The sequence below is a fragment of the Streptomyces vietnamensis genome (assembly GCF_000830005.1).
GTDB classification, from domain to species: Bacteria; Actinomycetota; Actinomycetes; order Streptomycetales; family Streptomycetaceae; genus Streptomyces; species Streptomyces vietnamensis.
Genome location: NZ_CP010407.1, coordinates 6,998,423 through 7,054,269, shown reverse-complemented (window position 1 = coordinate 7,054,269; position 55,847 = coordinate 6,998,423). Strand labels below are relative to the sequence as shown.

Genomic DNA, 55,847 nt, shown 5'->3' with positions numbered 1-55,847 from the left:
TCCCCGGTGGTCACGCACGCGTTTCCTGGCGCCCGGACGCGGAGGGCGCACCGGGGGTGCGGCGCTCACTCTCCGTGATGCGCCCCCGCGCTCCGGAGTACGCCCGCGCGCCCCGCTCCGGCGGCGTGGAAAGGGGGTCCGGCGGGACGGAGTGCGGTGCCACCTGGGCAGGAAGAGGGGCGGGGGGCTTCGGGAATGCCGCCCTTCTGGGGAGGAAGAGGCTCATGTGGCGACATCCGGGAGATCATCGCCCTATGTCAGCACCTTTGTTGCCGTTGGCGTGTGGCAAAAAGATGACCATGGGGAAGGGACTCGGGATCTGCTAGAGCAGGCCAAGACCAGACGAAACACAGTCAGACCCAATCGTCAACCGCACCTGTTTCGGACAAACTTCATGGCGATATTGATCCGTTCCGTAAAGATCAAGAACCATGAAGCGGTCGGCCTGTTCGGGACGGGACCACTGCCGATGCACCACCTGCTCGGACAACCCGCCGAGCAGGCGTTTCGCAGGGGAGGACTCGGATGGACAGCTACTTCAGCAGCCGACTGCATCATGAGCTCAGGGAAACGGTCCGCGACTTCGCGGAGCGTGAGGTTCGGCCACGGATAGCCGAGATGGAGGCCTCGCGGACGGTCCACCACGAGCTGTCCCGCAAGATCGCCGAGCAGGGCTGGCTGGGCGCGACAATCAGCCAGGAATACGGCGGTATGGGCGCCGGCCACCTGGCCAAGACGATCATCATCGAGGAGCTCTCCCGGGTCAGCGGCGCCATGGGCGCCATGGTGCAGGCCTCCCAGCTGGGCACCGCCAAGATCGTCCACTTCGGCAGCGACGAGCAGCGCAAGACCTGGCTTCCCGAGATCGCCGCCGGCGCCTGCCTGCCGACCATCGCGGTCACCGAGCCCGAGTCCGGCGGCCACGTCCTCGGCATGAGCGCCAGCGCGGTCCGGGACGGCGACGACTACATCCTCAACGGCAGCAAGGTCTACGTCGGCAACAGCCACGTCGGTGATCTGCACGGCGTCGTGGTCAGGACCGGTCCGGGATCGAAGGGACTCACCGCCTTCCTGGTCGAATCCGATCGCCCGGGGTTCAGGACCGGTCCGCAGCAGCCGGCCATGGGCCTCCACGGCTTCAGCTTCGGCGAGCTGATCTTCGAGAACTGCCGGGTGCCGGCCGCCAACCGACTCGGCGACGAGGGCGACGGCCTCGCCGTCGCGTACTCCTCCAGCGTGCTGTACGGCCGGGCCAACCTCACCGCCGTCTCGCTCGGCATCCACCAGGCGATCCTGGAGGAGACCACGCGGTTCGCCTCCGAGCGCATCCGCTACGGCAAGCCGCTCCACGACCTGCCCACGGTCAAGCTGAAGCTGGGGCAGATGCAGTCCCGGCTGATGACCGCCCGGCTGGCCGCGTACCACGCCGTGCACCTGCTCGACCAGGGCCTCTCCTGCGACACCGAGCTGATGAACGCCAAGCTCGTCAACGTCGAGTCGGCGATCGACTCCGGTCGCAACGCGATGGAGATCCACGCCGCCGCCGGCCTCTTCACGGACCGGGCCATCGAGCGGTACCTCCGTGACGCGCACCACATCTTCGCCCCGGCCGGCACCTCCGACATCCAGCTCCTCCGGCTGGCCGAGGTCGCGCTCGGCCAGGACAAGGGCAGCTGGTCGGAGCGGCTGTCCGAGCTGGTCCGCACGCCGGCGCTGGAGTCTGTGTACGCCTGACACCCACCCCCACGGGCCGGGAGCCCCGGTACGGCGGCTGCCGTACCGGGGCTCCCGGGCGTTCATGGGACCCGACGGGTCAGAACATGCCGTCCTCACGGCGGTGGATCTGCTCCACGAGCTCCGCCGCCATCGCCTTGATCGTCTCCAGGCCGGCCCGCCCCCACGGCCGTACGTCGGTGTCGACCACGCAGATGGTGCCGAGGGCGACACCGGTACGGTCTATCAGCGGCGCCCCCATGTAGGAGCGGATGCCGATCTCGTCCACGACCGGGTTCCCCGCGAAGCGCGGGTAGTCGCAGACGTCCTCGAGGACGAGCGCCTTGCGCCGCACCACCACGTGCGGGCAGTAGCCGTGGTCACGGGCCATGAAGCGGCCGACGCCGCCGCCCGCGGCGGCCGCGCCCAGGTCGCTGCCGGAGTGGGTGCCCTCGGGGGTGTGAAGCCCCGCGAAGAACTGCCGGTTCTCGTCGATGAAGTTCACCATGGAGAACGGGGCGCCGGTCACTTCGGCGAGCCGGTGGGCGAAATCGTCGAACGCCGGGTCCGGCCGCTCCCCCAGGCCGAGTTCGCGCAGCCGCTGCACGCGGGCGGGCGCGTCCTTGTCGATGGGGGTCAGCAGGAGATGACCGGTCGGGTCGTAGGTCATGGCGTTGCTCCGTAGCTCGGCACGGTGTCCGGGATGGTGGTGAGCAGATGCTGGACGAGGGTCAGCAGGGTGCGGATGCCGGAGCTGGAGATCCGGGCGTCGCAGAGGACGACCGGCACCTCCGGCTTGAGGTCGAGGGCGGCCCGTACCTCGTCCGGTTCGTAACGGTAGGCGCCGTCGAACTCGTTGACCGCCACGATGAACTGGATCCCGCGCCGTTCGAAGAAGTCCACGGCGGAGAAGCACTCCTGGAGCCTGCGGGTGTCGGCGAGGACGATCGCTCCGAGCGCGCCCTCGGAGAGCTCGTCCCACATGAACCAGAAGCGCTCCTGGCCGGGGGTGCCGAAGAGGTACAGGACGTGGCGGTTGTCGAGCGTGATGCGGCCGAAGTCCATGGCGACGGTGGTCGTCGTCTTGGACTCCACACCCTCCAGGCTGTCGGTGGCCGCGCTGACCGAGGTGAGCAGCTCCTCGGTGCTCAGCGGTTCGATCTCGCTGACCGCGCCCACGAGGGTCGTCTTGCCCACGCCGAATCCGCCCGCCACCAGGATCTTGAGCGCGGTGGGGAACGGGTCGGCCGCGAAACTGTCGTGGCGCTCAGAGCCGTTGTCGTAGGCCATCGAGCACTGCCTCCAGCAAGGAACGGTCGGTTGGATTGGCGTGGAAGCGGGGCGCCCGGGCGGTCAGCGCCCCGCAGTCCACGAGGTCGGAGAGCAGGACCTTGGTGACGACGGCCGGCAGCCGTAAGTGCGCCGCGATCTCGGCGACCGAGGTGGGTCCGTCGCACAGCCCGAGGGCCAGGCTGTGCTCGGGACCCATGTGTGCCTGCGGCATCGAGCCGGTCGCCATCACCAGGGACAGCAGGTCCAGGGCGGTGGTCGGCTTGGTCCGGCCGCCGCTCACGGTGTACGGGCGGATCAGCCGCCCGGCCGCGTCGTCGAGCCAGGGTCCTTCCTGATGGGACGTCACGTCTACTGCCCGAGACCGCCCACCGCGCCGGCGGCCTGCCGGGCGGGGGTGACCAGGTACGGCCGGACGCTCTTGACGAGCATCGCCATCTCGTAGCCGAGGACGGCGGCGTCCGCCTCGCGTCCGGCGAGGACGGCCAGGCACGTGCCGGAGCCCGCGGTGGAGACGAACAGGAGGGTGGAGTCGAGCTCCACGACCACCTGGCGGACCTCGCCGCCGTCGCCGAACCGGGCGCCCGCGCTGCGGCCGAGCGAGTAGAGGCCGGAGGCGAGGGCCGCCATGTGGTCGGCGGCGTCGGGGTCGAGACCGTGGACGGATTTCACGAGACCGTCGGAGGAGAGCAGGACGGCGTTGCGGGTGTACGGGACCCGCTGGACCAGTCCGCTGAGCAGCCAGTCGAGGTCCGAGGAATGGCCGGTCGGCACATTGCTCGCCATGGTGCATCTACTCCTTGTGCGCGTCGCCGGCATGCAGCGATTCATGGGGGGTGGGCTGGGATTCGGCGAGGTTGATGCCGCGCTGGAACGCGGCCATCAGACCCGGGTCGTGCAGGGCGTGCTCCTCGGCCTTGCGGGTCACGGGCTCGTCCCGCAGCTGCGGGACGATGTGCTCCTGTGCGCGCCTCTTGGGGAGCAGGGGCCGGCCGTCGTCCTCGGCACGGGGGGCCGGGGGGAGCGGCGAGAGCAGGGAGTCCGGCGGACCCATGTGCTCGGGGCCGACCGGCTGCGCCGGTACCGCGGGGGCGGGACCGGCGTCTCCGTACCCGTTCGACTGCGTGCTCGTACGGGGGTACGGGTGCGAGCCGGGCGTGGGGGCCTCCTCGTACCGGGCGGCGGCCCGCTCCGGGGAGGGCGAGGGTACGGACGGGGGTACGGGGGCGGTGCCGGACGTCCCGCCGACGCCGGGCGTCCCGTTCGGACCGGCGGTCACGGGCGCCTGCGAGTGGGCCGGGCCGTGGGCCGCGACCGGAGCAGGGGCCTGGACCGGGGCCTGGACCGGCGCAGGCATCGGAGTCGGCGTCGGCATCGGGGCCGACATCGGGACCGCGGGCTTGTCCTGCGGCTGCATCTGCACCTGGCCGGGCGGGATCGCCGAGGAACCGGCGGTCGCGGCGGCCTTGCGCTCGTGCTGGGCGAGGCCCTCGGGGTCGGCGCCGAGGAGGCCCTGCGGGAGGACGAGGACGGCCTGGACGCCGCCGTAGATGTTGGACTGGAGGCGTACGGCGATGCCGTGCCGGCGGGCGAGCGCCGAGACGACGAAGAGTCCGATGCGGCCGTCCTGGAGCAGATGCGCGACGTTGACCTGGTCGGGGTCGGCGAGCAGGGCGTTCATCTTGTTCTGCTCGGTGACGGGCATGCCCAGGCCCCGGTCCTCGACCTCGATCGCGAGGCCCGCCGTGACGTACTGGGCGCGCAGCAGCACCGTGGTGTGCGGCGCGGAGAACAGCGTCGCGTTCTCGACGAGTTCGGCGAGGAGGTGGATGACGTCGGCCACGGCATGGCCCCGGAGCGTACCGTCGATCGGGGGTACGAGCTTCACGCGCGGGTACTGCTCGACCTCGGCGATGGAGGAGCGCAGCACCTCGGTCATGGTGACCGGATTCGACCACTGGCGGCGGGAGATGGCGCCGCCGAGCACGGCGAGGTTCTCGGCGTGGCGGCGGATGCGGGTGGCCAGGTGGTCGACGTGGAACAGGCCCTTGAGCAGCTCCGGGTCCTCGACCTCGTTCTCCAGCTCGTCGAGGAGCTGGATCTCGCGGTGGACCAGGGACTGCAGGCGCCGGGCGAGGTTGACGAAGACCTCGACCTTCTGTTCGTTTCCGACGCTGCTGGAGAGCCGCGACGCCTGCACGACGGCTGCCACGGCGGCCTCGTGGGACCGTGTCAATTCCTGTGAGAGCAGGTCGAATTCGTCGCCCGAGGCGGGGTTGGCCGACTGCGCGGGGCGGGGCGGGGGCCCCTCTCCCCTGCGCAGCTGTTCGACGATCGCCCGGAGTTCGCTCTGGCCGCGGGCGCTGGTGCGGCGCAGGGAGTTGCAGCGGTCGAGGACGGCCTTGGCGGCCCGGTCCGCGCCGAGCGCGGCGGCCGTCACGGAGGCGACGGTGAGGGCGGCGGCGCCGGTGAGCGCGGCCCAGAGCCCGGGGGTGGGGCTGGCTCCCGTGGAGCGGATGGTGAAGAGGACGGCCGCCGCCCCGCCCAGGGCCACCGCGACGGCGGGGAGAACTGAGGTGCGCAGGAGTTGGGGGCGTATGCGGGCTTCCGTGGGAAGCGGCGCGGAGGTCTGTGCCGGGGGGTCGCTGTGGGTACCGGTGGCGGAGCGGGCGCCTGGCCGGCCGTGCCGCCCGCCCTCGCGTCGATCGGGCCGCGAGGCGGGTGCGCGAAGTTGAGACATGAGTGTCCTTGGTACGTGCCCAGGAATCGGCGTACTGCAGGGGGTCTACGGGGGAGGAGTGCTACAGACGGGGGAGGACTGATACAGACGTGCGATGAGCCTACCGGTGATCATCAGCCACACACTGTAGTCGTCAACCGTTCATGTGCGGTGCGCAGTTGACAAACTTACCCGTAGAGCGGGCCGGTCTGGTATTACCCTTCGCGCGACAGGCCGAGAATGATCGGCCGAAAGTCGACGTCGCGGCTCGGAGGGGCTCCGTCCGAGCGGGAACGGAAGAGGGCGGAGACGTCCTCACGCCTCCGCCCTCTGCGGAAATCCCCCTCGACCGGAATCCCCCGGAGGAGGTGCGAACCGTCCGGCCCGCTCGTCCCCAGGGGGTGCGGACGGCCTCCGGCGCACCCCGACCCGCACCCGTTCCGGACCCCCGGCCACCCCTCCGGCCCACGCACCCGCCACCGCGACGCCGCCCGGATCCGTCCGCTCCGGGGTCTCACCCGCAAACGACCGGTGACCGTCGGTAAGAGCGGAAGCTCCCCGGCCGGGCGGCGCCGGTACCGACGAACCCGCACGTTGCAGCGGCATCGGCGACGCGGCCGGCCCTGAACCCGCCGACCGGCCACGACACCGTTCCGCACCGTCGGGATCATGGCGACGGTGGCGGTGGGACGGGCGGCGAGGAACCGGTTCCGGTCAGCCGGGTGGCCCGGCCTCGTGGCGGCGGGCGTGGTGCGTGATCGGCTCATCGCCGCGCTGTCCGGGCGCGGAGTGCCGCGGTGGTCCAGGTGAGCGCGGGGGCCAGGCTCTCGGGTGCCGGCCAGCCGTTGACGACGGCCAGCAGGGACAGGTACCGGTCCCGGCGCGGGTCGTTCATCCGGTCCAGCCGGGCGGCGAGGCGCCGGTGGAGGGCAGGGGTGTCCTGGGAGGCCGGGCCGTCGAGGATGTGCGCGTAGCGGGCCGCGAGTGCGGTGACGATCGGCTCCGCTTCGGCCGAGTCCGGTGCGACACCGGCCTCAAGTGCCGGTGTCACCTGGGCTCGTACGGCTTCGGCGAGGATCCGGGGCAGGCCCGTGGCATCACCCGAGGCCCGGTCGACCGCCAGGTCCCGGGCCATGCCGTGCAGCGTGGAGCGGAAACCCTCGTTCTGGCACAGTTCGGCCAGCTCCACCCATGCCTCGATCTGATCGGGTTCGGGGTCGTCGGGCAGCTCGGGGGTCAACGAGCGGATGACCGCCGCGAACGCGGGGTGATCCCGCAGGCCGTCGAACACGGCACCGAGGAAGTCGTCGATCAGAGACTGCCGTTCGGCTTCCGACAGGCGTGCCAGTTTGTGCATGAGGTCCATCTCCTCGGGGGTCGAGCCGCGCCTGACCACCGCCGTCAGCACGGCGCGGCGCTGCCGCAGGACGCGGATCTGCACGTCCAGTGCCTGGGCGTGCGTCGCCGCGACGTCCGCCAGCGAGACCTCCCGGTCCATGACCTTGCGGATCGTGGCCAGATCGACGCCCAACTCCCGGAGGGTGCGTACGAGTTCGATGCGGGCAAGGGCATCGGGGCCGTACCGGCGGTATCCGGCAGGGGTGCGGTCGGTCGGTGGCACGATCCCGGTGTCCGCGTAGAACCGGACGGCCTTCACCGTCAGACCCGTCCGCCGAGCCAGATCACCGATCGAATAGAGCGTCTCGCCGTTCATGCCCCCACCCTCGCGCCTCCCCTTACGGGAGACTCAAGCCGCCAAGGCGAAGGACCTCACCCGGTCCGGTGCGTCGGGCACCTCTAGAGCGACTTCCTCCCCGCCCTCACCCATGTGGCGAAGTCCTCGATGCCGTCGATGAGCGCCTCGAAGCGGAAGGAGTGGAAGAGGTCGAAGGCGTGGTGCGCGCCGGGGAGTTCGACGTACACCACCGGCGAGGTGGAGACGGATCGCAGGGCGGCGACGAGGGCCTTGGGGTTCTCGGTCTCCACCAGCTCGTCCAGGTCGCCGTGCGCGATGAGGAACGGTGGCGCGTCTGCCCGGACGAGGTTCACCGGCGAGGTCGCGGGGTCCCCGTCGAAGTACGCCCCGAGGTAACCGTTGAGCACGATGACGGCGGTCACGGAGGTGTCCGCCTCCTCGAACCCCGGCTGGTAGGAGGGTTCGTCGGGGGTGAGGGCGGCAAGTGCCGCCATGTGTCCGCCCGCCGAACTCCCCGACACGAACACGGCCGCCCCGGGGGCCGCGCCGTACTCCTCGGCGTGTTCGCGCGCCCAGGCGATGACCTTCTTCGCGTCGATCAGATGCGTCGGGTGCGAGAAGCCGGGCCGCAGGCGGTAGTTGGCACTGATGCAGATCCAGCCCTGGCTCGCGAGCCGGTGGAGCAGGGGCAGCGACTGGGTGTTCTTCCGGCCCCGGTCGTAGTGGCCGCCGTGGAAGTGGATCAGCACGGGGCCGCCCTGGGGGCGCGAGCGGTGGTGGTAGACGTCGAGGAGGTTGCGGCGGCCGCCGTCCCCGTAACGGAGGTTGCCCACCCTCCTGACGTCACCGCGGCGACGGAAGAACGGCCGGAGCAGAATGCGCGCCAGTGGCGGCCGGCGGCGCGTGCCCGTACCGGCGCCGAGCGCCTCGTCCAGCGCGAGCCGAACCACGGACGCCGTCCGCATCCCGCGCCGGGCGACCACCACGAGCCCCGCGGCCGAGGCGAACGCCAGCCCGACGGCCGCCCGGTCGGCGCCCGTGGCGATGTCGCCCTCCGCGAAGGCGAGCGCCGTCGATGCCGCCAGCGCGTAGAGGACGACGAACGGCATCTCGTTGAAGACCAGACCGAGCCGGTAACTGAAGAAGAAGAGCGGCTTCGGCCCGCGGATGCGAACCAGACAGAACACCACGATCAGCGCGGCCATCACCGCGGTCACCAGATAACCCACAGCCATCGGAGTCACTCCCCGTCCGTCCCTGGACCCGAGGCACCCCACTTGTGGTACCTCACCTGTGGTACCACGGATGGGGTACTTTGGACAGGTGAATCAGGAAAGACGGGATCGCCTGGGCGACGCGGCCATCGAGGTACTGTCGGAATCCGGCAGCCGGGGCCTGACGCACCGGGCCGTCGACGCCGCAGCGGATGTGCCCCTGGGCACCACCAAGAACTACTTCCCCACCAGAGACGCGCTGTTGAGGGCGACGACGGAGCGCATCATCGCGCTGTACGAGGCGGTCCCCAGACCCGCACCCGTCGACCGGGCAGGCCTGGCCGCCCTGTTGCGCACGCTCCTGGAGCACGTCAGAGGGCCCGGCCGTGTGCGGGTGCTCGCCCTCCTGGAGCTGCAGTGCGAGGCCGCACGGACTCCGTGGCTGGCCACGTCACTCGACGCCTTCGCGGCCGCCGACTTCGCGTACTTCGAGCACGCCCAGCGCAGCGCGGGCCTGCCCGTCACCCCGCAGCGCGCCGCCACCGTCACCATGGCCCTGCACGCCGCACTCCCCCACCTGGTGGCCGAGAGCCCCGCGACGCAGGCGGCGGCCGGGCTCGACGACCTCGAAGGCTTCGTCGACGACCTCCTGAACACGGTGTACGGGGCACCATGAAACGCAGGCCGGACCGGCGCCGCCTTAGGGTCGGCCCGGCCCTGGCGCGGGGCGTGCGAGCCGCCCCCGGCGCGGTCCGGACAGGGCTGGGACGCGGGATCGATACGAGGAGCCACTTCTCACCCCTTGTTCGTCGCTCGCGGCAGCCGGCCCCGCGGACCGCGGCGGGCACCCACCTTCTGCTTCTGTTTTCGAAGCGTCGGCGATGCTAGCGTTTCGGAAACGAAGCACTGGAGGGGTTGTCGGGCGACGTGGCACAGACACCCAGACCGGGGTGCCCGGTCCGCGGTTCCAGCAGCGGCCGCCCGATCATGGCGGCGCTCGATCTGTTCGGGCGGCGCTGGAGCCTGCGCATCGTCTGGGAGCTGCACCGAGGCCCCATAGGCTTTCGCCCCTTGCAGCAGCGCTGCGACGGCATGTCCTCCAGCGTCCTGCGCCGGCGCCTCGTCGAGCTCACCCAGGCGGGCCTCGTCGCGCAGCAGGACGACAGCAGCTACGCCCTCACCGCTCTCGGCGAGGATGCCTACCGCGCCCTGACTCCTCTCGCCCGCTGGGCCGAGGGCTGGGCCGACGCCCTCGCAGGGCAGACCACCCACCACCAGACGAACTCCGAGAACGAGGTGTGACGTGACGGACGCTCCGGATTTGGCCCTCGCGCAGAAGGTGCTCGCGGCCCAGCCGTTCAGCAACCTGCTCGGCGCCCGCCTCACGGCCTTCGGGGAAGGCGAGGCGACGCTGGAGCTCGACATCCGCGACGACCTGCGCCAGCAGAACGGATTTCTGCACGGCGGCGTGCTCGCCTACGCGGCGGACAACACGCTGACGTTCGCCGCCGGTACCGTCGTCGGCGCGCGGCTGCTCACCGCCGGGTTCACCATCGACTACTTGCGCCCCGCCGACGGCGTGCTGCTGCGGGCCCATGCTCAGGTCATACGGGCGGGCCGCTCCCGTGTCGTGTGCCGCTGCGACCTGTCGGTCGTGGACAGCACAGGGGCGGAGACCCTGTGCGCGGTGGCACAGGGAACCGTCGCGGTCCCCGAGCCCTCACCGGGAACCTGACACCCGGGCGCCGAACCCGCCCGGGTGCCAGAGCCGCCTCAGCAGGGGACGCTCCCGTATCGGCACGACCTCGGTGAGGTCCTCACCGACCGACGTCACCTGTCGCCCGCGAGGTCGAGGTCGTCGTTGCGCGCCTCCGCCGCGACCTCGACGCCCCGGGGGCTGCGCCACGGACGCGCCAACGGACGGGACACCGCCCGCCACCACGACTCCCCCGGCAGCTTCCCGCCGGGCTCGAACGGCTCACCGGGCTTCGGGAACGCCACCGCCTGACCGGCCTCCTCGGCCGCGTCCCTCGTGCCCTCACCGGGTTCGGCCCACGGGTGCGGGGCCAGGTTGAAGGTGCCCCAGTGGATCGGCAGCATCACACCACCCGGACCACCGCCCTGGAGGTCCAGATGGGCCCGCATCCCCTCGGCGGGCGTCATGTGGATGTCGGGCCAGAAATCCGAGTAGGCGCCGATCTGGATCATGGTGGCGTCGAAGGGGCCGTGGGTGGCGCCGATGTCCTTGAAGCCGGAGAAGTAGCCGGTGTCGCCGCTGTGGAAGATCCGGTGGGCCGGTCCCCGCACGACCCAGGACGCCCAGAGCGTGTGCTGCTTGTTGCGCAGGCCGCGGCCGCAGAAGTGCCGGGCCGGAGTGGCCGTGAGCCGCAGCTCGCCGATCTCGGTGGACTCGTTCCAGTCCAGCTCGCGCAGGCGGGAGGCGGGCACGCCCCAGTGCTCCAGGTGTGCGCCGACGCCGAGCGGCACCGCGAAGAGCGTATCCGTGCCTGCCAGGGCCTTGATCGTCGGCAGGTCGAGGTGGTCGTAGTGGTCGTGCGAGATCACGACCACGTCGACCGGGCCGAGCTCGGCCAGCGGCACGGGCACGGGGTGGAGCCGTTTGGGGCCCGCGAAGGGGAACGGCGAGCAGCGGTCGCCCCAGACCGGGTCGAAGAGGACCCGGTGGCCGTCGATCTCCGCGAGGACCCCGGAGTGTCCCATCCAGGTCAGGCGCAGACCGGTGGCCGGGGGCCGCGCCAGGTCGGCGAGGGTGGTGGGGTGGACGGGGATCGCGCCGGTGGGGGCGCGGCGCGCGCGTCCCTCCTTCTCGAAGTAGATCTTGGCGAACTCGATGCTCGACCCGGAGGGGCCGCGTCGTGCCGGTTCGGGGTTCTGGAAGATCCCGTCCGCGAAGTTCGGCGAGCGGCGGATCCGGGCGAGACGCTCGCCCGTGGGTTCCGCGCCGAAGGACTCGGGGCGCAGCGCGCGCAGCCGGGCCCGCGGCGAACGGTCGGAGCCGGTACCGGTCACAGGACCTCCTGATCTCTGGGGGTCGTTCCATTATGGGCGGCCCGAGCCGGAGACCGCCGGGCCGGGCGGGAGTACGCGGGGACCCGGGCGTCCGTACGGTGCCTCGGCACCATGGGCGGGGCGACCGTCCTTCCGGACGTGGGCGTGAACTCGTGCGCCAACGCCTGGTGGTGGCGCACGAGCTGCTGCCGGTGATCGCCGAACGCTACGGCTGGTACCGGACCGGCCACGCGCCGAAACCGCTGACGATCATGCCCTTGTCATGTGCTGTGTAGGCTGCACAGCGTGGCGAGAGTGCGGTTGAGCGTGGCCGAGCGGCGGGACGAACTGCTGAGGGCCGCCGTCGAGCAGATCGAGGCACGCGGCGTCGCGGCCGTCCGGATCTCCGACGTGGCCGCCGCGCTCGGCGTGAGCAACGCGCTCGTGCTCTACCACTTCTCCTCGAAGGAACAGCTGGTCGCCGCGGCCTTCACCCACGCGGCCGAGGGCGACCTCGCCCAGCTGCGCCGGCTGCTCGGACGACGCTCCACGGCCGTGCGACGGCTGCGGGCCGCCGTGCGCTGGTACGCCCCGACCGGCCAGGCCAAGGGCTGGCGGCTGTGGATCGAGGGCTGGGCGGTCTCCCTGCGCGACCCGGAACTGCGCCGGGTCGCCGCCTCCCTCGACCAGGAGTGGAAGGCGGCGCTGACCCGGGTGATCGAGGAGGGGACCGCCGCCGGGGAGTTCCGCTGCGCGGATCCGGCCGGGGCGGCCTGGCGGCTCACCGCCTTCCTCGACGGCCTCGCCGTCCAGACGACGGCCTACACCGGCGCCCTCCCGCGCACCACGATGCTGCGCTGGGCGGACGCGGCTCTCTCCCGGGAGCTGGACCTGCCGGCGGGAGCTCCGGCCGGACCGGCGGGGGCGGAGGACCCGGCAGGGCCGGGGAAGCCGACAGGGCCGGCGGAACCGGCAGGCCCGGGGAAGCCGGCAGGCCCGGAGGAACCGGCAGGCCCGGAGAACCCGGCGAGGCCGGAAGACTCGGCAGGCCCAGGGACCTGACAGGCCCGGAAGACCCGGCAGGACCGGAGGGCCCGACAGAGCCGGAGGGCCCGACAGGGCCGGAGAACCCGGCAGGGCCGGGGGAGTCATGCTCCGAGGACGGAGCCGGGCCGCATCCCGACCGGCGGTCGTAGCCGGTCCGGATGCGGGTCGGCTCCGTGGCCGGTTCTGGCGGGCGGCCGTAGTCGGCCCGGCCGCACGTCCTGTCCCGGCGCCCGGCGCCTTCGGGAACGTCAGATCAGCTCGTAGACCGCCGAGACGGTGACCTGCTCCTCGATCTCGCCGGGCGCCAGCGGGACGCTCGGCTCGTCCGCGGGGACGGCGGGGGCGGCGCCGGGGCCGGGGCGTACGGACTCGCCCTCGCTCAGCGAGACGAGCCGGCCGAGCCGGTGCCCGCTCAGCTGGGCGTGCTGCGAGGCCTTGTCGTACGCGTCCCGGTAGGCGGCCTCGCGGGCCTTCGCCCGCAGCGCCGACGGGTCGGCGACGTCGAAGACGACCCCGTTGATCCGGCCCACGTTCCCGATGGCTTCGTTGACGGCCCCGACGACCTGGCCGGTCCTGTCGATGTCGCGGACCTTCACGGAGAACGACTGCCCCGCCTGATAGCCGGTCACCTTGCTGTCCCCGCTGGTGTTCTGGGTGTAGACGGGGGCCAGCGCGAGGCTGTCGGTGCGGATGTCCCGGTCGGCGATCCCCTGCTTGTGCAGCACGTCGAGCAGCGCCTCGGCCGCGGTGGTCTGTGCCGCCATCGCCTCCTTCGCCGTCGGGCGGGTGGCCTCGACCCCGGCGGACAGGATCGCCAGGTCGGGCGCGGCGGACGCGCGGCCGTTGCCCGTGACGGTGACCGTGGCCGTGTCCGGGGCGGCCTTCAGGGCGGTGGTACGGAGGGCGGTCCGCTCGGGCGCGACGGCCAGGGCGGGGGCCGCGGTGCCGGCGAGGAGGCCGCCGAGCACGGCGGTGGCGGCGAGCAGACGGGAGGTGCGGGCGGCGCTGGGCCGGCGGATCGTCACAGGCGGTCCCTTCGGGTGTGAGTGCCGGGGCTCCGGCGGGCACATCCCAGCACCCGGCGCCGCCGCCTCCCGCGCGCCACTCCTGACCGACGGCGCCCTTCACCTCTCCGCACCAACCGTGCCCCGCCCTGGGCCCTAGGTCTGGACGAGCGGTTCGTACGCCTCGGGCCGGAGCCCGAAGGTCCAGGCGACGCCCTCCCGCGCGGTCCGGGTCGTGGGCGGCACCCTCAGCCAGTACGTGCGGTGGGTGCCGTCCGGCTCGGGCGTGGAGTTGACGACCTCGACCATCACCACGTCCTCGTCGTCGGCGAGTTCGATCCGCCAGAGGACGCCCGTCTCGTCGCGGTGCTGGTGCCGGGCACCGGACGCGGCGAGGTAGCGGTCGTAGCCGTAGTACTCCAGCATCACGCGCCGCAGTTCGGCGTTCTCCTCCTCGCGTATCCGCTCGGGGGTGAGGTGGGCGAGACCGGCGAGGAACTCGGCGGGCACCGGCATGCCCCGCCAGGCGTGGAGGGCGAACCCGTCGGCGAAGGCGAGCGCGGGGCCGTCGCCCCGGTCGAGCCGACCCGCCTCGTCCCGGTGGAGTTCGACCGGGCGCTCGCAGATCACGACGGCGTTCTCGTACGGCCACCACCAGCCGGCGTGCTCGGCGACGGTGGCGAGTCCCGCGAGCCGTACGCCGTGTCCGTCGAAGGCGGCGAGCCAGGCCGCGTCGTGCTGGCCGAGCACGGCGTCGAGGAGGAGCAGCCGCACCTCGGCCGCGTCGGCGCCCGCCGCTTCCGTCACCCCGGCCCGTATCCGGTCCGCGAGGCTCCGCGTCGGGTCCCAGAGCCGGGCACCGGTCGCCTGCCAGTGGGCCGCCCAGCCCGCCGGGCCGAGCGCGTCGTGGAGCCGGCGGCGCTCCTCGGCCCACGGCCGGGTGCGCACCTCGTCCCGTACCGAACGGCCCGCGCCCGTCAGGCCCTGGAGGAGCGTGACGGCCGCGAGCGGCGAGTCCGCCCAGAGGACGCGCTCCGGCGGGGCGAGGCCGGCCGAGCGGTAGGCAGACCGGACTCCGGCCTCGGCGGTGGCGCGATCGGCGGGTCCGGTGGCGGCGGCGACGGCCCGCCACCTGCCCGCCGCGGTGGTGCGGTTCATCTCGGTGTCCCCCATGTCCTTCACTGTCTCTCCGGCGGACATCAGTCCGCGACGATCCGGTACGCCCCGGGCACGTACTCCCGCTGCCGCACCACCCGGTACCAGCCCTTGGGCAGCGGTATCGGCGCGTGCTCCTCGTGCACCACCCGCCCGCCCTCGGGCAGTTCGAGCAGGAGCGGGCCGAAGGGCCCCGGCTCCCGCACGAGCCTGCCCGGGCCGGGGATCGCATGGGCGTGTCCGGTGACCTCGCCGAGGGCGAGGACCAGGCGGCCCCGGGCGTCCCTCGGCTCCCCCGCCGCCTCCTTCACGCGCTCCGGAACGGCCGCCTCCGCGACGGGCGCGATCAGCACGTCTCCCTGCCGGTACATGGCTCTCCCCTCCCCGTCCGGCACAAGCGGCCGAACACGAGAACGACGCTAGAGCCCGGCACTGACAATCGGTCCGGAGACCACCCGGCGAGGGGTGTTGTCGGTGCCGCTTGGTAGAACTCTCTCCATCAGCCGACCCACCTCGCACGTTGTCTGGAGCGCCGTCATGACCGTTGGCACCCACCTGCAGGAATTCCACGGACTGCCCGTGTTCGACTTCCCGGGCCCGGACGCGCAGGTCGAGCTGCCCGCGACGGACACGGTCGCCTGGCGGATCTCCGCCCCGACGTACTCCGACCCCGGCGACGAGCTGTGGGGGCCGCAGTTCGAGCGGTTCCTGAAGACGGTCGACACGGGACGGGTGCGCGCGCTGGTCGTCGGCGGCTGGGACGAGGCCTACGAGAACTCGTCCGCCGACATCGTCACCGCGCTGATCGGCGCCAACGACCGGCTGACGGCCCTGGAGGCGGTGTTCCTCGGCGACATGACGGGCGAGGACTGCGAGATCTCGTGGATCATCCAGTCCGACGTGACGCCGCTCCTCGCCGCCTACCCGGCCCTGACGGAGTTCGGGGTGCGCGGTGGCACGGAGCTGGCCTTCCCGTCGATCCGGCACACCGGTCTGCGGACCCTGGTCGTCCAGACCGGCGGGCTTCCCGCCGACGTGGTGCGCGGCATCGTCGGCAGCGACCTGCCCGCCCTGGAGAAGCTGGAACTCTGGCTCGGCACCGACGAGTACGGCGGCGACAGCACCCCCGACGACCTGGCGCCGCTGCTCGCCGGCACGGCGTTCCCCGCCCTGCGCGACCTGGGCCTGTGCGACAGCGTCATCCAGGACGCCGTGGCCGCCGCCGTCGCGGGCGCGCCCGTCGTCGCCCGGATCGAGCGGCTCGACCTGTCCATGGGCGTGCTCACCGACGAGGGCGCGGCGGCCCTCCTCGACGGGCAGCCGCTGACCCACCTCACCCACCTCGACCTCTCCCACCACTACCTGTCGGAGGCGATGTGCGAGCGCGTCCGCGCCGCGCTCGTCCCGCACGGCGTGACCGTCGACCTCGGTGACGCCCAGGTGGCGGAGGACGACGGCGACGGGGACGTCTGGCGCTACGTCGCGGTCGCCGAATGACCTCCGGCCCGCGCCCCGTGGCCGTCGGGGATTCGCCGGACATCCGACGACCGCGCCCCGTGGCCGTCGGGGATTCGCCGGACATCCGACGGCCGCGCCCCGTGGCCGTCGGGGATTCGCCGGACATCCGACGGCCGCGCCTCGTGGTCGTCGGCGATCCGGCGGGCCGCCGCGTCGCGTTCTTCCAGGACGCGCTGCGGGCCGCCGGGCTGCCCGGGGCGCGGGCGGTGTCCTGGCCGGACGTGCTCGGGGGCCGGGCGCGGTTCGCCGCGGGCGAGACCGTACGTCTGGACTCTCCCGGCGAGGATCCCGAGGCCGACCGGCTGCTGCGCGGGGTCGACGATCCGGCCCGGGTCGAGGGCACCGGCCGCTGGTACGAAGGGTTCACCGCGGCCGTGTCCGGTCTCGCCCGCTCCGTCGCGGAGGCGGGCGCCGTCCTCGTCGACGACCCCGCCGAGCTCGCGGTCCTGTTCGACAAGAGGCTGAGCCACGGCCGGCTGAGGGCGGCCGGGGTCCCGGTGCCCGAGTCGCCGACCTCGGGACCCGACGCCCCGGCGGTGCGCGGCTGGGCGGACGTCAGGGCGCTGACCGCCGAGAGCGGCATGCGCCGGGTCTTCGTGAAGCTCGCGCACGGCTCCTCCGCCTCGGGGGTGCTCGCGCTGGAGACGAACGGCGCGGGCCGGGTCCAGGCCACCACCTCGGTGGAGCGCGCAGCCGACGGGCGGCTCTTCAACTCCCTGCGGGTACGGCGCTACACGAGCGAGCGCGAGGTCGCCGCGATCGTGGACGCCCTCGCCCCCGACGGCCTGCACGTCGAGCGCTGGCTGCCGAAGGCCACCCAGGACGGCCGGGCCGCCGATCTGCGGGTGGTCGTGATCGACGGGCGCGCCACCCACGCCGTGCTCCGCACCAGCCGCTCCCCCATGACCAATCTGCACCTGGGCGGCGCCCGGGGCGACCTGGACGCCGCACGGGCGGCGATCGCCGCGGCCGGAAGCCGCTGGGCGGACGCCCTCGGGGTGTGCGAGCGGGCCGCCGCCGCCTTCCCCGGCACCCGCTGCGTGGGCGTCGACCTGTTGCCCGCGAGCGGCTGGCGCCGCTTCGCCGTGGGCGAGGTGAACGCCTTCGGCGATCTGCTGCCCGGGCTCACGGGCCTGCCCGGCAGCGGTGCCGAGGGGCTCGACACGTACGGTGCGCAGGTGGCCGCGCAGTTCGGGAGCGGCCAGGGCGCAGCCCGTACCCACGACACCACCCGCGCCATCCGTACAACCGGCACCACCGGCATCACCCGCCCGACCGGCACCACCGGCACCACCCGCACCACCACAGGAACGAGCACCACGTGAACCAGCCCGACATGAACGCCATCGTCGGCAGCCACGACCTGCTCCTGGTCACCCTCGACACCCTCCGGTACGACGTGGCGGCCGAGCTCGCGGCCGAGGGCCGCATCCCGAACCTGGCCCGTCACCTCCCCGGCGGCGTCTGGGAGCGGCGGCACGCGCCCGGGAGCTTCACGTACGCCTCCCACCAGGCGATCTTCGCCGGCTTCCTGCCGACCCCCGCCTCGCAGGGGCCTCATCCCCGGCTGTTCGCGGCCCGTTTCGCGGGCAGCGAGTCGACCGCCGACGGCACCTGGGTCCACGACACCCCCGACTTCGTCTCCGCCCTCGCGCACGAGGGCTACCGGACGGTCTGCGTCGGCGGGGTCGGCTTCTTCAACAAGCAGCCGCCGCTCGGCTCCGTGCTCCCCGGTCTGTTCCAGGAGAGCCACTGGGAGCCGGCCTTCGGCGTCGCCTCCCCGTCCTCCTTCGAGTCCCAGGTCGCATGTGCCGAGGAGGTCGTCGCCGGGCTCCGCCCGGAGGAGCGGCTCTTCCTCTTCGTCAACGTGTCCGCGCTGCACCAGCCCAACTGGTTCCACCTGCCGGGGGCGACCCGTGAGGCCGGCGACTCCCGGGAGACCCACGCGGCAGCCCTGGAGTACGTCGACCGGCACATCGGGCGGCTCTTCGCCGCGATGAGCAGCCGCCGCCCCTGTTTCGCGATCGTCTGCTCCGACCACGGCACGGCGTACGGGGAGGACGGCTTCACCGGTCACCGGCTCGGCCACGACGTCGTGTGGACCGTGCCGTACGCGCAGTTCGTCCTCCCGGAACTGCCAGGACTACCGGAACCGCCGGAACTGCCGGAACTGCCCGAACTCCCGGGCCCCGAAGGCGAGGTCGCGGCATGACCCCCACCCCCCGCCCGTACCGGAGCTACGTCTACGCCTACCCGCACAAGACGGCGTACCGCGCGCTCCCCGAGCGTCCGGAGCTGGCCGCGCTCTGGGCCGGGGAGCCGAAGGACGCGCTCTCCTTGTACGCGCACATACCGTTCTGCGAGGTCCGCTGCGGCTTCTGCAACCTCTTCACCCGGATCGGCGCCCCGGACGAGCTGACCACCCGCTACCTCGACGCCCTCGACCGCCAAGCCGCCGCCGTCCGCGAGGCCCTCGGGGACGCGGCGCCGGTGCGGTTCGCCACCGCCGCGTTCGGCGGCGGGACGCCCACGTTCCTCACCGCCGCCGAGCTGGAGCGGCTCTGCGACATCGCCGAGAAGCGGATGGGCGTGGACCTGCGGGCGGTGCCGCTCTCCGTGGAGACCTCTCCGGCGACCGCGACCGCCGACCGGCTCGCCGTCCTCGCCGAGCGGGGCGCGACCCGGCTCAGCATCGGCGTGCAGAGCTTCGTGGAGGCCGAGGCGAGGGCGGCGGTCCGGCCGCAGCACCGCGCGGACGTCGAGGCGGCGCTCGGCCGGATCCGGGACACGGGGGTTCCGGTCCTCAACATCGACCTGATCTACGGCATCGACGGGCAGACGGAGCGGTCCTGGCGGGTCTCGCTCGACGCCGCGCTCGCCTGGCGGCCCGAGGAGCTGTACCTCTATCCGCTGTACGTGCGCCCGCTCACCGGTCTCGGCCGGCTCCAGGACCCGGCGGCCGCCGACCGGGAGTGGGACGAGCGGCGGCTGCGCCTCTACCGGTACGGCCGGGATCACCTCCTCGCGCACGGCTACGAGCAGGTGTCGATGCGGATGTTCCGCCGTACGGACGCCGGTCCCGCCGGGCCGGACGACTACGCCTGCCAGACGGACGGCATGATCGGCCTGGGCTGCGGGGCCCGCTCGTACACCTCGGCCCTGCACTACTCCTTCGACTACGCCGTCGACATGCGGGAGATCCGCTCGATCATCGACGCGTACACGGAGACGGAGGACTTCTCGCGCGCCGAGGTGGGCCGGGCGGTGGACGGGGACGAGGCCCGTCGCCGTCACCTCCTCCAGTCGCTGCTCCAGGCCGAGGGCATGCCGGTCGCCGAGTACGAGGAGCGGTTCGGGTCCTCGCCGTTCGCGGACTTCGGCCCGGAGCTCGCCCGGTTCGAGGAGTACGGGTGGCTGGCCGCGGACGCCCCGGCGGGGCTGCTGCGGCTTTCGCCCGAGGGGCTCGCGCATTCGGACGGGCTCGGCCCCGAGCTCTTCTCCCCCGCCGTACGGGCCGCGATGGCCGCGTACGAGGCGAGGTAGGCGGCGACCGTGGACCTCACCGTGCTCTACCGGGGCCCTCTCTCCTCCTGCGACTTCGACTGCCCGTACTGTCCCTTCGCCAAGCGCCGGGACAGCCGGGAGCAGCTGCGCGCGGACCGGGCCGCGCTCGAACGGTTCACCGGCTGGGCCGCCGCGCAGACCGGGGACCGGCTGCGGATCCTGTTCACCCCGTGGGGCGAGGGCCTGGTGCGCTCCTGGTACCGGCGGGCGCTTGTCGAGCTGTCGCGGCTGCCGCACGTGGAGCGGGTGGCGATCCAGACCAATCTGAGCTGCCGGACGGAGTGGCTGGCCGAGGCGGACCCGGAGAGCGTGGCGCTCTGGTGCACGTACCACCCGGGGCAGACACCGTACGAGCGGTTCCTCGGGAAGTGCCGGGAGCTCGCCCGTCAGAACGTCCGGTACAGCGTCGGCGTGGTCGGCCTTCCCGAGCACCGGGAGGACGCCCGCCGGCTGCGGGCCGCGCTGCCGCCGCACGTCTACCTCTGGGTGAACGCGGCCGAGGGGCACACGTACACCGACGCGGAGGCAGAGGGCTGGACGGAGCTCGACCCGCTCTTCCCGTACAGCCGGCATCCGCACCGCTCGGCGGGGCTGCCCTGCCGCACCGGGGAGTCGGTGATCTCGGTGGACGGCGAGGGGACGGTGCGGCGCTGCCACTTCGTCAGGGCCGAGCTCGGGAACCTGTACGACGGCTCGTACCGTGCCGCCCTGCGTCCCCGCGCCTGCCCCCTCGCCGTCTGCGACTGCCACATCGGCTACGTCCACCTGGAGACGCTGCCGCTGTACGACGTGTTCGCCGGCGGGGTCCTGGAGCGGATCCCCGCCGCCGTGCCGCCTGCTACAGGGGCATGAGGTCGGGGCGCTTGGCCTCGACGTGGTCGCCCGAGCTCTCGCCGCGCAGCCGGCGCCCGATCCAGGGCACCAGGTACTCCCGGGCCCAGTGGATGTCGTCGCGGCGCACTTCGAGCGTGCCGCGCGGCGGCTCCGGCGGCCAGGGCTGGTCCGGGTCGGCGGGCACCGGCATGCCGAGGACCTGGGCGGCGCGCAGGGCGACGCGGGTGTGGCCCTCGGGCGAGAGGTGCAGCCGGTCGTCGTCCCAGGCGCGCCGGTCCTGCACGGACTTCAGCGACCACAGGTCGAGGACCGGGCAGCCGTAGCGGTCCGCGATGGCCCGGACGTGCCCGTTGTAGGTGGCGATCTTGCCGCGCAGGTGCTTGAGGAGCGTCACGTCGCGGGTGTCGAAGCCGGTGGTCACCATGACGGTGCCGACGGCGGAGGTGAGGTCGGCGACGGCGCGCTCGAAGCGCTCGGCCACGTCGTCCGGGTCCGTCCCGGGGCGGATGATGTCGTTGCCGCCCGCGCAGAAGGTCACCAGGTCGGGGGCGAGTTCCTTCGCCCGGGGGACCTGTTCCGCCACGATCTGGTCGAGGAGGCGCCCGCGTACGGCCAGGTTGGCGTAGCGGAAGTCGTCGTGCTCCGGCAGCTGGTCGGCGAGCAGGACCGCGAAGCGGTCCGCCCAGCCGACGTACGTCCCGTCGGGCCCGGGGTCTCCGACGCCCTCGGTGAAGCTGTCACCGATCGCCGTGTACGACCCGAATGCGTTCTTGTCTGTTGATCTCGAATCGTCTGCCACGGGAGCACATTTTTCCCCTTCGGGTGTGACCTACGCGACCGTAAGGAGGGGTTGACGCCTGGTGACATATGCCACCGATAAAGATTCCGCCAAGCCGGAATACGCCGGAAGTCCGGCACTCGCGTGCCGGACTTCCGGATGACGAAGGCGTACTGACGTGGCGTCAGATGCTCACGCCGTGCGACCGCAGCGCGGCCAGCGGGTCGATGTCGGAGCCGTACTCCGGCCCGGTGCGCATCTCGAAGTGCAGGTGCGGACCGGTGACGTTGCCGGTCGCGCCGGAGAGGCCGATCTGCTCGCCGCCGGTGACGGTCTGGCCGGCGGAGACGGAGATCGAGGACAGGTGGGCGTACTGCGAGAAGGTGCCGTCGGCGTGCTGGATGACGACCTGGTTGCCGTACGCGCCGCCGTCGCCGGCGGAGTAGACGGTGCCGGGGCCGACCGCGTGGACGGGGGTGCCGGTGGAGGCGATGAAGTCGACACCGGTGTGGTAGCCGGAGGACCACATGGAGCCGGCCTGGTGGTACGGGGTCGACATGCCGGCGCCGGCGATCGGGGCGACCCAGCCGGAGGAGGAGGTCGTACCGGCCGACGAGGAGGACGCCGAGGAGGAGGTGGTCGCGGCGGCCGGGGCCGGGGCCGGGGCCGAGGCGCGCTCGCTGCTGCGGGAGGCGCGGGGGGCCTCGTCGCCGTTCTTGCCGGAGTTCCACGTGCTCTTGTGCGCGGCCTTGGCGGTGCCCTTCGCGCCGAGGGTGAGCTTCATGCCGGGCATGATCAGCGAGGGGTTGTCGCCGATGACCTGGCGGTTGTCCTGGTAGAGCTTGTGCCAGCCGCCGGCGACGTGGTGCTCGGCGGCGATCTTCGACAGGTAGTCGCCGCGGACGACGGAGTACGTCTTCGGCGCGGCCTTCTGCTGGGCGGCGGGCGCGGCCTTCACCTGGGCGACGGCGTGGGCGGGAGCGGCGGCCGGGGCGGCCTGCTCGGCGGCGTGGGCGCCGGTGGCTCCGAGGAGCGGGAGGGCGACGACGGCGCCACCGGTACCGGCGGCGGCGAGGCCACGGGTCAGACGGTTGGACTTGGCACGGCGGTGCTTACCCTTTGCGGGCATGGCGAATTCCTCTCCGGCGCCTGCGAGGTGAGCTGTCGGGTTCGGACTGGAGATGTCCGGCCGCGTTCTCACGCGACTTAACCCCGAGCCGTCCTTCTTCGAAGGGATCGGCGTACTTACCTGGGTCCCCCGCTCCTGCCTCGTACGGGTGGGTTCGAATTCCGGTCGGTGGCAGGATTCGGCGGTCCGTCCGGATTGAGCGCGACGCTAGACGAGTGGGGTCGGCGCGAACAAGCCACGGTTTTCAAGTGATCTGGGATTCAGTGATATCCGGCCGGAATTCCGGTCACCCTCCGTGGATGACGGCCCCTCGATCTCCTTTTCCCGGGGGGTATTTGGAAAAGACGATCAGGCACGGTCCGTCACGGTTATGACGCTGCTCACGCGCCGATCCCCATCTCCCCTGCAACCGGGGCGGGTTATACGGAATCCCCCAATACGGACAGATCACCCATTCCCGTCCGAGGGGGTGCGTGCCCGGCCTCCCACCCGAGATGATTGCCCCAGGAACCGATCGACAGAACAGGAGCAGCCGTGACGCAGCAGCTGCCGCAGGTCCCGCCCGCCGAAGCCGCCGAGCCCGAGCTGACCGAGGTCCGCAACTTCCGGGACGTGGGCGGCCTGCCGACGACGGACGGGCGCGCCGTCCGCCCCGGCCGCCTCTTCCGCAGCGGCCATCTCGCCCACGCGACGGAGGACGACGCCGCCTTCCTCGCCTCGCTCGGCCTGCACACCGTCTTCGACTTCCGCAACGAGTCGGACCGGAGGATCGAGGGCCCGGACGTCGAGCTGCCCGGCGTACGGAACGTGAACATACCCCTCAACGACCCGGCCGACGGCAAGGAGTTCTGGAAGCTGGTGCGCGACGGCGAGATCGCGCAGCTGCGGGAGGTCCTCGGCGACGGCAAGGCGGCCGCCCGGATGTCCGACTCGTACCGGAAGAACGTGCTGGAGCGGACCGAGGAGCACGGCCGGCTCCTCCACTCCATGGCGGAGGAGAGCATCCCGGCCCTGCTGCACTGCGCGGCCGGCAAGGACCGGGCCGGGGTCGCCATCGCGATCACCCTGCTCGCGGTCGGGGTCGAGCGGGAGGCGATCGAGGCCGACTACGTGAAGTCGAACGCCCCGCACCGCCGCTACAAGGTGCGCCGCAGCTCCACCTCCCCGGACGCGATGTCGCCCGAGGTGATGGAGCTGCTCAGTCCGCTCTTCGACGCGCGGGTGGAGTACCTGCGGGCCGCGTTCGAGACGATCGAGACGACCTGGGGCTCGGTGGACGCCTACTTCACCGAGGGCCTGAAGCTGGCCCCGGAGACCCGCGAGCGGCTGCGGGAGCGGCTGGTCACCGACGCCTGAGGCCTACTGGTTCTGCCCGCCCAGCATGAAGAGCAGGTAGAGGAAGCCGGCGAAGAGGTGGCCGGCGATCAGATAGGCGAAGAGGCGGAGCACGAGCCCCTTGGGGAACTTGCCTTCACCGCGCTCTTCGCCGGTGACCGCTACGGACTTCTCGGACATGTCGGTCCTTTCCTGAAGAATCTTCATGGAACGTCAGCGCCGGTGCGGGGTCCCGTCACCGAGGCACAGCTCGGCGACGGGGCTCTGCATCAGGGTGTGGACGAAGAGCAGCTCGGCCCCGCCGGGCGTGGCGGCGCCGATCCGGTGCGGGGTCAGCGAGTCGAAGTGCGCGCTGTCCCCGGGATCGAGGACGTGGACGGCCTCGCCGAGCGCGAGCCGCACCCGGCCCTCCAGGACGTGGATCCACTCTTCGCCGGGGTGGACGCGCACGATGTCGGCCCGGGTGGCGTACGGCACGTGGACCCGCAGGCACTGGAGGGCGCGCCCGGCGCCGCCCGCCTGGCGGTAGATCCAGCCGTCGGCCTCGACGGGTTCGGAGCGGTCGGCCCGGACGACGGGGTCGCGCTCGGGCGGCGCCTCGCCGAGGAGCTCGGAGACCGTCGTACCGTAGATACGGGACAGGGCGAGCAGCATCGGCAGCGAGGGCTGCCGGTTCCCGGTCTCCAGGCGCGAGAGGTGGGCCGGCGAGAGGCCGGCCCGCTGGGCGGCGGCCTCCAGGGTGAGTCCCCGGCGGCGGCGCAGGGCCCGCAGCTGCGGGGCGACGTCGGGCAGGACGCCGGGGATGGCGGGGTCCGGGGAGGTGCCCCCGGGGACGTGGTCCATGCGTCCATTCCGCCAGGATCGTGCCTCTGAGGCAAGTTTCTTGCCTCAGAGGCAAACCCCCGTCGGGAATCCGTGTCGAAATCCGGTCAGCGCTGCGCGACCGCCTGCTTGACCAGCGTCTTTCCGAAGTCCCACATCAGTCCGCCGCCGCCGTGGGCGTCGTCCATGACCGCGGTGAAGGCGGTGACGAACCGGTCCACGTCCGCCTCGTCGATGATCAGCGGCGGGATCAGCTTGATCACCTCCAGGTGGTCCCCGGAGACCTGGGTGAGGATCCTGTGCCGCTGGAGCAGCGGAACCACGACCATCTGGGCGAAGAGGCCCTTGCGGGCCGCCTGGAGCATCGTCCAGCGCCCGCGCAGTCCGAGCGAGGACGGCCGCCCGAACTCGATCCCGATCATCAGGCCGCGCCCGCGGATCTCGTGGAGCAGCTCGTACCGGGGCACGAGCTCCTTCAGACGGCCGGAGAGCAGGTCGCCGATCCGCCGGGCGTGGGCGACGGTGCCCTCGTCCTCCATGACCGAGAGGACGGCGAGCCCGGCGGCCATGGCCTGCGCGTTCGACCCGAAGCTCGCCGAGTGGACCAGGACCCGGTCCATCGACGAGTAGACCTTCTTGAAGATCCAGTCCTTGCCGAGGGTGGCGCCGACCGGCACGTAGCCGCCGGAGAGCGCCTTGGCGACGCAGACCAGGTCCGGCTCGACGCCCTCCTCGTGCTGGTGGGCGTAGAAGTCGCCGGTCCTGCCGAGGCCGGTCTGCACCTCGTCCGCGATGAGCAGCGCGCCGTGCCGGTGGAGGAGGTCCTGGGCGGCCCGGAGGAAGCCCGGCGGTGCCTCGTGGACGCCCTTGCCCTGGATGGGCTCGACGACGAAGGCGGCCACGTCGCCCTTGCGCAGCTCCCGCTCCAGGGCGCCGAGGTCGCCGAGGGCGATCGCGGTGTCCGGCAGGAGCGGGTCGAAGCCCTCCCGGAAGCCCTGCTCGCCGTTGACGGAGAGGGAGCCGGTGGTGAGCCCGTGGAAGGCGTGGTGGCAGTAGAGGATCCTCGGCCGCCCGGTGGCGTACCGGGCGAACTTGAGGGCGGTCTCCACGGCCTCGGTGCCGCTGTTGCCGAAGAAGACCCGGTCGAGGTACGGGCTGTGGGCGAGCAGCTTCTCGGCGAGGAGTCCCGGCAGCGGCTGGCAGTCGAAGCGGGTGAGGTCGGCGAGCTGGGCGTCCAGGACGTCGTGGAGGGCCTTGCGGACGACGGGGTGGTGCCGCCCGAGGCCCATCACGCCGAAGCCGGCGAGCATGTCGAGGTGGTCGACGCCGTCGGCGTCCCAGAAGTGGGCGCCCTCGGCCCGCTCGTAGACCTTGTCGAAGCCGATGGTGTGCAGCATGCGCGGCAGCTGGTGGTTGAGGTACTTGGCGTGCAGCTCGTACCGCTCCGCGCCGCGCTCGGAGAGCAGCGCCCGCAGGTCGAACCCGCCGGTCATGACGGGGTGTTCCCGGAGACCGTCTCCCGGATCGCGCGCAGGGACTCCTTGAGGGAGCCCATGGTGGCGAGGACGGCGGTGGGCTCGTAGCCGCAGTGCGCCATGCAGTTGGCGCAGCGCGGGTCCTTGCCGCGGCCGTACTTGTCCCAGTCGGTGTCCTCGACGAGTTCGCGGTACGTGGGGACGTATCCGTCGCTCATCAGATAGCAGGGTCGCTGCCAGCCGAAGAGCGAGTAGTTGGGAATGGCCCAGGCGGTGCAGGGGAAGTCCGCCTTTCCTTCCAGGAAGTCCAGGAAGAGCGGTGAGTGGTTGAGCCGCCAGCGGCGCCGGTTCCCGCCGGCGAAGGCCTTCTTGAAGAGTTCTCGGGTCTGCTCGACGCCGAGGAAGTGCTCCTGGTCGGGGGCCTTCTCGTAGGCGTACGCGGGCGAGATCATCATTTCGTCGACCTGGAGGTCGTCGTTGAGGAAATTGAGCACCTCGATGATGGTCTGCGGGGTGTCGGTGTTGAAGAAGGTCGAATTGGTGGTGACCCGGAAGCCGCGCCGCTTGGCCTCCTTGATCGCCGCCACCGCCTCGTCGAACACGCCCTCCTTGGCGACGGACTCGTCGTGCCGCTCGCGCAGCCCGTCGATGTGGACGGCGAAGGCGAAGTACGGGGAAGGGGTGAACTTCTCCAGCTTCTTGCGCAGCAGCAGGGCGTTGGTGCAGAGGAAGACGTACTTGCGGCGGGCCACCAACTGGCGCACGATCTCGTCGATCTGAGGGTGCATCAGGGGCTCGCCGCCCGCGATGGACACCATGGGGGCGCCGGACTCCAGGACCGCGCCGACCGCCTGGGCGACCGGCATGCGCTGCTTGAGGACGCCCGCCGGGTGCTGGATCTTTCCGCAGCCCTCGCACTTGAGGTTGCAGGCGTAGAGCGGCTCCAGCTCGACGATCAGCGGGAACTTGTCCCGCTTGCGGAGCTTCTGTTCGAAGAGGTAGGTCCCGACCCGGATGGACTGACGGAGCGGCATGGCCATAACTCGTTCACCTCCTGGGGAGCAGCAAAGAACGGTGCCATTCGAAGAAAGCGGGAAGGACGGCACGAAGTACACGGAAGGCTGATATTCCCCCGCGTACCGTGCCGATCCGGACCAGTTCATGTTCCGGAGCGTCCACGACCACCCGGACGGCCGCAACCGGACGCGCGTCCGGGCCGTCCCCGAACGCTCCGGCGGCCCGGGCGGTACGGAGCGTGGCGGCGGACTCCATGTCGACGGCGATCGCGCCGCCGGCACCCAGCGCGGCCCGCTCGGGGCCGCGCACCACGTGGTCGGAGCCGATCAGCGGCCCGGTGTGCACCGCACGCCCGGGCACCGCCCTGACCAGGGCCTTCACCAGAAGGTCGGTCCCGGCGCAGAGGGTCGTGCCGTCGGGGGCGCGGGTCTCGTCGGCGACGACCAGGTCCCCCGGGTGCATGCCCGGGGCGAGGCCCGCGCAGAAGCCCGAGGCGATCACCGCGGCGTCGCGCCACTGCTCCTCGCCGAGCATCCGGGACACCGCCCGATGCGCCCGTTCGGGCCCCATGCCGGTGCGCAGCACGGTGACCGGGCCCGGCGCGCCGCCCCGGTCCCCGCTGCGCAGGGCGAACTGCTCGATGCCGAGCGCGCAGGCGATCAGCAGCGGCGGGCCGGCGCCCGGGCCGGGCTCGCGGCCCATCAGTCCTCCTTGCGCGGCGAGGGCTCGCCGTACACGTAGCGCCCGAGCGCCGTGAGCGGGAACACCTGCCGGTAGAGGTGGTAGTTGATGGAGAAGTCCCAGGGGAAGCCGGTGCCGGTGAACTGCGGCTCGTCCCAGGAGCCGTCCTCCCGCTGGGTCCCGGCCAGCCAGGCGATGCCCCGCCGGACGGGCTCGGAGTCGCGTTCGCCGGCGGCGAGGAGGGCGATCAGGGCCCACGCGGTCTGGGAGGCGGTGGAGGTGCCGTGGCCGATCCACTGCTCCTCGCGGTACGAGCGGAGGTCCTCGCCCCAGCCGCCGTCCTCGTTCTGCACGGAGCCGAGCCAGTCGACGGCCCGGCGGATCGCCGGGTGGGAGGCGGGCAGTCCGGCGGCGGCGAGCGCGGGGAGCACCGAGCCCGTGCCGTACACGTGGTTGACGCCCCAGCGGCCGAACCAGGCTCCGTGGGGCTCCTGTTCGGCGAGCAGCCACTCGATGCCCCGGCGGGCGCGCGGATCCTGGACCATGCCCTCGTACCCGAGCATCTCCACGACGTGGGCGGTGACGTCGGCGGAGGGCGGGTCGATCACCTCGCCGAAGTCGCAGAACGGCAGCTTGTTGGGGAAGATGCTGGTGTTGTCGGCGTCGAAGGCTCCCCAGGCGCCGTTCTTCGACTGCATGCCGAGGGTCCAGCGGGCGCCCCGGGCGATGGCGGCCTCCACCCGGGCGGGGTCGGGGTGCTTCACCCGGCGCAGGGCGAGCAGGACCTCGGCGGTGTCGTCGATGTCGGGGTAGTTGTCGTTGTGGAACTCGAACGCCCAGCCGCTGGGCGGGAGTCCGGGCCGACGCACCGCCCAGTCCCCGGTGCGGGTGATCTCCTCGTCGAGCATCCAGTCCACGGCCTTCACCAGCGCCGGGTGGTCGGGGCGGAGTCCGGCGTCGGCGAGCGCGATGGTGGCGAGGCAGGTGTCCCAGACGGGCGACTGGCAGGCCTCGATCATCCGCGAGCCGTCCTCGCGCCAGACGGCGAACCGGTCGAGGGACTCCAGGCCGGCCCGCATGACCGGGTGCTTCAGGTCGTAGCCGAGGAGGTGGAGGGCGATGACCGAGTAGACGGCGGGGGGCTGGATGCCGCCCCAGCAGCCGTCGTTCTCCTGGCGCTCGACGATCCACCGGGCGGCGATGTTCATGGCGGTGGTGCGCACCCCGCGCGGGGCGAAGCGGTGGTAGACGTGCAGCGCCTTGTCGAGCCGCTGGAAGATCCCGTCCCAGCCCGTGGCCGGGGCGAGCGGCCGGGGCGGGTTCGGTCGCGCCGGATCGGTGTGCAGCTCGTCGAGTGGGAAGGGCGCGGGCCTCACCGGGCGCTTCGCGGAGACCACGGTGAGCGGCACGATCGTCTGCCGGGCCCAGCAGCCGAAGTCGTAGATGTTGAGCGGGAACCACTTCGGCAGGAAGAGCAGTTCCGGCGGCAGCTCGGGCAGGTCCTCCCAGCGCCACCAGCCGAAGAGGGCCAGCCAGATCCGGGTGAAGACCCGGGCGGCGGCGATCCCGCCGCGGGCGCGGACCCAGGCGGAGGCGCGGGCCATGTGAGGGGCCTCGGGCGGGTCTCCGGCGAGCCGCAGGGCCACATAGGCCTCGACGGTGGCGGAGAGCTCGCCGGGTCCGCCGTGGAAGGTGGCCCAGGCGCCGTCCTCGCGCTGCTCGCGGCGGATGTGGAGGGCGGCGGCGCGGGTGGTGTCGGCGTCGAGGATGCCCAGGAACTGGCGGAGGAGCAGGTCCTCGGCGTCCATGGTGACGTTGGTCTCCAGGTCGCCCTTCCACCAGCCCGCCGGGTCCTGCCGGGCGAGCAGGTGCTCGACGGCCCGTTCGGCGGCCCGCGCGGCGGTGCCGTCGAGGCCGGACGCGAAGGCGTCGGTGTCGTTCGTCTTGCTGGCCGCGGCTGCCCGGGGGCCCACGGCCCCGGCGCTTCCGTCGGTCGTCGCTGTCATGGCTTCCCCTTTGCGCAGTCGGTTCCTTCTGCTTCTGCGGGTCTGCCGTCGGCCGGCGCCGGATGGCACCGGCCGGCGACTGCGAACTCATATCAGGGTGATGGTGATCATCTCTTCCGTACGACCACGAAGTCGGCCAGTGCGGCGAACTGGTCCCGCACCCGGGCGGGCATGTCCACCTCGTTCAGGGCCGCGATCGCGACGGCGTGCTGGCGGCGGGCCTCCTGGGAGGTCCACTCGCGGCCCCCGGCCTCCTCGATGAGGGCCGCGCGGGTGGCGAACTCCTCCTCGGAGAAGGTGTCGAAGTCGGTGGACTTGGCGTCCGCGGCGAGGAGTGCGCCGAGCCGCTCGGAGGCCGGGCCGCCCGCGGCGAGGGCGGCGACGACCGGGAGGGACTTCTTGCGCTGGCGCAGGTCGCTCCAGGTCTGCTTGCCGGTGGCCTCCGGGTCGCCCCAGATGCCGAGCAGGTCGTCGACGGCCTGGAAGGCGAGGCCCAGGTGGTAGCCGTACTCCTCCAGCTTGTCGGCGGTCCGGTCGTCGCAGCCCGCGAGGACGGCGCCGATGGAGGCGGCGCAGGCGAGCAGGGCGCCGGTCTTGTTGCCCTCCATCTCCAGGCACTCCTCGACGGTGACCCGCTCGCGGTGCTCGTAGGAGATGTCCTGCGCCTGCCCGTCGATGAGCTTGCGGTTGGCGGTGGTGAGGCGGCGGGTGGCGCGGCCGGCCTCGACGGTGCCGAGTTCCAGCAGCATCTCGTTGGCGAGGGCGGAGAGCGCGTCGCCGACCAGGATGGCCTGGGCGGGGCCGTGCACCTTCCACACCGTGTCGCGGTGGCGGCGCTGCTCGTCGCCGTCCATCAGGTCGTCGTGCAGCAGCGAGAAGTTGTGCACGAGCTCCACGGCGACGGCGCCGGGGATCCCGACCTCGGGCGCGGCGCCCGCGGCCTCGGCCGACATCAGGGCGAGGGCCGGTCGTACGGCCTTGCCGCTGTCGGCGTCCGTCGGGTTGCCGTGGGCGTCGATCCAGCCGAAGTGGTAGGCGGCCACGGTGTCCATGGGCGGCGCGAGGCGGTCGACGGCCGCCCGCAGTACGGGGGTGGACAGGGTCCGCCCCCGCTCCAGCAGTGCGGACACGTCCGCGGTGTCGACGGCCGGATTTCCCGGCTGCACTGTCGGCACGGTCTCTCCTCTTGTTCCGGTACTCACACTCATACCGCCTCCTGCAGCGGATGGTCATGGCGGCGGCCGAGGGCGGAGAGCGCGGCGCCCGCGGCGCTGAATCCGCTGCGGACGGCACCCTCCATGGTCGCGGGCCAGCCGGTGGCGGTCCAGGCCCCGGCCAGGTAAAGACCCGGGGCCCTGGTGCGGGCGCCGGGCCGGAGCCGGCCGACGCCCGGGGCGGGGGCGAACGTGGCCGTCCGCTCCCTGGTGACGAAGAAGTCGCGGACCCCGGCGCCGCGGGCGGCGGGCAGCAGCCGCTCCAGCTCGGGGAGGTACTTGGCGCGCAGGGCGGCGACGGGTTCGTCGATCTCGTCCTGGGCCGCGGACTGCGAGACGGCGAGGTACTGTCCGCCGCCGGTGAGTCCCGAGGAGTCGGTGCGGTCGAAGACCCACTGCACCGGGGAGCCGAGCGCGGTGAAGAACGGCCGCTTCAGCACCTTGCGGTCGTAGACGACGTGCAGGTTGAGGATGGGCGCGGTGGCGATGTCGAGGAGCCGGTCGGGGTCGTCGAGGGCGCCTTCGGGCAGCAGGCCGTGGGTCTCGTGCTGCGGGACGGCGAGGACGACGGCGTCGGCCTCGATCCGCTCCCCCGGTACGTCGACGGCCCAACGCCCGTCGTCGGTACGGGAGATCCGCTCGGCCTTGGTGCGGAGCAGGGTGCGGACGCCGAGGGCGTCGAGCTCCTTCGCGGCCCGGGTGTCGTGGAGTTCGCCGAGCGGGACGTGGGCCCAGCCGATGTCGGCGGCGCCGGGCTCGGAGAGGAGGCCGGTCTTGAAGACCATCGCGGCGAGCCCCATGGAGGCCTGCGGGGCGGGGGCGTTGAGGGTGGGGATGCCGACGAGGTCCCAGAGGGCCTCGACGGCCCGCGGGGACTGTCCGTGCCGGCCGAGCCAGGTGGCGAAGTCGATGCCGTCGAGCGCCGGGTCGGCGGGGTCGAGCTTCTTCAGGGCGAGCGCCGCCCGGCCGACGGAGGCGCGCTCGGCGAGGGAGAGGTGCGGGTAGGTCGCGAGGCTGCGCGCGAGGTGCAGCGGTACGGGCAGGCCGTCGCGGCGGATCCGGCCGAGCCGGGGGCCGCGGGGGTGCGCGACGTCGAGGACGGGGACGTCGAGGCGGTCCTGGAGGGGCGCGAGGCGGGCGCCGTCGACCCGGTCGAGGAACCAGCGGTAGGCGGTGCAGCAGCGCAGGTAGACGTGCTGGCCGTTGTCGACGGTCAGGTCCCCGCGGCGGAAGGAGAAGGCGAGACCGCCGAGCCGGGGCCGCCCTTCGAGCAGGGTGACGCGGACGCCGCTCTCGGCGAGCCGGAGCGCGGTGGTGATCCCGGCGAGCCCGCCGCCGACGACGACGGCGGCGTGCTGCGCGTCACCACCGGTCCGGGTGCCGGTCCCGATGGCCGCACCGGCGCCCGCGCCCGGACCGGAGCCGGTCCCGGCACCCGTGCCGGAGCCGGTCTCGGTGCCTGTGCCGGAGCCGGTCTCGGTGCCTGTGCCGGAGCCGGTCCCGGTGCCTGTGCCCGTACTCGGACCGGTGTCGGCGCCCGTGCCGGCGCTCGCGCCCGGGACGGTGCGGGAGACCGGTCCGGCTCCGGCGGACGCGCCTGTGTCGGAGAGCGGTCCGGCTCCGACGGACGCACCCGTGTCGGAGAGCGACCCGGCGTCGGCGGACGTGCCCGTGTCGGAGAGCGGCCCGGCGTCGGCGGACGGTGTGCCCGGGCCCGTACGGGCGACCGACCCGGCGTCACCGGGTGTGCCCGGTCGGGTGTTCCGCTCGGTTCCTTCGGGGTTCACGCGGCCTCCGTTCGGGTCGTCGCGGTCGGATTCGGGTGCACCTCGGGCAGGGACGCCGGGGCGGCGCCGGAGGTTGCCCGGGAGGGGGACGGGCGCATCAGGCACGCCCCCTGGCGGTGCGCCGGGCGATGTGGCGGGTGTCGAGGCCGGAGAGGCCGCGCACCGCGACGTACGCCTTCTCGCGGCCCGGCAGCGAGACGCGGCCGCGCAGGACGGCCTCGGGGTCGCGCTCGATCCGGTCGAGGAGGCGCCGGTAGATGCCGGCCATGGCGGCGACGCAGGCGCCGCTGCGCCGGTCGAGCATGGGCAGGAGCCGGTAGCCCTCGGCGAACAGGGCGCGGGCGCGCCGCACTTCGAAGTGGACGAGCCCGGCGAAGTCGGCGCCGGGCGCCGGGGCGTCGCCGCCGAAGCCGTCCGAGCAGCCGAACTTGGCGAGGTCGTCGGCGGGCAGGTAGGTGCGCCCGTTCCCGGCGTCCTCGCGTACGTCCCTGAGGATGTTGGTGAGTTGGAGCGCGAGGCCCAGGGTGTCGGCGTACTCGGGGGCCCGGTCGGCGCCCTGCGCTCCGGGCTGGGTGCCGAAGACGCCGAGGGAGAGCCGGCCGATCGCGCCGGCGACGCAGCGGCAGTAGACCTTGAGGTCGTCCCAGGTCTCGTAGGTGGCGCCGCGCACGTCCATGAGGACGCCGTCGATGAGCTCGTCGAGGCCGCCGAGCGGGATCGGGAAGCGGCGGGCCGAGTCGGCGAGGGCGACGGCGACGGGGTCGGTGTCGTCCTCCTCGACGAGGCCCTTGCGGATGCGGTCGAGGATGTCCCGGGTGGCTTCGAGCCGTTCCCGCTTGTCCTCGGGCGCGAGCGTGCCGTCGCCGATGTCGTCGACGCGCCGCGAGAAGGCGTACAGCGCGGACATCGCCTGCCGCTTCTCGGCCGGGAGCAGCCGGATCCCGTAGGCGAAGTTGCGGGCCTGCTGTCCGGTGACCGCCTCGCAGTAGCTGTAGGCGGCCTGGACCGGCGCGGACGGCTGGTGCTGTGCCTCCACGGTGGCGCTCACCCCTCTCTCCGCGCCCGGAGCAGTACCGCTCCCGCCTGGCGCATCAGGCTCGGCTTGGTGGACTTGGGCGGGCCGGCCAGCACGTCGTATCCGGCGTCGGTGACGGCGTCGAGCGCGGCGAGTCCCCCGGCGGTGAATCCGGCGAGGAGGAGGCGGAGCCGTCCGTGGACGCTGCCGACGAGCGGGGCGCCCGCGTGCAGGAGGGTGCGGGCCCGCTCGGCCTCGAAGGCGATCAGGGCCCGCACGGAGGCGCCGGCGGTGGGCGCGGCGAGGTCGCGCTCGGTGACGTGGAAGCGCGTGAGGTCCTCGGCGGGCAGGTAGATCCGGTCGCGGGCGAGGTCCTCGGCGACGTCCTGGAGGTGCTCGACGATCTGGAGGGCGGTGCAGATCTCGTCGGAGCGCCGGATCCGCTCGGGGGTGTCGGTGCCGGTGATCGCGAGGACGAGCCGGCCGACGGGGTTGGCGGAGAGCTCGCAGTACGCGAGGAGGTCCTCGTACGTCTTGTAGCGGCGGACCAGCTGGTCCTGCCGGTTGGCGGCGATCAGGCCGAGGAAGGGCTCCGGGGTGAGCCCGCACCGGCGGACGGTCGGCTGGAGGGCGCGGAGGAGGGGGTGGTGCGGGGTGGAGTCGAAGACCCGGCGGAGGTCGGTCTCCAGGGCGTCGAGGAGTACGAGCCGGTCGTCCGCGGCCGCGGGGTCGACGCCGAGGTGGCGGGCGTCGGCGCCGCCGGGGGCGAGGTCGCCGTCGCCGATGTCGTCGACGAGCCGGGCGAAGCCGTAGACGGCCATGAGGTCGTCGCGCCAGGCGCGGGGCAGGAAGAAGGGGGCCACGGGGAAGTTCTCGTCCGCGGCCTTGCCGAGTGTGGCACGTGAGGCGGCGTCGGTGCGCGCCTGCCGGGTCTCCGTCACTGGGCGCTTCCTGACGGAGGGACGGCGACACCCTCGTGGAGCTGGAGATTCTGCGTCATGGCCGTCACGACTCCCGTTCTACACTGCCGATCCAATCCATCCTATTTCGGACACGCCGCCGACCCCTGCCCGCAGGGCCGCCGCGCGGAAGCCCGAGGGCCGCGGGGTATCGCCCTACTTGCCGCGAAACAGACCGGTCCAGCTTACGTTGTACGACGACCTTCGCCATTCCGGGGTGGCAGGCATCGTGGGCCCCACCCGTACGAGGCGTCAACCCGCCCTCACTGCAAGGGAGTTCGGACTCAGTCGACGCCCGCGCCGGAGACCACCATGGCGAGGGTCGCCTCGACGACGACGCTCCTGCCCTGCGGGGAGAGACGACGAAGGGGCCCGTCGACCAGGAGAAGTGACAGTCCGTGCACGGCCGACCACGCGGCGGCGCCGGTGGCGGGGCGGCCGCCCGGCCGCGCGGTGCCGAGCGTCGTGAGTGCTTCGAGCGCCTCCCTGAGCAGGGTGAACGCGCGGATCTCGGGTTCGCCGGACGGCCGCTCCGGCGCGGGCTCGCCGGCCGCGTGGGGGCGGGGCACGCAGAACGCGGCCCGGTAGAGGCCGGGCTGCTCCACGGCGAAGCCGACGTACCCCCGGCAGAGGGCGGTGACCCGGCGCTCGGCCGCGAGGACGGGGTCGTCGGCGCCGGGCTCGCGGGCGGCGGCACGTTCCATGGCGGCGGCGAGTTCCCGCCGGGCGTGGGCCCGGACGGTGCGGAGGAGTTCGCCGCGCCCGTCGAAGTGCCGGTAGGCGGCGGTGGGTGAGACGCCGACCCGGCGGGCGGCCTCGCGCAGGACGACCCGCTCGGGTCCTCCTTCGGTGGCGAGGTCGACGGCCGCGCAGACCAGCGCGTTGCGCAGATCGCCGTGGTGGTAGGTCTTTCCCGCCGAGGTCGCTGCCATGGGCTCATCCTGCCCGAAGTTAACCGCATGAACATTCCAGGTGGGGCTCGCGACGCGCGGAAACCGGAAGAGCCCCTACCGGATGAATCCGGCAGGGGCTCCCAGGGGCACGGACCTCAGCGCGCGGTCTCGCGCTCGTACGCCTTGAGGACCTCGTCCGTGGGGCCGTCCATCAGGAGCTGCCCCTTCTCCAGCCAGAGCACCCGGTCGCAGGTGTCCCGGATGGACTTGTTGCTGTGGCTCACCAGGAAGACCGTGCCGGCCTCCTTGCGGAGCTCGCGGATGCGCTCCTCGGAGCGGATCTGGAACTTGCGGTCACCGGTCGCCAGCGCCTCGTCGATGAGGAGGACGTCGTGGTTCTTGGCCGCCGCGATGGCGAAGCGGAGCCGGGCGCCCATGCCGGAGGAGTACGTCCGCATGGGCAGGCTGATGAAGTCGCCCTTCTCGTTGATGCCGGAGAAGTCGACGATGTCCTCGTAGCGGGACTTCACCTCCTCGCGGCTCATGCCCATGGCGAGGCCGCCCAGGATCACGTTGCGCTCGCCGGTGAGGTCGTTCATGAGGGCCGCGTTGACGCCCAGGAGCGAGGGCTGCCCGTCGGTGTAGACCTTGCCGCTCTCGGTGGGGAGCAGACCGGCGATGGCGCGGAGCAGCGTGGACTTGCCGGAGCCGTTGGTTCCGATGAGGCCGATGGCCTCGCCCCGGTAGGCGGTGAAGGTGACGCCGCGGACGGCGTGGACCTTGCGGACGCCCCGGCTGACCTCGGCCTTGCCCCGGCCGACGATCCGGCTGAGCGCCGCCGTGGCGCTGCCCTTGCCGCCGCCACCGGTGTTGACCCGGTAGACGATGTGGACGTCGTCGCAGATGACGGTGGGGACGCGGTCCCGATTCGTGTCAGCCACGCCCGTACCTCTCCTCGGCCTTCCAGAAGTAGACGAAACCACCGATGCCGAACACCAGCGCCCAGATCCCGGCGGTCATCCAGACGTGGTCCGGCAGGTTGTGCGCGCTGTAGCCGTGGATCATGGCGTAGCGCATCAGGTCCATGTACACGGCCGCCGGGTTGTACATGAGGATGTCGGAGATCCAGGCCGGCTTGTCGGCGAGCATGGTCTGGATCGAGAACATCACGCCGGACGCGTACATCCAGGTCCGCATGATGAAGGGCATCAGCTGCGCGAGGTCGGGCGTCTTGGCGCCCATCCTGGCCACGATGAGCGCGAGCCCCGTGTTGAACACGAACTGCAGGAACAGCGCCGGGATCACCAGCAGCCACCGGAGGGAGGGGTAGCTGCCGAAGAAGAGCGCGATCGCCACCAGCACGATCATCGAGTACAGCAGCTGCTGGAGCTGCTGGAGCGAGAAGGAGATCGGGAGGGTGGCGCGGGGGAAGTGCAGGGCCCGGACGAGTCCGAGGTTGCCCGAGATCGCCCGTACGCCCGCCATGACCGAGCTCTGGGTGAAGGTGAACACGAAGATGCCGGTGACGAGGAACGGGATGTAGACGTCCTTGCTCATCCCCTGCCCGGCGCCCAGGATCAGCCCGAAGATCAGGTAGTAGACCAGGGCGTTGAGCAGCGGGGTCGCCACCTGCCAGACCTGGCCCAGCTTGGCCTGGCTGTACTGGGCGGCCAGCTTCGCGGAGGAGAAGGCCAGGATGAAGTGGCGCCGGCTCCACAGGTCGCGGACGTACTCGAACAGACCGGGCCGGGCGCCGCTGACGGCCAGGCCGTACTTCGCGGCGAGGGCGGCCGGCTCCAGGCCCTCGTCGACGGAGGACGGAGGCGCGCTCGTCGCGACCGCCCCGCCCAGGTGTGTGTCACTCACAGTCGAAACTTTCGTGTTCAAGATGCGCGGCACGTGGAGTACCACGATGTCAGACGACCGGGGGGCGACCCAGCCGGGTCAGGCGCCACACCGTACGCCACCTCATGGGGCGGCGCGGTCCGCAGGGGGTCGTCCAGCCCGCGCGGAATCCGCCGACCCACGCCTTCAGTGCGGAGGGCGAGGGCCGCCGGGCCACGGTGAGCAGGAGCCAGACGCCGAGGTAGACCGGCACCAGGGGCGCGGGCAGATTGCGACGTGCCAGCCACACTCGGTTGCGGGCCACGTTGAAGTGGTACGAGGCGTGCCGGGAGGGGGCCGTGGTGGGGTGCAGCAGCACCATGTCGGAACGGTAGTCGATCATCCAGTCGGCGTCGAGCGCGCGCCAGGCGAGGTCGGTCTCCTCGTGCGCGTAGAAGAACTCGTCCGGCAGACCGCCGACTTCGGCGAAGACCTTGGTGCGGACGGCGTTGGCGCCGCCGAGGAAGGTGGTGACCCGCGAGGAGCGCATCGGGTCGGCCGAGCGGAGCCTCGGCACGTGCCGGCGCTGGGTGGTCCCGGTCTCCGGGTCGGCGATCCGGAAGCTGATGATGCCGAGGCGCGGGTCGGCGGTGAAGGCCTGCCGGACCAGCTCCGCGGTGTCCGTGTGGGCGAGCAGCCCGTCGTCGTCGAGGAAGAGCAGGACGTCGACGTCGGTGCCGCCGGGGCCGAAGGCCTCGATGCCGACGTTCCGGCCGCCGGGGATGCCGAGGTTCTCGGGCAGGTCGACGGTCCGTACCCAGTCGGGCACCCCGGTGACCGGGGTGCCCTGACCGACGACGACGACCTCGATCGGGTCGCCCTCCTGCTTCGCGACCGAGTCGATCAGCGCGCGCAGGTCGTCGGGGCGGTTGCCCATCGTGATGATGACGGCACCCACCCTGAGCGGCGTGCTCACGGCCGGCCTCACTTCAGCCTGCTGGAGACCATGATCGACACCAGGTGCAGCACGGTCTGGAGCAGCGCGATGCCGGCGAGGACGGCGACACCGAGCCGGGAGAAGAAGAGGTCCCCCCGGACCTGGTCCGCGATCGCCAGGACCACGATGAGCAGCGAGGCCTCGATGCCGAGGACGAGCCGGTGGAACTTGAGCGCGGCGGCGGCCCGGCGGGCCAGCGCCATGCCGGAGGAGCGCGGCTCGGACGCCGCCTCCTTGACCGGCGGCAGTCCGCCCTGGTGGCGGGCGACACCGACGAGGTCGGTCTCGGCCTTGATCAGGATGGCGCCGAGGGCGGCGAGCGTGCCCAGGAAGGCCCACAGCCAGTCGATCCGGCCCGTGCCCCACAGGTCGGCGGCGCGCAGGCCGAAGCCGACGAGCACCGCCGCGTCGCACAGATAGGCGCCGACGCGGTCCAGGTACACCCCGCCGAGCGAGAACTGCTTCTTCCAGCGGGCCACCTCGCCGTCGACGCAGTCGAGCAGCAGGTAGAGCTGGACCATGAGCGCGCCGAGCAGCGCCCCCGGGATCCCGGGCACCAGCAGGGCCGGTGCGGCGAGGACGCCCGCGAGCGTCATGACGTACGTGAGCTGGTTCGGCGTGACCTTGGTGCCGACGAGCTGCCGGGTGATCCTGAGCGAGATCTCCCGCATGTACAGGCGGCCGCCCCAGTGCTCACCGCTGCGCCGGTCCTTCACGCCCGGGGGGTGGACGACCGGGCGGAGCTCCGCCACCGAGGGCTTCCGCGCGGGACGGGCCTCAGCTACCGATGGATTTGGCATAGTCGGCGTACGCGTCCCTGATCTCGTCGTCGGACAGGTCGAGGTGTTCGAGGATGGTGAAGCGGCCCGGCCGGGTCTGCGGGGCGAAGGACACCGCCTGGACGAACTCGTCCACGGTGAAGCCCATCTCCTCCGGCAGCACGGGCAGCCCGTGCCGGCGCAGGGTCTCGACCATCTGCGCGGACCCCTCGTGGGCGCCGCGCAGGTGCATGGCGAAGGCCGCGCCGAGGCCGCACTGCTCGCCGTGGCTGGCGGCGCGGGTCGGGAAGAGCAGGTCGAAGGCGTGGCTGATCTCGTGGCAGGCGCCCGAGGAGGGGCGGCTGTCCCCGCTGATCGACATGGCGATGCCGGACATCACCAGGCCCTCGGAGAGGCTGACGAGGAAGTCGTCGTCGCCGACTCCGCCGGGGTGGCGGAGCACCGCTTCGCCGGCGCTGCGGGCCATGGCGGCCGCGAGGCCGTCGATGGGCTCGCCGGTCTCGCGGTGCGAGAGCTCCCAGTCCGCGATGGCGGAGAGGTTGGAGATCGCGTCGCCGATGCCGGAGCGGACGTAGCGGATCGGCGCGTCCCTGATCACGTCGAGGTCGATGACCAGCGCGATCGGGGTGGGCACGCCGTAGGAGCCGCGGCCGTTGTCGTTGTCGAGCGTGGAGATCGGCGAGCAGATCCCGTCGTGCGACAGGTTGGTGGCGATGGCCACCAACGGCAGCCCGACCCGGGCCGCCGCGTACTTCGTCACGTCGATGATCTTGCCGCCGCCGAGGGCGACCACGGCGTCGTACCGCTTGCCGCGCATGGCGTCGGCGAGCTTCACGGCCTCGTCGATCGTGCCGCCCGAGACCGGGTACCAGTCGGCACCCGGCAGCTCGGGGGCGAAGTGGTCACGCAGCTTGAGGCCCGAGCCGCCGCTGATGGCGACGGCGATCTTGCCGTTGCTGGAGATCCGCTGGTCCGCGAGGAGCGCGGACAGGTCGTCCAGCGCTCCCCGGCGGATGTCGACGACGACCGGCGAGGGGATCAGCCGAGTCAGTACTGGCACGCGATCTCACGGCCCTTCGCGAGGTCGTCGTGGTTGTCGATCTCGACCCACTTGACGTCGCCGATGGGGGCCACGTCGACGGTGAAGCCGCGGTTGACGAGCTCCTGGTAGCCGTCCTCGTAGTAGAGGTCGGGGTCGCGCTCGAAGGTCGCCTTGAGGGCGTCGGCGAGCTCCTCGGCGGCCTCGGCCTCGATGAGGGTGACGCCGATGTACTCGCCGGTGGCGGTGGCGGGGTCCATGAGCTTGGTGATGCGCTGGACGCCCTTGCCCTCGGCGGTGATGACCTTCATCTCCTCGTCGGCGAGGTTCTTCACCGTGTCGAGGGCGAGGATGATCTTCTGGCCGTTGCCGCGGGCGGCGAGCAGGGTCTTCTCGACGGAGACCGGGTGGACGGTGTCGCCGTTGGCGAGGATCACACCGCGCTTGAGGACCTCACGGGCGCACCACAGGGAGTAGGCGTTGTTCCACTCCTCGGCCTTGTCGTTGTCGACGAGGGTGATCTGCAGGTTGTACTTGGCCTCCAGGGCCTCCTTGCGGGCGTAGACGGCCTCCTTGCGGTAGCCGACGACGATCGCGACCTCGGTGAGACCGATCTCGGCGAAGTTCTTGAGGGTGCCGTCGAGGATGGTCAGCTCGTTCTCGGTGCCCTCGCCGGACACGGGCACGAGGGCCTTCGGAAGCGTCTCGGTGTAGGGGCGCAGACGCCGTCCGGCACCGGCTGCCAGTACGAGGCCGATCATGCTGTTTCTCCTTCGTCGTGAACGGCGGGTGCTCCGGCGGAGACCCAGAAGCGGATGGACTCCACGAGCACCACGAGGGCGACGGCGACCGCGAGCGCGGTCAGTGCCAGGGTGAAGTCGTCGCCGCGGTCCGCCAGGAGGGCGGCGAGGACGGTCACCAGGAGCGTGCGCCCCTCGTGTCCGCCGGTGACGCGCACCAGCCAGGCGGGCGGCGCGCCGGTGCCGCCGCGGATGCGGTACACCGTGTCGTAGTGATGGTAGGCGACGGCCGCGACCAGCCCGAATGCGGCCGGGAGCGCCTGGGGGGCGTCGGAGCGGGCGGCGAGCACGAGGACGGTGGTGTACTCGGCGGCGCGGAAGAGCGGGGGGACGAGCCAGTCGAGGGCGCCCTTCAGGGGGCGGGCGACGGCGGCGCCGGCGAACATCACGTACAGGCACGCGGCGACGACGGTCCCGGCGTCCCCGAAGGGACGCCCGAGGACGGCGGAGATGAGCACGCCGGCGGCGACGAACGCGAGGACGAACGCCGGGGACATCGCGAGCCCGGCGCGGCCGAAGATCCGGCCCGCGAGCCCCGCGAGGGGTCCCGAGTCCGCCAGGTCCGCCAGCGCCTGCGCGGCCCGGTCCGTGCGCTTGGCCTTGCGGGTCAGGGAGCGCAGGACACGGCCGGCCGTGGTGTAGCAGGCGCCGAAGGCGCAGCCGATGATCAGGGCCCAGAAGACGATCCGGGGGCTGGTGGCCGCGGTGAGGACGGCGATCATCGCCCAGCGCTCGCCGATCGGCAGGATGATCATGCGACGGGCCCAGACCGTCCAGCCGACGCTGTCCAGCTTGCTGGAGAGGGCGGCGGTCGGGCTGGTGTTGGCCGTGGCGTCGTGGTTGGCCTCGTTGAAGGAGAAGTCCACGACGTGCCGGCAGGTCATGAGGACCATCGCGCCGAGCGCGAGGGCCCAGACGTCGTCGCCGTCGCGGGCGGCGCCGAGGGCGAGGCCCGCGTAGAAGGCGTACTCCTTGGCCCGGTCGAAGGTGGCGTCGAGCCAGGCGCCCATCGTCGAGTACTTCAGCGCGTAGCGGGCGAGCTGCCCGTCCGTGCAGTCGAGGACGAAGGAGACCAGGAGCAGGACGCCGGCGGCGATGTAGCCGCCGCGCTCGCCGGTCGCCGCGCAGCCGGCCGCGATCAGCGCGGTGAGCAGCGAGGCGGTGGTGACCTGGTTGGGGGTGAGTCCGCGGCGCGCGCACCAGCGGGCGATGTAGCGCGAGTACGGGCTGATGAAGAAGGTGGTGAAGAAGCCGTCGTGCGCCTTGACGGCCGAGCGCAGGCGCACGGCCTCGTCGTCGACGGCGTCCACGGCGACGCGGGCCGCGTGGCGGGCCTCGGCGTCGGTGGGCACGGTGGCGACGAGGGTGCCGAGCTGGGGCCGGTGCACGGAGACGCCGTCGGCGTCGAGGGCGTCGGCGAGCGCGTCGGTGAGGACGCCCGCGTCGGTGACCGTGCCGGTACCGGCGGCCCCGGGGGGCGCGGAGACCGTGCCCAGGGCACGGGCGAGCGCGGGGCGGGCCTCCGGCTGCGCGGTGAGCGCGCCGGGGGCGGCGGCCGCGGGGAAGCGGGGGTCGGTCAGGGTGAGGCGCAGCGCGTGCAGGTGACCGACGAACCGGGGGTCGACGAGCGCGACGCGCTCGCCCGCCGGGACGGCGGCGAGGAGGGCACCGGCCTCCTCGGCGCCGGAGGCGATCCGGACGTCGAAGCCGAGCGACCGCAGATCACCGTCGAGCGAGGATCCGGGTGCCGGCGGGCCGGTGAGGATGGCGGTCGACAGACGAACTCACTCCTTGGAGCTGACGGAGGGGCCGGCGGGGCCATGGCGGCCCCGGGCGCGGCGGTGTGGCCCGGCACCGGGCGGCGACACGTCGGCTGAGGCTATCGGATGAACGGAACACGAGTTCACCGAGGCTTCGCCGAGCGGACTCCCCCGGTACCGTCCGTGTCCGTCCGGGTGCGCCGCGTCCCGCGGAGATCATCATGGGCGATCGGCGACCCGCCCCACAAACCCCGTTCGGGGAGACAGCCGGCCCCACCCCCTCGTACGGCCATTGCCGCAGGTCAGAGCATATGACAACGGTGTTCAGTACCGTGTTGCACATACCCCCTACCCGTAGTTCACTTGCGAATCGGGGCACACAGACGACACGACCGGGAGGCCTTGTCATGGGGGCTGGACACGACCACGGGCACAGCCACGGCGGCCCGCCGCCGACGGGGACGGCGGCCGCCGCGTACAAGAACCGACTGCGGATCGCGCTCGGCATCACGCTCTCCGTGATGGTGATCGAGATCATCGGCGGTCTGGTCGCCGACTCGCTGGCCCTGATCGCGGACGCGGCGCACATGGCGACCGACGGCGTCGGCCTCGCGATGGCGCTCCTCGCGATCCACTTCGCGAACCGGCCGCCCTCGGGGAACCGCACCTTCGGGTACGCCCGGGCCGAGATCCTCGCGGCGCTCGCGAACTGTCTGCTGCTGCTCGTCGTCGGCGGGTACGTGCTGTACGAGGCGATCCAGCGGTTCGTCGAGCCGGCCGAGACCAAGGGCGGTCTGACGATCGCGTTCGCGGTGATCGGCCTGGTGGCCAACGTGATCTCGCTGTCGCTGCTGATGCGGGGACAGAAGGAGAGCCTCAACGTGCGCGGGGCGTACCTGGAGGTGCTCGCGGACGCGCTCGGTTCGGTCACCGTGATCGTCGCGGCCGGGATCATCCTGGCGACGGGCTGGCAGTACGCCGACCCGATCGCCTCGATCGTGATCGGCCTGATGATCGTGCCGCGTACGGTCAAGCTGCTGCGCGAGACCCTGGACGTGCTCCTGGAGGCGGCCCCCAAGGGCGTCGACATGGCGGAGGTGCGGGCGCACATCCTGGCCCTGCCAGGCGTCGAGGACGTCCACGACCTGCACGCCTGGACGATCACCTCGGGCATGCCGGTGCTCTCCGCGCACGTGGTCGTCGACCAGGACGCGCTGGACTCGGTCGGGCACGAGAAGATGCTGCACGACCTCCAGGGCTGCCTGGGCTCGCACTTCGACGTGGAGCACTGCACCTTCCAGCTGGAGCCGGTCGGGCACGCGGAGCACGAGGCGAAACTCTGCCTCTGAGCGGCCGCCGGCTGTTAGTCTCGTCGGACGAACGCGTGTGGAGAGGAGCTGAGGTTGATGACCGTCGCGATGGAGGCTGCCCAGTGCGGCAGCGCCCGGTCGTCCCTCAGCCTCCGGGTCTCCGGCTGACCTGATCCCGGTCTTCCCACCGGTACGTCACGTCGTCGGCCGGGACCCCTTCCCCAAAGGGTTTCCACGTTGTCCGACAACGCTCTGCACGACTCCTTCTTCGCCCTGCACCACGGTCTGCCGCGGCAGGGCCCCGGCTCCGACACCACCACCCGTCGGCTCCTCGCGCTCGCGGGACCGCTTCCGGAGCGTCCGCGCGTGCTCGACCTGGGCTGCGGCCCCGGCCGCTCCGCGCTGCTCCTGGCCGCCGAGGCGAACGCCGAGGTGACCGCCGTCGACACCCACGAACCGTTCCTCGCGGAGCTGCGGGAGACCGCCGCCGCCCGCGGGCTCGACGGTTCGGTCCGCACCCTGAACGCCGACATGGGCGCGCTGCCCCTCCCCGACGGCTCCTTCGATCTGGTCTGGGCCGAGAGCTCGGTCTTCGTCCTCGGCTTCGACCGGGCCCTCGCCGAGTGGCGCAGGCTCCTCGCGCCCGGGGGCACGCTGGTGCTCACCGAGTGCGTCTGGACCACCGAGGAGCCGGGCCCCGCGGCCCGCGCCTTCTGGGAGGACCACTACACCCTCCGTACCGTCGCCGGGAACGCGGCGGCGGCCGTCGAGGCCGGCTACCACGTCCTGGGGACCGTCCCGCAGCCCGAGGGCGACTGGGACGAGTACTACGTGCCGCTCGCCGCGCACGCCGACGCGGCGGACACCACCGTGCCCGGCATGGCGGAGGCGGTGGCCGGGGCCCGCGCCGAGATCGCGCTGCGGCGCGAGCACGGCTCCGAGTACGGGTACGCGGGCTTCGTCCTGCGGCCGGCCGATCCACGCTGGCGCACCCGCCCGGAGACCGACGCGGACGTCGCGGAGATCCGGCGGGTCGTGTCGACGGCCTTCGGGTCGGAGGCCGCCCCCTCGGAGACGGAGGCCGATCTGGTCGAGGCGCTCCGTCTCGACGACGCCTGGCTGCCGGGTCTGTCGTACGTGGCGGAGGCCCCGGACGGCACGGTCGCGGCGCACGCGCTGATCACCCGCTGCCTGGTGGACGGCGCCCCGGCCGCCGCGCTCGCTCCGGTCTCGGTGGCTCCCGCGCACCAGCGGACGGGGGCCGGGCAGGCCGTCGTCCGGGCGGTGCTCGACGCGGCCCGGCTGCGCGGCGAGCCGCTCGTGCTCGTCCTGGGCCATCCGGAGTACTACCCGCGGTTCGGGTTCGTACGTGCGTCCGCGTATGGGATCCGGCCAGGTTTCGAGGTCCCGGACGAGGCGATGATGGCGCTCGTCCTGGACGGTTCCGTACCCGTTCCGCCGGGCACGCTCGTCTATCCGGCGCCTTTCGGGGTGTAGTGCCCGATTGACGGCCCTCCACTCCCACCGCACCGGGGCGTACTCCGGTGCGGTGGGAGCGGACACGTCCGGCCGCCGAAGTACGGACAAGCCGGTTTTGTACGGCAGACTGTGGTGGCCCCACCGGGCCGAGGACCGATGCGAAGGATGGGTATGCCGATCACACCAGCCATCACGGCTCAGATCTCGCCGGAGACCGCGTCGAACGGTGTCAAGCCGTCCGGAGACCCGGCGCCGATCATGCTCGAACTGGTCGACGAGGAGGGGAGGACCATCGGCACGGCCGAGAAGCTCTCCGCCCACCAGGCGCCGGGGCAGCTGCACCGCGCCTTCTCCGTCTTCCTCTTCGACGAGTCGGGTCGGCTGCTGCTCCAGCGGCGAGCGCTCGGCAAGTACCACTCCCCCGGCGTCTGGTCGAACACCTGCTGCGGCCACCCCTACCCGGGCGAGGCGCCGTTCGCCGCGGCGGCCCGGCGCACCTTCGAGGAACTGGGCGTCTCGCCGACGCTGCTCGCGGAGGCCGGCACCGTCCGCTACAACCACCCGGACCCGGCCTCGGGCCTGGTGGAGCAGGAGTTCAACCACCTCTTCGTCGGTCTGGTGCAGGCCGACCCGCGGCCGGACCCGGAGGAGATCGAGTCCACCGCCTTCGTGACCCCCGACGAGCTCGCCGAGCGGCATGCCGCCGCGCCCTTCTCCGCCTGGTTCATGACGGTCCTGGACGCGGCGCGTCCGGCGATCAGGGAGCTGACGGGCCCGTCCGGGGGCTGGTGACCGCCGGCGCCGGAGGCGCGCCTCCCGGCCCCGGTGCCATCGGGGCCGGGGTGTCCGGCGAGCTGCCCGTCCCGGCGCACATCGTCGGACGGGGACGGGCCCCGAGGACCGCGCCCGACGCATCTCGTCGGACCGATCCCGAGGACCGCGCCCGACGCACCTCGTCGGACCGGCCCCGAGGAGCACGCCCGACGCATCTCGTCGGACCGATCCCGAGGACCGCGCCCGACGCGCTTCGTCAGACGGTCCCCAGGGGCAGCGCCGCCCAGATGATCTTCCCGCCGCTCGCGGTGTGCTCGACGTCGCAGGCGCCGCCGGCCTCCTGGGCGATCTCGCGGACCAGGAGGAGCCCGCGGCCGCCGGTCTGACCCCAGTCGGCCTCCAGGGCTTTGGGGCGGTACGGGTGGTTGTCCTCGACGGACACCCTGACCCACTCGGGGCCGATCGCGACCTCCACCGCTATCTCCGGGGAGAGCAGCGCCGCGTGCCGTACGGCGTTGGTCACCAGCTCGGAGACGATCAGCAGCAGGCCGTCCATGATCTCCTCACGGACGGGGACGCCCTGGCGGACCAGCAGGTCGCGTACGGCGTGCCGGGCCTGCGGGACGGAGACGTCGACCGCTGCAGCGGTGAAGCGCCAGACTCCTTCGTAGGACGGTTGCCGGGCGGGGACACCTCCGTGGGTCTCCACGATCCCGTTCCCACCCTCGTGCTCGATTCTCGCCACGGATCGAGTCTTGGCAATACACGAGGTCCGACCGGGCTACTGACCAGAAGTCGACACGTATCGGCCACCTTCTGATCGGCTGAGTATGCCAACGTCAGTTGTTCGACTGATCCTGTCCGTTTTCTGAAGGGGGCGGGCCCGCAGCCGGCGCCGACGGGGTCACCATACTGACGATCCGCCTGCCGCCCACCCCGATCGCGACCAGACCGAGCCCGTCGAAGAGCAGCGCGAGCGAGAAGAAGACGCCGAGGACGTACAGGCTGCTGTGCGGCCAGTCGAACAGGACCAGCAGGCCGAGCAGCAGCCCGAAGGCCCCCTGGAACAGCGTCCAGCCGAACTGCGGCCCCCTCACCACCACACTGCCGACCAACCGGAACAGCCCGCCGGTGAGGAACAGCAGGGCGGCGAACAGCGTCAGCGCCTCCGCCGAGGCCTCCGGGTGACGGATGACCACGACACCGGCCGCGATGTTCAGGGCGGCCACCACCGCGGCGAGCCAGAAGTAGCCGGTGCCGCGCGACTGGATCGCCTGCAGCAGGCCCACGACCCCGCCGATGAGCAGCAGCCAGCCGAAGAGGAGCATCGAGGTCAGCGTCGCGGCAGCCGTGTAGATCAGGCCGACGACACCGCCGATCACCAGCAGGACGCCGAGCGCGGCCAGCCCGCTGAAGTCGCGGCGGAGCCTCTTCCCCTTGCGCGTCATCTCCCGGACCGGGTCCGGGCCGGCAGCTGCGCCGTGGGCCTCCTCGGCCATCCGATGCCTCCTCGGAGCGGCCCCTTCCTGATCGTACGTTCGGGCCCGGCGGATAGCATCCGCCCCATGGAGCCGCAGCTGAAGGAAAGCGTCACGGACGGGATCGCCACCGTCGTCATCGCCAACCCCGCCAAGCGCAACGCCATGAGCGCCGGAATGTGGCGCGCCCTGCCGGGCGTCCTGGAACGGCTCGCCGCCGACGCGTCCGTCCGGGTCCTGGTCCTCACCGGCGAGGGCGACACCTTCTGCGCCGGGGCGGACATCTCGACGCTGCGGGAGCCCGGCGACGAGCAGCAGACGCTCGCGGTACGCGCCGAGGAGGCGCTCGCGGCCTTCCCCAAGCCGAGCATCGCCGCCGTCCGGGGCTTCTGCGTCGGGGGCGGCAGCCAGCTCGCCGCCGCCTGCGACCTGCGCTTCGCCGAGGAGGGCGCCCGCTTCGGGATCACCCCCTCGAAGCTCGGCATCGTCTACCCGTCCTCCTCGACCCGTCGGCTCACCGCCCTCGTCGGGCCCTCGACCGCCAAGTACCTGCTGTTCTCCGGCGAGTTGATGGACGCCGAGCGGGCCCTGCGGACCGGGTTCGTGGACGAGCTGCACCCGACGGGCGCGCTGGACAAGCGGGTGGCCGAGTTCGCCCGGCTGCTCGCCTCCCGCTCGCTGCTCACCCAGGCGGCGGCCAAGGAGTTCGCCGACGGGCGGCTCGACCGGGACGCCCACTGGGCGGAGCAGGCACGCGGCAGCGGCGACACCGCCGAGGGTGTCGCCGCCTTCCTGGAGCGCCGCGCGCCCCGCTTCACGTACGGGCTCTGAGTCAGCTCTGCGGGAGCGACTCGACGGGCCGTCCGCGCCAGTGCGCGACGATCGCGGCCGGGGCCTTCTCCGGGGAGCCCGCGTCGTACGGCGGCTGCGGGTCGTACTCGGTGAGCAGCTGGATCGTCTGGGCGGTCTCGTCCCCGGCGATCCGGCCGAGCAGGTGCAGCGCCATGTCGATGCCGGAGGAGACGCCGGCGGCCGTGACGTACTTGCCGTCGAAGACGACCCGCTCGCCGGTGGGTTCGACGCCGAGCGCCCGCAGTTCGTCGAAGGCGAGCCAGTGGGTGGTCGCCCGGCGGTCCTTCAGCAGGCCCGCCGAGGCGAGGATCAGCGAGCCGGTGCAGACGGAGGTGGTCCAGGTGCTGGTGGCGTCGGCGGTACGGAGCCAGTCGAGGATCTCCGGGTCGTCCATGGCCACCCGCGCGTCGGGGCCGCCGGGGACCAGGACGATGTCCGGGCGCGGCACTTCGGCGAGGCTCCGGTCGGCGACGAGCGCGAGGCTGCCCTGGTCGTTGCGGACCGGACCGGCCTCCTTGGCCACGAACACGGTCTCGGCCCCGGGGAGGCGGGCGAGGAGCTCGTACGCCCCGACGGCGTCGAGGGTGGTGAAGCGGTCGTAGAGCAGGACGGCGATCTGCACGGTACTTCCTTTCAGTTGACTCGGTCGATGGGCGAGTGGAAGCGGCGGCGGTACTCCGCCGGGCCGGTCCCCAGGACTTTCAGGAAGGCGCGGCGCATGGCCTCGGGCGTGCCGTACCCGGAGGCGCGGGCGACCTCCTCGACGCCGCGCGAGGACTCCTCCAGGAGGCGGCGGGCGTGTTCGAGCCGGACCCGGTCGACATAGCGGCCTGGCGGGGTGCCGGTCTCGGCGTGGAAGGCGCGGGCGAAGTGGCGGGGCGAGAGCCGGGCGCGGGCGGCGAGGGAGTCGACGGAGAGGTCCGCCTCGGGGTGCTCGGTGATCCAGGCCTGGAGGTCCCGCAGCGGCTCCCGGCGGGCGGTCTGGGCGGACAGCTGGGCGCTGAACTGGGCCTGGTTGCCGGGGCGGCGCAGGAAGACGACGAGGTGGCGGGCGACGGTGAGGGCGACGTCCCGGCCGAGGTCCTCCTCGACGAGGGCGAGGGCCAGGTCGATGCCCGCGGTGACGCCCGCGGAGGTGGAAAGGCGTCCGTCCCGCACGAAGATCGGGTCCGGGTCCACGTCGACCTCGGGGTGGCATCGGGCGAGGTGGTCGCAGGCGTTCCAGTGGGTCGTGGCCCGGTGTCCGTCGAGGAGCCCGGCCTCGGCGAGGAGCAGGGCCCCGGTGCAGACGGAGACCAGGCGTCCGGCCTCGGGGGCGTGGACGCGCAGCCAGTCGATCAGGGCCGGGTCGGGGGTGCGGGTGCCCTCGCCGCCGGGGACGACGAGGGTGTGCGGGGGCCCGTCGGCGACGGCGTCGTCGAGGGCGGTGTCGGGGAGCAGGCGCAGTCCGCTGCGCGTACGGACCGGGCCGCCGTCCAGGGAGGCCGTGCGGATCGGGTACGCGGACGGGTCCCCGGCGGCACGTCCGGCACCGGCGAACACCTCGACGGGGCCGGTGACGTCGAGGCTCTGGACGTCGTCGAAGAGGACGACGAGGACGGGTCGCTGGGGCATGGCTCCATCCTCGGCGGGGCCGCACCGCGTCCGCAACGACGGGGAACCCACCTTTTCTGCCGTGCCGACGGCTCGCACGGTCCGACTGTTCCCGTCGTACCGACCAGTCGGTAACGTTCGGTCCCATGACGACTGCTCTTCCCCCGCGCGCGGGCCGCCGCTGCCACAACGCCCTCAACCCGATCCACTCCACGCTGTACTTCTCGCCCGACCTGGACCGCGAGTTCGGCGCCCTCGGATTCACCGACCCGAGCGCGATGCGGCTCGCCGCGCGGAGCTCGGCGCTCGGCGCGGTCGGCGCGGGCACGGTCGCCGCGACCTTCTACAACTACAGCCACGACTTCCTCGCGCGGCACCTCCCGGCCGTCTGGGAGACCGCCTCCCCCGCCGAGGTCCTCGACGCGCGGCTGCGGACCGCCGACACGACCCTGCGCCGGCTGCTCGGCGACGAGGCCCTCGCCTCCGCGGAGATGGCCGAGGCGGCGGAGCTCGCCCTGCGCGCCACCGAGGCCTGCACCCGGCACGCCCGGCCGCTCTACTCGGCCAACGCCGACCTGCCGGTGCCCGAGCAGCCCCACCTCGCGTACTGGTACGCCGCCACCCTGCTCCGCGAGCACCGGGGCGACGGTCACCTCGCGGCGCTGCTCTCCGCGGGGCTCGACCCCGTCGAGGCCCTCGCCTCGCACACCGCCACCGGCAAGGGCATGGCCCCGCGCTGGGTCCTCGGCACGCGCGGCTGGCGACGCGCCGACTGGGACGCGGCCACGGAGCGGCTGCGCGAGCGCGGGCTCCTCGACGCCGACGGCGAGCTGACGGAGTCGGGCACGGCCCTGCGCGCCGAGCTGGAGGACCACACCGACCGACTGGACTCCGCTCCGTACGAGCACCTCGGCGCGGCCGGGGTCGAGCGCCTCACCGAGCTGGCGCGCGGCTTCCTGATGACGGCGGCCGGCGCGGGCGCCTTCCCGGCGGACCTGGTCGGCAAGGGCTGAACAGGCCCCGGGGACGCGCGCGGGACGGGTCGGTTACCGCGTACGGGTGACCGACCCGGCAGAATGCACTCGCAAGCTTGAGGCACGAGAAGGCGAGTCGGGACACCGTGACGACGTCCATCGAAGCAAGGATCGCCGAGGAGCTCGGCGTACGCGAGCGACAGGTGAAGGCAGCCGTCGAGCTCCTCGACGGCGGTTCGACCGTGCCGTTCATCGCGCGCTACCGCAAGGAAGCGACCGAGATGCTCGACGACGCGCAGCTGCGCACCCTGGAGGAGCGGCTGCGCTATCTGCGCGAGCTGGAGGACCGCCGGTCGGCGATCCTCGACTCGGTCCGCGAGCAGGGCAAGCTGACGGACGCGCTGGAGGCGAGCATCCGGGCCGCCGACACCAAGGCGCGCCTGGAGGACATCTACCTGCCGTTCAAGCCGAAGCGCCGGACGAAGGCCCAGATCGCCCGCGAGGCCGGTCTGGAGCCGCTGGCCGAGGGCCTGCTCGCCGATCCGTCCGTCGAGCCGGCGGCCGCCGCCGCGGCCTTCGTGGACGCCGACAAGGGCGTCGCGGACGCCGCCGCTGCCCTGGAGGGCGCGCGGGCGATCCTCGCCGAGAAGTTCTCCGAGGACGCCGACCTCATCGGCGAGCTGCGCGAGCGCATGTGGGGCCGCGGACGCCTGGTGGCGAAGGTGCGCGAGGGGCAGGAGGAGGCGGGAGCGAAGTTCGCCGACTACTTCGACTTCGCCGAGCCCTTCACGGCGCTGCCCTCGCACCGGGTGCTCGCCATGCTGCGCGGCGAGAAGGAGGACGCCCTCAGCCTGGAGCTCGAACCGGAGGAGCCGACCGAGGGGCCTTCCTCGTACGAGGGGATCGTCGCGGGTCGCTTCGGCGTCGCCGACCGGGGCCGCCCCGGGGACAAGTGGCTCCAGGACACGGTCCGTTGGGCCTGGCGGACGCGCATCCTGGTGCACCTGGGGATCGACCTGCGGCTGCGGCTGCGGACGGCCGCCGAGGACGAGGCTGTCCGGGTCTTCGCGGCGAACCTGCGGGACCTGCTGCTCGCCGCGCCGGCCGGCACCCGGGCGACGCTCGGGCTCGACCCCGGTTTCCGCACGGGCGTGAAGGTCGCCGTCGTCGACGCGACCGGCAAGGTCGTCGCCACCGACACGATCTACCCGCACGTCCCCGCCAACAAGTGGGACCAGGCGCTCGAGAAGCTGGCACGGCTCGCGAAGGAGCACGCGGTCGAGCTGATCGCGATCGGCAACGGCACGGCCTCCCGCGAGACCGACAAGCTGGCGGCCGAACTCCTCGCCAAGCACCCCGAGTTGAAGCTGACGAAGGTGATGGTCTCGGAAGCGGGCGCCTCGGTCTACTCGGCCTCCGCCTTCGCCTCGCAGGAACTCCCGGACCTGGACGTGTCGTTGCGCGGCGCCGTCTCCATCGCCCGGCGGCTCCAGGACCCGCTCGCGGAGCTGGTGAAGATCGACCCGAAGTCCATCGGCGTCGGCCAGTACCAGCACGACCTGGCCGAGGTGAAGCTCTCGCGCTCCCTCGACGCGGTGGTCGAGGACTGTGTGAACGGTGTCGGCGTGGACGTCAACACCGCCTCCGCGCCGCTGCTTTCGCGGGTCTCGGGCATCAGCTCCGGTCTCGCGGAGAACATCGTCGCGCACCGGGACGCCAACGGCCCCTTCCGCTCCCGCAAGGCGCTCAAGGACGTGGCGCGGCTCGGTCCGAAGGCGTACGAGCAGTGCGCGGGCTTCCTGCGCATCCGCGGCGGCGACGACCCGCTGGACGCCTCCTCGGTGCACCCGGAGGCGTACCCGGTGGTGCGCCGGATGGTGAAGGCGACGGGCGGCGAGGTCGCGGCGCTGATCGGCGACACGGGCACGCTGCGCTCGCTGCGGGCCGACGACTTCGTCGACGAGACCTTCGGTCTGCCGACGGTGACGGACATCCTGCGCGAGCTGGAGAAGCCGGGCCGCGACCCGCGTCCGGCGTTCCGTACGGCCACCTTCAAGGAGGGCGTCGAGAAGATCGGCGACCTGGCGTCCGGGATGGTCCTGGAGGGCGTCGTCACCAACGTGGCCGCGTTCGGCGCGTTCGTGGACATCGGCGTGCACCAGGACGGTCTGGTCCACGTGTCGGCGATGTCGAAGACCTTCGTCAAGGACCCGCGCGACGTGGTGAAGCCCGGTGACGTGGTCAAGGTGAAGGTCCTGGACGTGGACGTCCCGCGCAAGCGGATCTCGCTGACGCTGCGGCTGGACGACGAGCCGGGCGCCGACGGCCAGGGCGGTGCGCCCAAGCGCGACCGGGGCGACCGGGGCGAGCGCTCCGGCCGGCCGCCGCAGCAGCGTCAGGGCGGTGGCGGCCGCCGGTCCGAGGGCGGGAACCGGAACGACCGCGGGGACCGGGGCGGCAACCGGAACGACCGGGGCGGCCGGGACCGTTCGGCGGCGCCCGCGCCCGCGAACAGCGCGATGGCGGACGCCCTGCGCAAGGCCGGCCTGCTCGGCGAGGGCGGCGCCAAGCGCCGATAGAACGCGCAGGTCGGAGGCGGTTTCCGACCGTACTGCCGGAGTCGTCCCCGTACACACCGATCGACGTGTGCGGGGACGACTCGCGTCCACCGGCCGTAGAACCAGGTCGTCCGTTTTTTCCATTGACGCGCGCAGGACAAGGAACCAAGATCATCTCCGGCCTCCGCGGAAGGCCGTCAGACGTTCCTTCTCCCGGAGGTATCACCCTCAGATGAAGCGCATGATCGCGAAGATGGCGGGAGTCTCCGCCGCCGCGATGACCATGGCCCTGGTCCCGCTCGCCGGCACCTCGTACGCCGCCGGCTGCTCCGGCGCCGGCTGCGACAACCTCGGCCCCGTCTCGCAGGCCTGCGACAAGGACGCCGTCACCAAGGCGTCCGTCTCCGACGGCATCGACAAGGCCGAGCTGCGCTGGTCGGCCGCGTGTCAGGCCGCCTGGGTCCGCGTCACCGACCCCTACGGCCCCGACAACTGGTGGGACCACTACGGCTACATCGAGAAGCACAACGGCTACGCCGGCCCGCTCGTCCGCAGTCTCTCGGTGACGATCCCGGACCCGGGTTCGGACTGGTCCAACATGCTCGGCGGCAGCGGCTACTACTACCGCGTGTGCCTCAAGGACAGCGGCACCGGCGCCGTCGACTGCAGCCCCTACTGGTAGACCCTGCCCCCCGCGTCCGCATGAACGAGGCCACAGCCCCCACCGGGCTGTGGCCTCTTCGCGTGCGACCGCCCTGCTTACGGGAGGAAGCGCAGCGCCCAGTCGGCGCGGTTGGCGACGGACAGGTCGTCGTCCTCCGTCATCGGCTGGAGGAGACGGCGGGCCGCCTTCGGGTCCGCCTGGACCAGCTCGACGATCTCGGTGGCCAGGCCGTCCTGGTCGTCCCCGAGGTCGACGGCGGAGGCACGGATCAGGGCCGGGAGGACGTCCGGGCCGCCGAGGGCGGCGAGGACGCCGCCGAGGAGCTCCCGCGCGTAGAAGTTCCGCTCGGCGATGACGCGGTCCAGCTCCGCCTGGAGGCGCGGCAGGAGACCGGCGTCGCCCGAGGCCGCGATCTCGTCGGCGAGGTCGATCGTCTCGTCCACGTCGGCGTCCAGATCGTCCAGCATCTCGGTCAGCCGGGTCAGTAGGTCGGTCATGGTGCCTCCTGGAATGCGCCCTCCACGAGGACGGGAACGACTGCCGAGGTGTCGATCTCGGCGGCCACGGCCACGTCCTGCGGAAAGCCGTACTCGTACAGTTCACGGCCCGAGTCGCAGCCGTGCAAGACGGCGACCGGGTCCTCGGTCGCGTCCCACAGCGTGGCCGCCGCGGTCGCCTCCGGGGTCAGGGTGTGCGTCCGCACGAAAGCGGAGAGCACCGCTCCCGCGCCCAGCAGGTCCTCCAGGGCCGGGCGCAGCGAGCCGTCGGGCCACCGCTCGCCCGAGGCGATGACGGCGAGCGGGCGGTCCGCCGTGCCGTAGCCCCGGTCGGCGAGCCGGCGGGCGACGGCCGAGTGGTTGCGCAGGGAGGCGGCGACGACGCGCGCGCCGCCCGAGGCGGCCTCGGCCGCGATGGTGGAGCCGTTCGGGGACGGCAGGACCAGGCGCGGCGGCCTCGGGGCCGCGCGCAGGGCGGCCGGGGAGAGCGTCCAGGGGTGCGCCGGGGTGGCCTCGCTCCGGCCGACGGCGAGGACGGCGTCCTTCTCCCGCGCGTACGCGGCGGCCGTGGCGTCCCTCCAGCGGTACGGGAGGA

Annotated in this window: 56 protein-coding genes and 1 riboswitch (1 of these 57 cut by a window edge); of the genes, 19 read left to right on the top strand and 37 right to left on the bottom strand. The window is 72.6% G+C overall.

Annotated elements, in window-relative coordinates; genetic code table 11:
* The first annotated feature begins 525 nt into the window (after positions 1-525).
* Positions 526-1,734 carry an acyl-CoA dehydrogenase family protein gene (locus tag SVTN_RS31765; protein WP_041132189.1) on the top strand — a complete coding sequence of 403 codons (1,209 nt, stop codon included), beginning with the start codon at positions 526-528 and terminating at the stop codon, positions 1,732-1,734.
* Positions 1,735-1,813: 79 nt separating this feature from the next.
* Here SVTN_RS31765 and SVTN_RS31760 read toward each other — a convergent pair whose 3' ends face one another.
* From SVTN_RS31760 to SVTN_RS31730, 7 genes are all read right to left on the bottom strand, one after another.
* Entirely contained in the window at positions 1,814-2,383 is a 570-nt protein-coding gene (locus tag SVTN_RS31760) for a GAF domain-containing protein (RefSeq protein ID WP_041132188.1), read from the bottom strand.
* Complete coding sequence (locus tag SVTN_RS31755; RefSeq protein ID WP_041132187.1) at positions 2,380-3,003, bottom strand: GTP-binding protein; 624 nt, start codon at positions 3,001-3,003, stop codon at positions 2,380-2,382. The genes SVTN_RS31760 and SVTN_RS31755 overlap by 4 nt, the downstream gene beginning before the upstream one ends.
* Positions 2,981-3,352 carry a DUF742 domain-containing protein gene (locus tag SVTN_RS31750; RefSeq protein ID WP_041132186.1) on the bottom strand — a complete coding sequence of 124 codons (372 nt, stop codon included), beginning with the start codon at positions 3,350-3,352 and terminating at the stop codon, positions 2,981-2,983. The genes SVTN_RS31755 and SVTN_RS31750 overlap by 23 nt, the downstream gene beginning before the upstream one ends.
* A 2-nt stretch (positions 3,353-3,354) precedes the next feature.
* Positions 3,355-3,789 carry a roadblock/LC7 domain-containing protein gene (locus tag SVTN_RS31745; RefSeq protein ID WP_041132185.1) on the bottom strand — a complete coding sequence of 145 codons (435 nt, stop codon included), beginning with the start codon at positions 3,787-3,789 and terminating at the stop codon, positions 3,355-3,357.
* A 7-nt stretch (positions 3,790-3,796) separates the two neighbouring features.
* Positions 3,797-5,743: an ATP-binding protein gene (locus SVTN_RS31740; protein ID WP_041132184.1), complete on the bottom strand. Its 1,947-nt coding sequence runs from the start codon at positions 5,741-5,743 to the stop codon at positions 3,797-3,799.
* A gap of 742 nt (positions 5,744-6,485) precedes the next feature.
* Entirely contained in the window at positions 6,486-7,436 is a 951-nt protein-coding gene (locus SVTN_RS31735; protein ID WP_041132183.1) for a MerR family transcriptional regulator, read from the bottom strand.
* 83 nt (positions 7,437-7,519) lie between these two features.
* Positions 7,520-8,653: an alpha/beta hydrolase gene (locus SVTN_RS31730; protein ID WP_041132182.1), complete on the bottom strand. Its 1,134-nt coding sequence runs from the start codon at positions 8,651-8,653 to the stop codon at positions 7,520-7,522.
* Positions 8,654-8,741: 88 nt separating this feature from the next.
* Here SVTN_RS31730 and SVTN_RS31725 point away from each other — a divergent pair, with 88 nt between their 5' ends.
* From SVTN_RS31725 to SVTN_RS31715, 3 genes are all read left to right on the top strand, one after another.
* Positions 8,742-9,308 carry a TetR/AcrR family transcriptional regulator gene (locus tag SVTN_RS31725; protein ID WP_041132181.1) on the top strand — a complete coding sequence of 189 codons (567 nt, stop codon included), beginning with the start codon at positions 8,742-8,744 and terminating at the stop codon, positions 9,306-9,308.
* Positions 9,309-9,559: 251 nt separating this feature from the next.
* Positions 9,560-9,934, top strand: a complete 375-nt coding sequence (locus SVTN_RS31720) for a winged helix-turn-helix transcriptional regulator (protein WP_425429026.1) — start codon at positions 9,560-9,562, stop codon at positions 9,932-9,934.
* A gap of 1 nt (position 9,935) precedes the next feature.
* Entirely contained in the window at positions 9,936-10,367 is a 432-nt protein-coding gene (locus tag SVTN_RS31715) for a PaaI family thioesterase (RefSeq protein ID WP_041132179.1), read from the top strand.
* A gap of 95 nt (positions 10,368-10,462) precedes the next feature.
* Here the strand turns inward: SVTN_RS31715 and SVTN_RS31710 are convergent, their stop codons facing one another.
* Positions 10,463-11,662 (bottom strand): MBL fold metallo-hydrolase, encoded by a 1,200-nt coding sequence (locus tag SVTN_RS31710; RefSeq protein WP_041132178.1) that lies wholly within the window; start codon positions 11,660-11,662, stop codon positions 10,463-10,465.
* 152 nt (positions 11,663-11,814) lie between these two features.
* On the opposite strand from SVTN_RS31710, the gene SVTN_RS46245 reads away from it, so the two are divergent.
* Both SVTN_RS46245 and SVTN_RS31705 read left to right on the top strand, forming a co-directional pair.
* A complete protein-coding gene (locus SVTN_RS46245) occupies positions 11,815-11,937 on the top strand; it encodes a hypothetical protein (RefSeq protein WP_281192587.1) in 123 nt (40 codons plus the stop codon).
* A 10-nt stretch (positions 11,938-11,947) separates the two neighbouring features.
* Positions 11,948-12,703 (top strand): TetR/AcrR family transcriptional regulator, encoded by a 756-nt coding sequence (locus tag SVTN_RS31705; protein ID WP_052499400.1) that lies wholly within the window; start codon positions 11,948-11,950, stop codon positions 12,701-12,703.
* 233 nt (positions 12,704-12,936) lie between these two features.
* Here the strand turns inward: SVTN_RS31705 and SVTN_RS31700 are convergent, their stop codons facing one another.
* From SVTN_RS31700 to SVTN_RS31690, 3 genes are all read right to left on the bottom strand, one after another.
* Complete coding sequence (locus tag SVTN_RS31700; protein WP_041132177.1) at positions 12,937-13,713, bottom strand: SIMPL domain-containing protein; 777 nt, start codon at positions 13,711-13,713, stop codon at positions 12,937-12,939.
* A 135-nt stretch (positions 13,714-13,848) separates the two neighbouring features.
* Positions 13,849-14,865: a DUF6745 domain-containing protein gene (locus SVTN_RS31695; RefSeq protein WP_174518302.1), complete on the bottom strand. Its 1,017-nt coding sequence runs from the start codon at positions 14,863-14,865 to the stop codon at positions 13,849-13,851.
* A gap of 26 nt (positions 14,866-14,891) precedes the next feature.
* Positions 14,892-15,218, bottom strand: a complete 327-nt coding sequence (locus SVTN_RS31690) for a hypothetical protein (RefSeq protein ID WP_041132176.1) — start codon at positions 15,216-15,218, stop codon at positions 14,892-14,894.
* A gap of 166 nt (positions 15,219-15,384) precedes the next feature.
* Between SVTN_RS31690 and SVTN_RS31685 the strand changes: the two genes are divergently transcribed.
* The 5 genes from SVTN_RS31685 to SVTN_RS31665 all read left to right on the top strand — a co-directional run bounded on the left by SVTN_RS31685 (position 15,385) and on the right by SVTN_RS31665 (position 20,781).
* The gene (locus SVTN_RS31685) at positions 15,385-16,344 is read left to right on the top strand and encodes an STM4015 family protein (RefSeq protein ID WP_041132175.1); all 960 of its coding nucleotides are present in this window, start codon (positions 15,385-15,387) and stop codon (positions 16,342-16,344) included.
* Positions 16,345-16,445: 101 nt separating this feature from the next.
* Positions 16,446-17,690 (top strand): STM4014 family protein, encoded by a 1,245-nt coding sequence (locus SVTN_RS31680; RefSeq protein WP_245727701.1) that lies wholly within the window; start codon positions 16,446-16,448, stop codon positions 17,688-17,690.
* Between the two features lie 11 nt (positions 17,691-17,701).
* Complete coding sequence (locus SVTN_RS31675) at positions 17,702-18,577, top strand: STM4013/SEN3800 family hydrolase (RefSeq protein WP_052499754.1); 876 nt, start codon at positions 17,702-17,704, stop codon at positions 18,575-18,577.
* Positions 18,574-19,908: an STM4012 family radical SAM protein gene (locus tag SVTN_RS31670; protein ID WP_041132174.1), complete on the top strand. Its 1,335-nt coding sequence runs from the start codon at positions 18,574-18,576 to the stop codon at positions 19,906-19,908. The genes SVTN_RS31675 and SVTN_RS31670 overlap by 4 nt, the downstream gene beginning before the upstream one ends.
* Positions 19,909-19,917: 9 nt before the next feature.
* Positions 19,918-20,781, top strand: a complete 864-nt coding sequence (locus SVTN_RS31665) for an STM4011 family radical SAM protein (protein WP_041132173.1) — start codon at positions 19,918-19,920, stop codon at positions 20,779-20,781.
* On the opposite strand, the gene SVTN_RS31660 is transcribed toward SVTN_RS31665, so the two are convergent.
* Positions 20,768-21,562: an SGNH/GDSL hydrolase family protein gene (locus SVTN_RS31660; protein WP_041132172.1), complete on the bottom strand. Its 795-nt coding sequence runs from the start codon at positions 21,560-21,562 to the stop codon at positions 20,768-20,770. The two genes, SVTN_RS31665 and SVTN_RS31660, sit on opposite strands and share 14 nt — an antisense overlap.
* A gap of 163 nt (positions 21,563-21,725) precedes the next feature.
* Entirely contained in the window at positions 21,726-22,670 is a 945-nt protein-coding gene (locus tag SVTN_RS31655; RefSeq protein ID WP_041132171.1) for a M23 family metallopeptidase, read from the bottom strand.
* A 2-nt stretch (positions 22,671-22,672) separates the two neighbouring features.
* A riboswitch (cyclic di-AMP (ydaO/yuaA leader) is annotated at positions 22,673-22,831 on the bottom strand.
* 373 nt (positions 22,832-23,204) lie between these two features.
* Here SVTN_RS31655 and SVTN_RS31650 point away from each other — a divergent pair.
* Entirely contained in the window at positions 23,205-24,026 is an 822-nt protein-coding gene (locus tag SVTN_RS31650; RefSeq protein ID WP_041132170.1) for a tyrosine-protein phosphatase, read from the top strand.
* A gap of 3 nt (positions 24,027-24,029) precedes the next feature.
* On the opposite strand, the gene SVTN_RS44870 is transcribed toward SVTN_RS31650, so the two are convergent.
* From SVTN_RS44870 to SVTN_RS31565, 18 genes are all read right to left on the bottom strand, one after another.
* Positions 24,030-24,185, bottom strand: a complete 156-nt coding sequence (locus SVTN_RS44870) for a DUF6126 family protein (RefSeq protein ID WP_167352218.1) — start codon at positions 24,183-24,185, stop codon at positions 24,030-24,032.
* 33 nt (positions 24,186-24,218) lie between these two features.
* Positions 24,219-24,848 carry a helix-turn-helix domain-containing protein gene (locus SVTN_RS31645; protein ID WP_052499399.1) on the bottom strand — a complete coding sequence of 210 codons (630 nt, stop codon included), beginning with the start codon at positions 24,846-24,848 and terminating at the stop codon, positions 24,219-24,221.
* A gap of 86 nt (positions 24,849-24,934) precedes the next feature.
* A complete protein-coding gene (locus SVTN_RS31640; RefSeq protein WP_041132169.1) occupies positions 24,935-26,320 on the bottom strand; it encodes an aspartate aminotransferase family protein in 1,386 nt (461 codons plus the stop codon).
* Complete coding sequence (gene hpnH / locus SVTN_RS31635; RefSeq protein WP_041132168.1) at positions 26,317-27,342, bottom strand: adenosyl-hopene transferase HpnH; 1,026 nt, start codon at positions 27,340-27,342, stop codon at positions 26,317-26,319. The genes SVTN_RS31640 and hpnH overlap by 4 nt, the downstream gene beginning before the upstream one ends.
* 7 nt (positions 27,343-27,349) lie before the next feature.
* Positions 27,350-28,021 carry a phosphorylase family protein gene (locus SVTN_RS31630; protein WP_041132167.1) on the bottom strand — a complete coding sequence of 224 codons (672 nt, stop codon included), beginning with the start codon at positions 28,019-28,021 and terminating at the stop codon, positions 27,350-27,352.
* Positions 28,021-30,006 carry a squalene--hopene cyclase gene (gene shc / locus SVTN_RS31625; protein ID WP_041132166.1) on the bottom strand — a complete coding sequence of 662 codons (1,986 nt, stop codon included), beginning with the start codon at positions 30,004-30,006 and terminating at the stop codon, positions 28,021-28,023. Before shc ends, SVTN_RS31630 begins: the two co-directional genes overlap by 1 nt.
* Positions 30,007-30,113: 107 nt before the next feature.
* Entirely contained in the window at positions 30,114-31,214 is a 1,101-nt protein-coding gene (locus SVTN_RS31620; RefSeq protein WP_174518301.1) for a polyprenyl synthetase family protein, read from the bottom strand.
* Positions 31,211-32,611 carry a hydroxysqualene dehydroxylase HpnE gene (gene hpnE / locus SVTN_RS31615; protein ID WP_041134431.1) on the bottom strand — a complete coding sequence of 467 codons (1,401 nt, stop codon included), beginning with the start codon at positions 32,609-32,611 and terminating at the stop codon, positions 31,211-31,213. Before hpnE ends, SVTN_RS31620 begins: the two co-directional genes overlap by 4 nt.
* A 493-nt stretch (positions 32,612-33,104) precedes the next feature.
* Entirely contained in the window at positions 33,105-34,055 is a 951-nt protein-coding gene (gene hpnD, locus SVTN_RS31610) for a presqualene diphosphate synthase HpnD (RefSeq protein WP_041132164.1), read from the bottom strand.
* The gene (gene hpnC, locus SVTN_RS31605; RefSeq protein WP_041132163.1) at positions 34,052-34,963 is read right to left on the bottom strand and encodes a squalene synthase HpnC; all 912 of its coding nucleotides are present in this window, start codon (positions 34,961-34,963) and stop codon (positions 34,052-34,054) included. Before hpnC ends, hpnD begins: the two co-directional genes overlap by 4 nt.
* Positions 34,964-35,265: 302 nt before the next feature.
* Complete coding sequence (locus SVTN_RS31600; RefSeq protein ID WP_041132162.1) at positions 35,266-35,913, bottom strand: TetR/AcrR family transcriptional regulator; 648 nt, start codon at positions 35,911-35,913, stop codon at positions 35,266-35,268.
* Between the two features lie 116 nt (positions 35,914-36,029).
* Positions 36,030-36,815, bottom strand: coding sequence for an ABC transporter ATP-binding protein (locus SVTN_RS31595; RefSeq protein WP_041132161.1), 786 nt, complete (start codon positions 36,813-36,815; stop codon positions 36,030-36,032).
* Positions 36,808-37,740: an ABC transporter permease gene (locus SVTN_RS31590; RefSeq protein ID WP_041132160.1), complete on the bottom strand. Its 933-nt coding sequence runs from the start codon at positions 37,738-37,740 to the stop codon at positions 36,808-36,810. The genes SVTN_RS31595 and SVTN_RS31590 overlap by 8 nt, the downstream gene beginning before the upstream one ends.
* Positions 37,741-37,789: 49 nt before the next feature.
* Complete coding sequence (locus SVTN_RS31585) at positions 37,790-38,635, bottom strand: glycosyltransferase family 2 protein (protein ID WP_425429063.1); 846 nt, start codon at positions 38,633-38,635, stop codon at positions 37,790-37,792.
* A 47-nt stretch (positions 38,636-38,682) separates the two neighbouring features.
* Entirely contained in the window at positions 38,683-39,495 is an 813-nt protein-coding gene (locus SVTN_RS31580; RefSeq protein WP_052499753.1) for a CDP-alcohol phosphatidyltransferase family protein, read from the bottom strand.
* Positions 39,473-40,534 carry an iron-containing alcohol dehydrogenase family protein gene (locus SVTN_RS31575; protein WP_041132157.1) on the bottom strand — a complete coding sequence of 354 codons (1,062 nt, stop codon included), beginning with the start codon at positions 40,532-40,534 and terminating at the stop codon, positions 39,473-39,475. The genes SVTN_RS31580 and SVTN_RS31575 overlap by 23 nt, the downstream gene beginning before the upstream one ends.
* A complete protein-coding gene (locus tag SVTN_RS31570; RefSeq protein WP_041132156.1) occupies positions 40,522-41,274 on the bottom strand; it encodes a phosphocholine cytidylyltransferase family protein in 753 nt (250 codons plus the stop codon). Before SVTN_RS31570 ends, SVTN_RS31575 begins: the two co-directional genes overlap by 13 nt.
* Positions 41,271-43,091: a DUF5941 domain-containing protein gene (locus tag SVTN_RS31565; protein ID WP_078908576.1), complete on the bottom strand. Its 1,821-nt coding sequence runs from the start codon at positions 43,089-43,091 to the stop codon at positions 41,271-41,273. The genes SVTN_RS31570 and SVTN_RS31565 overlap by 4 nt, the downstream gene beginning before the upstream one ends.
* Before the next feature lie 389 nt (positions 43,092-43,480).
* On the opposite strand from SVTN_RS31565, the gene SVTN_RS31560 reads away from it, so the two are divergent.
* From SVTN_RS31560 to idi, 3 genes are all read left to right on the top strand, one after another.
* Positions 43,481-44,422, top strand: coding sequence for a cation diffusion facilitator family transporter (locus SVTN_RS31560; RefSeq protein WP_041132154.1), 942 nt, complete (start codon positions 43,481-43,483; stop codon positions 44,420-44,422).
* Between the two features lie 198 nt (positions 44,423-44,620).
* Entirely contained in the window at positions 44,621-45,880 is a 1,260-nt protein-coding gene (locus SVTN_RS31555) for a bifunctional class I SAM-dependent methyltransferase/N-acetyltransferase (RefSeq protein WP_041132153.1), read from the top strand.
* A 153-nt stretch (positions 45,881-46,033) separates the two neighbouring features.
* Positions 46,034-46,654 (top strand): isopentenyl-diphosphate Delta-isomerase, encoded by a 621-nt coding sequence (gene idi, locus SVTN_RS31550; protein ID WP_041132152.1) that lies wholly within the window; start codon positions 46,034-46,036, stop codon positions 46,652-46,654.
* 238 nt (positions 46,655-46,892) lie between these two features.
* Here idi and SVTN_RS31545 read toward each other — a convergent pair whose 3' ends face one another.
* The gene (locus SVTN_RS31545; RefSeq protein WP_041132151.1) at positions 46,893-47,345 is read right to left on the bottom strand and encodes an ATP-binding protein; all 453 of its coding nucleotides are present in this window, start codon (positions 47,343-47,345) and stop codon (positions 46,893-46,895) included.
* Between the two features lie 130 nt (positions 47,346-47,475).
* Positions 47,476-48,135 (bottom strand): HdeD family acid-resistance protein, encoded by a 660-nt coding sequence (locus SVTN_RS31540; protein WP_174518300.1) that lies wholly within the window; start codon positions 48,133-48,135, stop codon positions 47,476-47,478.
* 66 nt (positions 48,136-48,201) lie between these two features.
* Between SVTN_RS31540 and SVTN_RS31535 the strand changes: the two genes are divergently transcribed.
* Positions 48,202-48,945 carry an enoyl-CoA hydratase/isomerase family protein gene (locus SVTN_RS31535; protein ID WP_041132150.1) on the top strand — a complete coding sequence of 248 codons (744 nt, stop codon included), beginning with the start codon at positions 48,202-48,204 and terminating at the stop codon, positions 48,943-48,945.
* Between the two features lies 1 nt (position 48,946).
* Here SVTN_RS31535 and SVTN_RS31530 read toward each other — a convergent pair whose 3' ends face one another.
* Entirely contained in the window at positions 48,947-49,588 is a 642-nt protein-coding gene (locus SVTN_RS31530; RefSeq protein WP_041132149.1) for a DJ-1/PfpI family protein, read from the bottom strand.
* Between the two features lie 11 nt (positions 49,589-49,599).
* The gene (locus tag SVTN_RS31525; protein WP_041132148.1) at positions 49,600-50,580 is read right to left on the bottom strand and encodes a GlxA family transcriptional regulator; all 981 of its coding nucleotides are present in this window, start codon (positions 50,578-50,580) and stop codon (positions 49,600-49,602) included.
* A gap of 125 nt (positions 50,581-50,705) precedes the next feature.
* Between SVTN_RS31525 and SVTN_RS31520 the strand changes: the two genes are divergently transcribed.
* From SVTN_RS31520 to SVTN_RS31510, 3 genes are all read left to right on the top strand, one after another.
* Entirely contained in the window at positions 50,706-51,572 is an 867-nt protein-coding gene (locus SVTN_RS31520; RefSeq protein WP_041132147.1) for an SCO6745 family protein, read from the top strand.
* A gap of 107 nt (positions 51,573-51,679) precedes the next feature.
* Positions 51,680-54,112 carry a Tex family protein gene (locus SVTN_RS31515; RefSeq protein WP_041132146.1) on the top strand — a complete coding sequence of 811 codons (2,433 nt, stop codon included), beginning with the start codon at positions 51,680-51,682 and terminating at the stop codon, positions 54,110-54,112.
* Positions 54,113-54,323: 211 nt separating this feature from the next.
* Complete coding sequence (locus SVTN_RS31510) at positions 54,324-54,773, top strand: DUF2690 domain-containing protein (RefSeq protein WP_041132145.1); 450 nt, start codon at positions 54,324-54,326, stop codon at positions 54,771-54,773.
* Positions 54,774-54,850: 77 nt separating this feature from the next.
* Here the strand turns inward: SVTN_RS31510 and SVTN_RS31505 are convergent, their stop codons facing one another.
* Together SVTN_RS31505 and SVTN_RS31500 are read right to left on the bottom strand one after the other, a co-directional pair.
* Positions 54,851-55,252: a hypothetical protein gene (locus SVTN_RS31505; protein ID WP_041132144.1), complete on the bottom strand. Its 402-nt coding sequence runs from the start codon at positions 55,250-55,252 to the stop codon at positions 54,851-54,853.
* On the bottom strand, positions 55,249-55,847 hold the 3' portion of the coding sequence (locus tag SVTN_RS31500; RefSeq protein WP_041132143.1) for a 2-phosphosulfolactate phosphatase. Its footprint extends 130 nt past the window's final position; 599 of the gene's 729 nt are visible here — the last part of the coding sequence; the start codon falls outside the window, past its right edge; its stop codon occupies positions 55,249-55,251. The genes SVTN_RS31505 and SVTN_RS31500 overlap by 4 nt, the downstream gene beginning before the upstream one ends.

Excerpts from the sequence above, each read along its gene's own strand:
- SVTN_RS31620 (WP_174518301.1), bottom strand. The coding sequence starts at position 31,214 with ATGAGTGTGAGTACCGGAACAAGAGGAGAGACCGTGCCGACAGTGCAG.
- SVTN_RS31755 (WP_041132187.1), bottom strand. The coding sequence starts at position 3,003 with ATGGCCTACGACAACGGCTCTGAGCGCCACGACAGTTTCGCGGCCGAC.
- SVTN_RS31745 (WP_041132185.1), bottom strand. The coding sequence starts at position 3,789 with ATGGCGAGCAATGTGCCGACCGGCCATTCCTCGGACCTCGACTGGCTG.
- SVTN_RS31695 (WP_174518302.1), bottom strand. The coding sequence starts at position 14,865 with ATGGGGGACACCGAGATGAACCGCACCACCGCGGCGGGCAGGTGGCGG.
- SVTN_RS31540 (WP_174518300.1), bottom strand. The coding sequence starts at position 48,135 with ATGGCCGAGGAGGCCCACGGCGCAGCTGCCGGCCCGGACCCGGTCCGG.
- hpnH (WP_041132168.1), bottom strand. The coding sequence starts at position 27,342 with ATGGCCATGCCGCTCCGTCAGTCCATCCGGGTCGGGACCTACCTCTTC.
- SVTN_RS31730 (WP_041132182.1), bottom strand. The coding sequence starts at position 8,653 with ATGGCTGTGGGTTATCTGGTGACCGCGGTGATGGCCGCGCTGATCGTG.
- SVTN_RS31640 (WP_041132169.1), bottom strand. The coding sequence starts at position 26,320 with ATGACCGGCGGGTTCGACCTGCGGGCGCTGCTCTCCGAGCGCGGCGCG.
- SVTN_RS31675 (WP_052499754.1), top strand. The coding sequence starts at position 17,702 with ATGAACGCCATCGTCGGCAGCCACGACCTGCTCCTGGTCACCCTCGAC.
- SVTN_RS31630 (WP_041132167.1), bottom strand. The coding sequence starts at position 28,021 with ATGGGCCGCGAGCCCGGCCCGGGCGCCGGCCCGCCGCTGCTGATCGCC.
- shc (WP_041132166.1), bottom strand. The coding sequence starts at position 30,006 with ATGACAGCGACGACCGACGGAAGCGCCGGGGCCGTGGGCCCCCGGGCA.
- SVTN_RS31570 (WP_041132156.1), bottom strand. The coding sequence starts at position 41,274 with ATGATCGGCCTCGTACTGGCAGCCGGTGCCGGACGGCGTCTGCGCCCC.
- SVTN_RS31685 (WP_041132175.1), top strand. The coding sequence starts at position 15,385 with ATGACCGTTGGCACCCACCTGCAGGAATTCCACGGACTGCCCGTGTTC.
- SVTN_RS31535 (WP_041132150.1), top strand. The coding sequence starts at position 48,202 with ATGGAGCCGCAGCTGAAGGAAAGCGTCACGGACGGGATCGCCACCGTC.
- SVTN_RS31765 (WP_041132189.1), top strand. The coding sequence starts at position 526 with ATGGACAGCTACTTCAGCAGCCGACTGCATCATGAGCTCAGGGAAACG.
- SVTN_RS31735 (WP_041132183.1), bottom strand. The coding sequence starts at position 7,436 with ATGAACGGCGAGACGCTCTATTCGATCGGTGATCTGGCTCGGCGGACG.
- SVTN_RS31560 (WP_041132154.1), top strand. The coding sequence starts at position 43,481 with ATGGGGGCTGGACACGACCACGGGCACAGCCACGGCGGCCCGCCGCCG.
- SVTN_RS31600 (WP_041132162.1), bottom strand. The coding sequence starts at position 35,913 with ATGGCAGCGACCTCGGCGGGAAAGACCTACCACCACGGCGATCTGCGC.
- SVTN_RS31740 (WP_041132184.1), bottom strand. The coding sequence starts at position 5,743 with ATGTCTCAACTTCGCGCACCCGCCTCGCGGCCCGATCGACGCGAGGGC.
- SVTN_RS31520 (WP_041132147.1), top strand. The coding sequence starts at position 50,706 with ATGACGACTGCTCTTCCCCCGCGCGCGGGCCGCCGCTGCCACAACGCC.
- idi (WP_041132152.1), top strand. The coding sequence starts at position 46,034 with ATGCCGATCACACCAGCCATCACGGCTCAGATCTCGCCGGAGACCGCG.
- SVTN_RS31525 (WP_041132148.1), bottom strand. The coding sequence starts at position 50,580 with ATGCCCCAGCGACCCGTCCTCGTCGTCCTCTTCGACGACGTCCAGAGC.
- SVTN_RS31670 (WP_041132174.1), top strand. The coding sequence starts at position 18,574 with ATGACCCCCACCCCCCGCCCGTACCGGAGCTACGTCTACGCCTACCCG.
- SVTN_RS31655 (WP_041132171.1), bottom strand. The coding sequence starts at position 22,670 with ATGCCCGCAAAGGGTAAGCACCGCCGTGCCAAGTCCAACCGTCTGACC.
- SVTN_RS31580 (WP_052499753.1), bottom strand. The coding sequence starts at position 39,495 with ATGCCAAATCCATCGGTAGCTGAGGCCCGTCCCGCGCGGAAGCCCTCG.
- SVTN_RS31690 (WP_041132176.1), bottom strand. The coding sequence starts at position 15,218 with ATGTACCGGCAGGGAGACGTGCTGATCGCGCCCGTCGCGGAGGCGGCC.
- SVTN_RS31505 (WP_041132144.1), bottom strand. The coding sequence starts at position 55,252 with ATGACCGACCTACTGACCCGGCTGACCGAGATGCTGGACGATCTGGAC.
- SVTN_RS31645 (WP_052499399.1), bottom strand. The coding sequence starts at position 24,848 with ATGGACCACGTCCCCGGGGGCACCTCCCCGGACCCCGCCATCCCCGGC.
- SVTN_RS31585 (WP_425429063.1), bottom strand. The coding sequence starts at position 38,635 with ATGGGCAACCGCCCCGACGACCTGCGCGCGCTGATCGACTCGGTCGCG.
- SVTN_RS31760 (WP_041132188.1), bottom strand. The coding sequence starts at position 2,383 with ATGACCTACGACCCGACCGGTCATCTCCTGCTGACCCCCATCGACAAG.
- SVTN_RS31510 (WP_041132145.1), top strand. The coding sequence starts at position 54,324 with ATGAAGCGCATGATCGCGAAGATGGCGGGAGTCTCCGCCGCCGCGATG.
- SVTN_RS44870 (WP_167352218.1), bottom strand. The coding sequence starts at position 24,185 with ATGTCCGAGAAGTCCGTAGCGGTCACCGGCGAAGAGCGCGGTGAAGGC.